A 56,754-nucleotide genomic window follows, 5' to 3' on the forward strand; every position below is an offset into this window, starting at 1 on the left:
CAGCTAAAAGTGGTGGAGTATAGGCTTGTTGTCTGTTTAAATTTCCTGTAATTGCATAATCAATAGTCCCTCCGTTTGCTTGAGTTGCACTAGTTGGAAAAACCACTCTAATTTTATTTGTTAATCCTCTATCCACTGTATTTGTTATAGTAGAAGGATCACGGTTAAAATCCCCTGCTATCATCCAGTTAACTTGAGGTATATTTACAAAATGTGTATTTATGGGCTGTGATAATTGCTCCTACATCTGTTCCTTCATTGGCTAAAACATAGATATTGAAAAAAGCATCACTTCCATCGCGAATTCCTATAATGGGTCTTGAAACTATAGCTAAATTTACACGATTAGCTCCTACATCAACGCGAGAATAATAAATAAAAACCCTATCAGGTCTTGAAAGAGTCCTCAAATTCTACTCATATTCATCAATAGGCGTTCCATCTTGTTGCACATGGCGTCCTGTTGGAGTGGCTATTCTTAGTAAAGTTCCTATTTCTTGTATCATTAAGATATCTAAGGGGTTTGCTCCACTTGCAAGTTGTCTTATTGCATTATTGTTGATGCTACTAGTTAAAGGTGGGGTAAATAGGAGTAATAAGTACTAAATCAGCATTGCTAATTAAACTTGGAATTTCTTGATTAGTAGGAAAAATAGGTTCAAGTCCTAGTTTTAAAGAAAAAGAATTAGTATCTTCAAATTCTCCAAATGAACGCCCCAAAGGATTTACATTTTCAAAATTTAGAAGAACATGCATTAAAGAAAAAAATCATAAAAAAAATAAAAACTTTAATTTTTTGCATTAAAAACCTTGATTATGTATTTAAATTTTTTAAGAAAATAATAACATAATTTTCATTATAATTTTCCGCTTCTTAAAATGTTTTATTTTGTTGTTTTTAAAGGTAGAATTTACATGCATCTTAAACACTTATATTTTAGTATTTCTCAAATTTTTAATTTTTACAAAGAAGGTTTTAAAAATTTAACTCTTGGAAAGACCCTTTGGAAAATTATCTTTATCAAACTTTTTGTTATGTTTGTGATTTTAAAACTTTTTGTTTTTGATGTAAATTTTAATTCTATTTTTAAAAGCGACAAAGAAAAAAGCACTTTTGTACTCAAAAATCTTACACTCGAAGGAAAATAAATGAACGAACTTAATAGCGTTGATTGGTCAAGAGCGCAGTTTGCTTTAACTGCACTTTATCATTTTTTGTTTGTGCCTTTAACCTTAGGCTTATCTTTTATCATTGCTATCATGGAGACTATCTATGTAAAAACTAAAAATGAAAGATGGAAAAAAATCACCAAATTTTGGCTTTCATTATTTGCTATAAATTTTGCTATCGGTGTAGCTACAGGTATTATAATGGAATTTGAATTTGGAACAAACTGGGCAAATTATAGCTGGTTTGTGGGAGATATTTTTGGTGCACCTTTGGCGATTGAAGGTATTATGGCATTTTTTTTAGAGGCTACTTTTTTTGCAGTTATGTTTTTTGGCTGGGATAAAGTAAGTAAGGGTTTTCACTTACTTTCAACTTGGTGTGTGGCTATAGGAAGTAATCTTTCTGCTTTTTGGATTTTAGTGGCAAATGGTTGGATGCAATATCCTGTAGGAATGAGCTTTAACCCTGATACAGCAAGAAATGAAATGCAAAGCTTTTTTGAAGTAGCACTTTCTCCTGTGGCTATTTCAAAATTTTTACATACCATAGGCAGTGGTTATGTGATTTCAGCTTTATTTGTAATAGGAATTTCAGCTTGGTTTATGTTAAAGGGACGCCATATTATCGAGGCTAAAAAAAGCTTAGTTGTAGGAGCTAGTTTTGGTTTGGTTTGTTCAATCTTTTTGTTTTTCAGCGGAGATGAAAGTGCTTACCGTGTAACTCAAACTCAACCTATGAAACTTGCAGCTATGGAAGGGGTTTATCAAGGTGAACATCGTGCAGGACTTGTACCTTTTGGAATCTTAAACCCTAAAAAAACCATAGATAATAACGAAAGTGTGTTTTTATTTGACATTACTATACCTTACGCTCTTTCTATATTAGGAAACCGTGATCCAAATTCTTTTGTACCAGGAATTGAAGATTTAATCTATGGAAATGAAAGCAAAGGTATAGAACCTATGCAAAATCGTATCGATAGAGGAAAAATCGCTATACAAGCTCTAAAAGACTATAAGCTTGCTAAAGAAAACAATGATACAATAGCTATGGCAAATCACAAATCTATTTTAGAAACTCATTTTAAAGATTTTGGCTATGGATATCTAGAAAAACCAAGCGATACTATTCCGCCTGTGGCTTTAACTTTTTATAGCTTTCATATCATGGTTGCTTTGGGAAGTTTTTTCTTTTTACTTTTCATCGTTACTCTTTATCTTACTATGGCAAATGATATTGAGAAATTTAGAAAAGTACTTTGGGTATGTTTATTATCCATTCCATTGGGTTATATCGCCGCTGAAGCAGGCTGGATTGTTGCTGAAGTAGGCAGACAACCTTGGGCAATTCAAGACTTACTTCCTGTACATATCGCAGCAACGCAACTTGGAAAAGTCAATGTTCAAATTTCATTTTGGATTTTTGCAGTACTTTTTACAGCCTTATTGATTGCAGAAGTTAAAATCATACTTACTCAGATTAAAAAAGGTTTTGACGCACATGCAGAGCATACTCCACTTATGGGCAAAGGAGAAAAATGATGTTTTTTGGTTTAGAACTCGAAGGTTTGCAAATTTATTGGTGGTTGATTTTAAGTTTGCTCGGCGGACTTTTAGTTTTTATGTTTTTTGTCCAAGGTGGACAAACTTTAATCGATGAGCTTAGCAAGGATGAGCTTGAAAAAACCATGCTAGTCAATTCTTTAGGGCGTAAATGGGAGCTTGGTTTTACAACTCTCGTACTTTTTGGCGGAGCTGCTTTTGCAGCTTTTCCACTTTTTTATAGTACAAGTTTTGGCGGAGCTTATTGGGCTTGGCTTTGTATTTTATTTTGTTTTATTTTACAAGCTGTGGCTTATGAGTATCGTAAAAAAGAAAATAATGTTTATGGCTCTAAAACCTATGAAATTTTTCTTAAAATTAATGGCTATTTAGGTGTGTTTTTAATCGGAGTTGCAGTAAGTAGCTTTTTTAGCGGTTCCGAATTTATCTTAAATGAGCATAATTTTGTTTCTTGGCAAAATCCTTTGCACGGCTTAGAGCTTTTACTCAATCCTTTTAATTATCTCTTAGGCTTAGCTTTGGTATTTTTAGCAAGGCTTTTAGGCGCAGCGTATTTTATGAACAATATCAATGATGAGAATATCAAAATAAGAGCTATGAAAAAACTTATGATCAATAGCATTCTATTTTTACCTTTTTTCTTAGGTTTTTTAGCGTGGATTTTCTTAAAAGATGGTTTTAGTGTAGATATCAATGGAGTTGTAAGCATGAGTGCGAATTTATATTTATATAATTTCTTAAATCAAATGATTTTTGCTGTTTTGCTTGTTATTGGTGTGATTTTAGTGCTTTTAGGTATGGTTCAAGGAGCAAAAGGTTGCTCTAAGGCTATTTTTACTTTAGGACTTGGAACGGTTTTAATAGTTTTTGCTTTATTATCAAGTATTGGTTTAGGTCAAAGTGCTTTTTACCCATCTTTAAGTGATTTACAAAGTTCTTTAACTTTAAAAAATGCAAGTTCAAGCTATTATACTCTAAGCGTCATGGCTTATGTGTCTTTGCTTGTACCTTTTGTTTTAGCTTATATTATCTATGTTTGGAATGCAATGGATAAGGTAAAAATCACACGCGAAGAAATCGCAAACGATGATCACGCATATTAAGGAGAAAAAATGTTACATGCTTTGTTTTTATTGACTTGGCCTTTAGTAATTTATCTAAGCTATAAATTTATAATGCTAAATATCAATCAATTAGAAAAAGATAGCAAACTATAAAGCAAGATAAGATTTAAACCGATATAAGTATAAATCTTTTCAAAATATTGCAATTTGCCCACTTTTGGGCATCTTTTAATCATAAATCTTTTAAAGCTTCATTAGCAGCATCAAGGGCGTGAATAAGGCTTGTGTCAAAAATTTTGATATTTGTATCATTTTTGGATATTAATAAACCAATTTCAGTGCAAGCTAAAAGCACTCCCTTTGCACCTTTTTCTTGTAATTTTTTTATAATATTTAAATATTTTTCTTTAGATTCTTGCTTGATTTTACCCTTGCAAAGCTCATTAAAAATAATATCATTAACGATTTTTATATCTTCATCGCTAGGAATAATAACGCTAATATTTTCTTCAATAAGCATTTTTTTATAAAAATCCTGAGTCATTGTGTATTTAGTACCCAATAAACCAATTTTTTGTATGTTTTCTTGTTTTAAAGCCTTAGCAGAGCTTTTTGCAATATGCAAAATAGGGATATTTATGTTTTGTTGAATTTCATCAAAAACCTTATGCATAGTATTAGTTGCAATTATTATAAAACTAGCCCCTGCAAGTTCTAATTTTTTAGCACACTGAGTTAAAATTTGCGCAGCTTCTTGCCATTTATCTTGGCTTTGTAAATTTTCTATTTCTTCAAAATTAACACTGTAAAGTAAAATTTTTGCAGAATTTAAAGATTTTAATTTATCATTTATAGCTTGATTTATTGTTTTATAATAAGTAATAGTACTTTCAAAACTCATTCCGCCTATAATACCAATGGTTTTCATTTTTCTCCTTAAAAATTAATTTTTGAGTTGTTTTATTATAATATATTTCATAGAAATACGATTTATTTTTAAATAAATAAATATATTTTAATATTTTTATTAAAATTTAAAATAATTTTTTAAACTATTTTCCAATCTACAGGAATTTTACCAACTTTTTTTAAAAATTTATTAGCCTTTGAAAAATGTTTACAACCTAAAAATCCTGTTCTAGCTAAAGGGCTTGGGTGAGCTGCTTTTAAAATCAAATGCTTAGCATTATCAATCAAAATCTCCTTGCTTTTTGCGTAATTTCCCCAAAGCATAAAAACAAGCCCTGATTTTTCATTGCTTAATTTATGTATTATAGCATCACTAAATTCTTGCCAACCCCACGAACTATGACTAGCTGCTTTATTTGCTTCAACGCTAAGAATAGAATTTAAGAGCAAAACTCCTTGTTTTGCCCAAGAGCTTAAATCTCCGCTTTTTGCTGGAGCGATGTTTAAATCATTTTGCAATTCTTTAAAAATATTATTAAGACTTGGTGGGATTTTTACATTTTTTGGAACCGAAAAACTAAGCCCCATTGCTTGGTTTGGTTGATGATAGGGATCTTGTCCTAGGATAATAATTTTAATTTCTTTTAAGGGACATAAATTAAAAGCATTAAAGATTAAATTTGCAGGCGGATAAATAATTATATTTTGATCAATCGCATTTAGGTATTGTTTTTTGATTTCTAGAAAATATTTTTTTTGAAATTCGTCTCTTAAAAATTCTTTCCAGTCATCATTTATTTTAATCTTATCTATGTTTATTGTAATTTCTTCCATGTTATCCCTAATTATTTAAATTATTAAAAATTTTATTCTAGCAAAAAAAGCTTGCAAAAATATATTAATTTTTTTTGAAGTAAATAAAATTTTTTATATTAATAAAAATTAAATATAAAGACATAATTTAGGATATAAAAATACTTAATTTATTATATTTTGAAAGTATTTTAATTATTAACCAATTATTAACTAAAAATGCAATATCATTATTTTATGATTTAAATCAAAAATTTTTGATTTTAAATTAAAATACTTTTTATGAAAGGTTCAAAATGGGAACAAGAAAAGAACATGATTTTATTGGGGAATTGGAAATCTCTGATGAGGTTTATTATGGAGTGCAAACTTTTAGAGCTGTTGAAAATTTTGATATTTCTCATGATAGATTAAAAGATTTTCCTCGCTTTGTTAGAGCTTTGGCTAGAGTAAAAAAAGCTGCAGCTATGGCAAATCATGAATTAGGTCTTTTGGATAAAAATATCCAAGATGCGATTATTAAAGCGTGTGATAAAATTTTAGAAGGCGGGTATTATGATCAATTTGTAGTAGATATGATCCAAGGAGGTGCTGGAACAAGTACAAATATGAATGCTAATGAAGTTATAGCAAACATAGGACTTGAACTTATGGGTCATAAAAAAGGTGAATACCAATATCTTCATCCAAATGATCATGTTAATTTAAGCCAAAGTACTAATGATGCTTATCCTACAGCTTTACACCTTGCCTTGCATGATTATTTAAGTGATTTGGCAAAAGCTATGGAGCATCTGAAAAAAGCTTATGAGAGAAAAGCTGAAGAATTTAAAGATGTTCTTAAAATGGGTAGAACCCAACTGCAAGATGCTGTACCTATGACTTTAGGTCGTGAATTTAAAACTTTTGCCGTAATGATAGGTGAAGATATACAAAGAGTATTAGAAGCTAGAAAATTGATTTTAGAGATCAATTTGGGTGGAACTGCTATTGGAACGGGAATTAATTCTCATCCTGATTATCCGAAGGTTGTAGAAAGAAAAATAAGAGAAGTGACAGGTTTTGAATATACTGTGGCTGAGGATTTGATCGAGGCGACTCAAGATACGGGAGCTTATGTACAAATTTCAGGTGTTTTAAAACGTGTTGCAACAAAACTTTCTAAAGTATGTAATGACTTAAGACTTTTAAGTAGTGGTCCAAAATGTGGTCTTAATGAGATTAATCTTCCAAAAATGCAACCAGGTAGTTCTATCATGCCAGGTAAGGTAAATCCTGTTATTCCTGAAGTAGTTAATCAAGTTTGTTATTTTGTTATTGGAGCAGATGTAACTGTAACTTTTGCTTGCGAGGGTGGACAATTACAACTTAATGTTTTTGAACCAGTTGCAGCATATAGCTTATTTAATTCTATTGTAATGCTAGAAAAAGCAATGTATACTTTAGCTGATAAATGTATAGATGGTATTACTGCAAATGAAAAAATTTGTTCAGACTTTGTCTATAATTCAGTAGGTATAGTAACAGCTTTAAATCCTTATATTGGTTATGAAAATTCAGCTTCTATAGCTAAAGAGGCAATGAACACTGGAAAAAGAGTGGCTGATATTGCGCTTGAAAGAGGGCTTTTAAGTAAAGAACAAATTGATGAAATTTTAACACCATCAAATATGCTAAATCCTCACATGGAAGCTAAAAAATAGCATTTTAGGATTTAATATGGATATAATGATAATTTTGCAAGTAATCGTCCTTCTTGGGGCAATTTTTATCGGTATTCGCCTAGGCGGTATTGCTATAGGTTATACTGGAGGATTGGGTGTAGTTATACTAGGACTTGTTTTAGGTATGAAACCTGGTAATATTCCTTGGGATGTTATTTTAATTATTGCTGCAGCTATTGCAGCAATTTCTGCTATGCAACAAGCAGGTGGACTTGATTATATGGTAAGGGTGACAGAAAAAATTTTAAGATCAAGCCCTAAATTTATAAATTATTTAGCTCCAGCTTGTGGATGGTTGCTTACAATCTTAGCAGGAACAGGAAATGCAGTATTTTCTTTAATGCCTGTTGTAGTTGATGTTGCAAAATCTCAAAACATAAAACCTAGTGTTCCACTTTCATTAATGGTTGTTTCTTCGCAAATTGGAATCACTGCTTCTCCTGTAAGTGCAGCTGTGGTTTATATGAGCGGCGTTTTAGAGCCACTTGGATGGAATTATCCAACTTTAATTGGAATTTGGATCGGTACAACTTTTATAGCTTGTATGCTTACAGCTTTTATAGTGAGTTTAATCACTCCTATGGATTTAAGCAAAGATAGCGTTTATCAAGAACGCTTAAAAGCAGGACTTGTTAAAGATGCAGGAGCTATTTTACATGGTGAAGATAAACCAGGTGCTAAACTTTCAGTAGGAATTTTCTTGATCACTGTTTTGGCAGTTGTACTTTATGCAACTGCAATTTCAAGTAATATTAAATGGATTGATCCTGTTGTGGTTCCAAGAGATGCAGCTATTATGAGCTTTTTACTTACTGCAGCAACTTTGATCACTTGGCTTTGTAAAGTTGAACCAGGTAAAATTCTTGATACCAGTGTATTTAAAAGTGGTATGACTGCTTGTGTTTGTGTTTTTGGTGTAGCATGGCTTGGAAATACTTTTGTTGCAGGACACGAAGCTTCTATTAAAGAAGTAGCAGGCGACTGGGTTAAACAAACCCCTGCTATGTTAGCAGTTGCATTTTTCTTTGCAAGTATGCTTTTATATTCTCAAGCAGCAACCGCAAAGGCCATTGTACCTGTAATTATCACCGCTTTAGGAATTTCAGCAACAAATCCGCATGATTCTTATATGCTTGTAGCTTGTTTTGCAGCAGTTTCAGCACTTTTTGTGCTTCCAACTTATCCAACCTTACTTGGCGCTGTGCAAATGGATGATACAGGAACGACTAGAATTGGTAAATTTATATTTAATCACTCTTTCTTTATACCAGGAGTTTTAGCTATTGCAATTGCTGTAGCATTAGGCTTTGTATTAGCTCCTATGCTTATTTAAATCAAACCCTAGGTTTTTCTCCTAGGGTGAAAATTTTTTCATTAGTTTTTAAGTATATACTACGCTATAATATTCATTTTTAATTTTCTTTAAGAAAGGAATTTAATGAAGATAAAAGTTGGGTTGATTTTTTCAGGTATTGTTTGCCTTTTTTTAACAGCTTGTGTTAATCAGGTTAAACAAAATACAACATTTGAAAATGCTTTAACACAAAAATATTGTGGTGATGATTTTTTCAATCAAAATTTAGAAAAAATTAAAAAAAATGATGATGTCATTTATACAGGATTAAATGCAGGTTTGATTGCTAGAAATTGTGGTGATTTTAACAAAAGTAATGTATTTTTTGATGCTGTGGAAGAATCTTATAAATATGATGTGGATTTAGAAAATGTAGGCTCTAAAGCAGCTAAATTTGTTGGTACAACCTTGCTTAATGATACTATAGTTGATTATGATGGTTCTTTATATGAAAGAATTATGGTTAATATATATAAAGCTCTAAACTATATGGAAGAAGATGATTATGAAAATGCAAGAGTTGAGTTTAATCGTGCTTTAATGCGTCAAGATAAGGCAAAAGAATATTTTGCTAAAGAAATTGAGAAAAATCGTGCTGATTTAGATAAGGCAAAAGAAGATAAAAATTATGATAAAAATATGAATGAAAACTCAAAAGTTATAGAAGCACAATACGATAACTTATTTAAAGAGTTTGATACAACAAAAAATTTCATAAATCCTTATGCGACTTATCTTGCTTCAATATTTTTCTTTATGGATAAAGATTATAGAAAAGCTGCAGATTTATTTAGAGAAGTAGCTATTATTTATCCAAAAAATAAAACTATCAAAAAAGAGGCTAAAATTTTTAAAGAATATGCCACAAAAATAAAAGTCAAAAAAGCTAAAAAATATGTTTTTGTAGTTTATGAAAATGGATTTGGTGTAGTTAAGGATGAATTTGCTTTAACCTTACCTTTTATAGTGGATAAAAAAATTATTAGCACAAATATTGCTTTACAAACCTTGAAAAAAAGGGAAGCTTCTTTTGCAAATTTAAATATAAATGGTCAAAATACAAATGATTTTGTAGATTTAGACAATATTGTCGCTACTGAATTTAAAATAAATATGCCTGCAATGATTGCTAAAGCCTTAGCTCAAACTATAATTAAAACCACTTTAAATGTAGCTGTTGCAAATAATGACTCTACAGGTGGATGGCTAAGTCTTGCAACAGCAGTAGCAACTGCTGCAACCAACAAAGCTGATGTGCGTTCTTGGAGAGGTTTACCAAAAAGTATTGCCATAGCAACAATAGAAAACGACGGAAATTTAGAAATCAAAGATCCACAAGGCAATATTTTGTTTCAAAAATCATTGGATAAAAATAAAAATGCTCTTGTTGTAGTGCGTTCTTTTGCTCCGTATTTACCTGCAAGTGTTGCTATCATGGAAAAATAAGGCTAAAAGATGAAAAAAATTATTTTATTTATTTTAATGTTTTTACTTAGTGCTTGTGCACCAAGTTATCAAATAAATTCAAATCAAAATACTGTAATTTTAGGTTCAAATTTACCAAAAAGTTTAGTAAAACAATTTCAAAAGCGTATAAATAGCAATGGTTATTTAGAATTTGAAGTGATTTTACGCAGTACTTTTGCTAAAGATGTAATTTATAAAGTAGATTGGTTAGATAAAGATGGTTTTGTGCTAAGAGATGTTTTAAATGAGGATTATCAAGCCCTTAGAATTCCAGCAGGACAAGAGGTAATTCTTCGTAAACTTGCATCTGATACAAGAGCGAAGGATTTTAGATTAGAAATTAAAGCAAAAAATTAATCTCATTTTAGGAAGGATAAATCATGAAAAAAACAAAAATTTTAGGAACAGCTCTTATTGGAGCTTTGCTTTTTAGTGGTTGTGCGCAAACAGCTTATACAGATGGAAAGGCAAGTCAGGTAAAAAAAGGCGATGCTTTAACCTTGGGTCTTGATAGACAAGATTTTGAAAGTGCAGCTGAAACTATGATAAATAGTATGTTAAGCGATCCTGCTTTTGCAAATATTAAACCAGGTACAAGAAAGGTTATTGCTATTGGTAGGGTTGTGAATGATACCCCGCAAAGAATCGATACTGAAAAACTCACCGCAAAAATCACTTCTGCATTAAGAAAATCAGGTAAATTTGTTCTAACTTCGGCAGTTGCTGCAGGCGGAGCGCTTGATAGCATGAGTGAAGATGTAAGAGAATTAAGAGATAATGATGAGTTTAATCAAAAAACCATAGCAAAAAAAGGGACATTGGTATCGCCTGATTTTTCTCTTGCGGGTAAAATTAGACAAGATAATGTAAAACTTAGCAATGGTAAAACTCAAGTAGAATACTTTTTCTTACTAAGACTTACTGATTTAACATCAGGTTTAGTTTATTGGGAAGATGAGCAAACTATTGATAAAACTGGTTCTAGTAAATCAGTTACTTGGTAAAATAAAAATTAATTTATGAATAAAATTTTTAGCTCAAGTGTTTAGCTTGAGCTTTTTTTATGATTTTTAAAAGGATATGAAATGAAAAAAATATTATTTATTGGCTCTTTAGTTATGGCAAGTTTACTTTATGCACAAGGTTCCCAGCCTGTAGAAATTACACAACAAGATATAAATACTCAAAATGAAATGTCTGATGCAAGTACTAAGGATATTACCCCAAAATCAATTGAAGATTTTTTTGAAGAATTTGCCGATAATTTCGGTATAGAATATGGTATAACCAAAGATGGAAAAACTTTTTATACGGGAAAAAGTACTGTTGCTGTAAATGATACTGATCCACAATTTGCACAAGCTTTACAAAATGCTTATCAAAAAGCAATGTTAAATTTACAAAGCGAATTTATAAGAGATGCTTTTGGAAGAATTGCTACAAGCAAGATTCAAAATTATGAAGCAGATAATTCTACTAATGCTAAGGAATTTGATGAATTGCCAAAAGGTGATAAGGTTGATCAAATTTTAAATAAACTTACACAATTAGCTGGTGCTCAGCTTGATAAGGCATTAAAAGATTTAGGTATAGATACAAATTCTTTAAGCGAAGACAGAAAAAAGACTTTATTAAAGCAAGAATTTCTTAATAAAACTATGACAAATGCCATAGGTTCTATGAGTGGACTTGTTCCTGTGCAAACTATAGTTACACAAAGAAGAGGTGAGTATGATGTAGGTGTTATTGCTGTTATTTCCAATAAAACTCGCCAATTAGCAAAAGATATGGCACTAGCAAGACAGAGTGCTATTAAGGGTAAAGGCAAGGCAATAAGTGAGTATCTGCCAAAAGATACAAAAGGCTTTTTAAATGAATATGGAATTCGCTTAGTTTATGATGAAAATGGTGCGCCTATTATTTTAAGTTATGGAAACTGGGGTTATGTAGCAGATCCTAGCAATGCTAAAAAAACAAATATTTTAGAAGATAGAGCCAAAGAAACAGCACTTACTATGGCTGATGCTGCTATTATAGAGTTTATTAATACAAATTTAAGTCTTAAAGATGAAAGAACAACTGGTGATACTTACGAGGAAATTATCAAACAAAGTATTAATGTTAATGATAGTTCCACTCAAGAACAAACTCAAAACATAACAAATATTATTGACAAAGTAAGTAGTAAAATAAAAGCAAGTGCAAGCGGTAAAATTCGTGGTATTCGTACTCTTAAAAAATGGAGCTATACAAGTGAAAATGGTATTGAATATGTAGGAGCTGTGAGATTTTATTCTTATGAAAATTTAGCTAACACAAATGAGGCTTTAAATTCAAAGTCAAATACAACAAAAAATGAAGCTAAAAAATCTTCTAGCATACAAAGAAGCTCTAATGTTGTAAATAGCATGGATGATTTTTAAAGGTAAAAGATGAAAATAATTAAAATTCTTTTTTTAGGCTTATTTTTAAGTCTAAGTCTTAATGCTAAAGTTATAACCACAACTTCAACAAAATCAAGCACAGGCGAAGGCACAGGCTTGACTAGGGAAGATGCGATAAACAATGCCATTATAGAAGCTATAGGAAAAATGAGCGGAGTAAGCATCAATTCTCTTAAGAAATCTAACACTAGCGTTTCAACTGATAATTCAGGTTCAAACATACAAGATAATTACAGCGAGCAAATTTCAAAAGCCACCAAAGGTAGAGCCGATACTTATGAAATCAATAGTGTTGAACAAGATGTAAATGGTAAATATACAGCCAATGTAACGATTTTTAAAACCACAACAACAAAAAAGTATCAAGCTCCAGGTTTAAGTGCAGATAATAGAAGAAGTATTACTGTTTTTGATTCTACTCCAGATGTTGCAAAAAGAGGTATAGGCTCAGCTTTGCAACAAAAAATCATTTCTGATTTATTGCAAAGTCGTAAATTTAATGTTTTAGACCGTGATTCTAGTGGCTATTATGAAATGGAAAAAGCTTTAATCAAAAGTGGCGACGCAGCTAGTGATGAAGTTTATAAACTTAAAAATGTGTTAGCAACAGATTATATTTTATTGTTTTTTATTTCAGGACTTGAAGGTAAGCAAAAAACAAGCAATTTAACAGGAAAAAGCAAAACTGAAATTGAAGTTATCGTAGATTATCGCGTGTTTTTATTTGCTACAAGACAAATTAAATTTTCTAATACTTTAAGTATGAAAGTTAGCATTAAAGACGATAGCCTTAGTGCCAATGAAGCTGCACTCAAACAAATTGCAAATCGTATTGCAGGAGATATTTTAAATGCAATTTATCCTTTGAAAGTTGCAAGCGTTGAAAACAATGAAGTAGTATTTTCTCAAAGCTTAAATCAAGGTGATATTTATGAATGTTTTGCTCTTGGGAAGGTTATAAAAGATGCTTATACAAAAGAAAATACAGGAAGAGTAGAAAGCAAAACAGGAAGTATTGAAATCACTCGCACAAGCCCTAAACTTTCTTATGCAAAAATCACAGAAGGTAGTGTAAAAGTAGGCGATATTTGTAGACCTTTAATTGGTAGCAATAGTGGAAATGGTTATACTATAGGTCGTGATGCAAATTATGAAACCCAAGAAGGTGGCGGAGTAAATCTAGGCTTTTAAATTTTTAGAGTTTGATTTTTCTCAAACTCTAAATCCTTTCTTAAATTCATCAAAAATTAAAGAAAAATTTTGTAAAATCAAAATTCTATTAAACCACTAAAGCTTTTAAATCCGTTATTGCGGTGCTTTATGGTACTACCAATTTATAAGGAAAAGCAATGTATGCTATTATCAAACACAGCGGAAAGCAATACAAAGTAAGTGTTGGCGATGAGCTAAAACTAGATCACTTTGAAGCTGAAAGCAAAGCAAGTATTGAAGTAAGCGAAGTTCTTGCTATCAATGATAAAGAATTAAAGGTAGGTGCGCCTTTCGTAGCAGGTGCAAAAGTTGTTTTAGAAGTGATCAATCACGGAAAAGATAAAAAAGTTGTGATTTACAAAAAAAGACGCAGAAAAGATTCTAAACTCAAACGCGGTTTTAGAAGACAATTTACTCGCGTTGTAGTAAAAGATATCAAAGCTTAAGGAGTAAAGAATGGCACACAAGAAAGGTCAAGGTTCAACTCAAAATAACCGCGATTCTATAGGTCGTCGTTTAGGTGTTAAAAAATTTGGTGGCGAGTTTGTTAGAGCTGGAAATATCATCATCCGCCAAAGAGGAACTGCAACTCATGCAGGTAACAATGTAGGTATGGGAAAAGATCATACTATCTTTGCTCTAATTGATGGTTTTGTAAAATTCGAAAGAAAAGACAAAGACAGAAAAAAAGTTTCTGTATATCCTGCATAAGTTTTCAGGACGCTTTTTTAGCGTCTTGAAAACTTTAAATTTATAAATTTAACTTCTTTTATTTACTCAAATTTAGCTTTATAAATTTAAAGTCAAAGGCAATTTAAATGTTTATTGATAGTGTTAAAATTACTTTAGCTTCAGGCGATGGCGGCAAAGGTGCTGTAAGTTTTCGCCGTGAAAAACATGTTCCACTTGGTGGCCCTGATGGAGGAGATGGTGGAAATGGTGGTGATATTATTTTCGTATGTGATAATAATACCCACACTCTTGTAAATTTCAAAGGCAAAAGAGAATTACGCGCACAAAATGGTGCTGGTGGAATGGGACGCAATAAAAATGGCAAAAAGGGTGAAAATTTAGAACTTATAGTGCCCGAAGGAACGCAAGTTATCGATGCGCAAACTAATGAAATTTTACTCGATCTTACCAAAGAAGGACAAAGAGAGCTTTTTTTAAAAGGTGGAAAAGGCGGACTTGGCAACACTCATTTTAAACACGCCACTAATCAACGCCCCGATTACGCACAACCTGGTATAAAAGGAGAAAGTCGCTTAGTCAGACTTGAGCTTAAACTTATTGCCGATGTAGGGCTTGTGGGCTTTCCAAATGTGGGAAAATCTACTCTTATAAGCATTGTTTCAAATGCAAAACCTGAAATTGCAAATTATGAATTTACCACCCTTACTCCAAAACTTGGACTCGTGGATGTAGATGAGTATAATTCCTTTGTTATGGCTGATATTCCAGGGATTATCGAAGGAGCAAGTGGGGGTAAAGGCTTAGGACTTGCCTTTTTAAAGCACATAGAAAGAACGAGCTTTTTACTTTTCGTGCTAGATCCTATGAGGCAAATGCCTTTAAAAGAACAATTTATAGTACTAAGAAAAGAACTTGAAAAATTTTCCAATGAACTTTTTGGGCGTAAATTTGGCATCATGATTTCAAAAAGTGATAGTGTTAGTTTAGGAGAAGAATTTGCCGAGCAAATTGCTTTAAACATTAATGAGTTAGAAAATTATCTCAAAGAAATAAATAATCCGCAAAGCTTTTTAATCAAAGTCTCAAGTCTTGAAAAAACAGGACTTAAAGAACTTAAATTCATGCTTTTAGAAGAAATTAAAACTTTAAGAAATAACAAATAAAAATTTTAACAATCTAGGAAGTGTTTTATATTAAAAGTTTCAAACACTCCCTATTTTTTCAAACAATAACTAGTTTATATGAAATTTTGGCTAAAATTATAAAAATTTTTCAAGGAATAAGCATGAAAAGAATAGTTGTTAAAGTGGGTTCTCATGTGATTAGTGAAGAAAACACTTTAAGTTTTGAGCGTCTTAAAAATTTAGTCGCATTTTTAGCTAAACTCATGGAAAAATATGAAGTGATTTTAGTAACTTCAGCAGCGATTTCAGCAGGACACACTAAACTAGATATTGATAGAAAAAACCTCATTAATAAACAAGTTTTAGCCGCTATTGGACAACCTTTTTTAATCAGTGTTTATAACGAGCTTTTAGCCAAATTTGGTAAACTAGGCGGACAAATTTTACTTACAGGCAAGGATTTTGACTCTAGAAAAGCTACCAAACACGCAAAAAATGCTATCGATATGATGATAAATTTAGGAATTTTGCCTATTATCAATGAAAATGACGCTACAGCTATAGAAGAAATTGTCTTTGGTGATAATGATAGCTTAAGTGCTTATGCTGCGCATTTTTTTGATGCGGATTTGCTTGTGATTTTAAGCGATATTGATGGATTTTATGATAAAAATCCTAGTGAATTTAGTGATGCAAAACGTTTAGAAAAAATCACTCATATCAAAGAAGAATGGCTACAAGCAACCATAAAAACAGGTAGTGAGCACGGAACGGGTGGTATAGTAACCAAACTTAAGGCAGCTAAATTTTTACTTGAACACAATAAAAAAATGTTTTTAGCAAGTGGATTTGATTTAAGTGCGGCAAAGACATTTTTATTAGAAGATAAACAGATAGGTGGAACTTTGTTTGAGTGATTAATTTATTAAATTCTCTTTTAAAATCAAATAAGTTATAATTAAAACTTTTAATTTCACACAAAGCGAAAAAATGAAAAAAATTATTTTTATGGGTACTCCATCTTATGCAACTTGTATTTTAAAAGCACTAGTAGAAAATGAAAATTTTAAACTCGTAGCACTTTTTACCCAGCCTGATAAAGCCGTAGGTAGAAAGCAAATTTTAACTCCAAGTGATACTAAGGCTTTTTTAAGTCAAAATTATCCTAGTATTCCTATTTTTACTCCAAGTTCTTTAAAAGATGAAAATATTATAAGAGAGATTAAGGATTTAAATCCTGATTTTATCGTGGTTGCTGCCTATGGAAAAATTTTACCTAAAGCCATTTTGGATTTAGCACCTTGTGTGAATTTGCATGCTTCTTTACTTCCAAAATACCGCGGTGCCAGTCCGATCCAAAGTGCGATTTTAAACAAAGATGAAAAAAGTGGAGTTTGCACCATGCTCATGGAAGAAGGGCTTGATACAGGTGCTATACTTGAAAGCTTAGAGTGTGATATAAAAGATAAAAATTCAAGTGAAGTTTTTGAACTTTTAGCAAATTTGGCCGCTAAGCTCATCCTCACTACTCTTTTAAATTTTGATAAAATCACCCCTAAAAAACAAGAGGAAAGTCTAGCAACACTTTGTAGAAAAATCAAAAAAGAAGATGGACTTATAAATTTGCAAAATGCAAGAGAACTTTATCAAAAATATCTAGCTTTTACTCCTTGGCCTGGAGTTTTTTTGGAAAATGGACTTAAATTCTTAGAGCTTGAACTTGTGGATGAATTAAAACAAAATGCTAAGATGGGTGAAATTTTAGAATTGGAAAAAGAAAGTTTTTTGCTTGCTTGCAAACAAGGAGTTTTGCGTATTAAAAAACTTCAAGAAAGTGGAAAAAAAGCTCTTGATGGTAGGACTTATTTAAATGGAAAAAGGCTTAAAAGTGAAGATAGTTTGTGTTGAAAGTATAGACTCAACTCATCTTTTTTTATGCAAGCAAATACGCAATGGAAAGATTGATGGAAATTTTGCTATTTATGCTTTAGAACAAACAAATGGAGTTGGAAGCAGGGAAAATTCTTGGCAAAGCTCTAAAGGAAATTTACATCTTTCTTTTTGTATTAAAGAAGAAGATTTACCAAAAGATTTACCTTTGGCCTCTGTGAGCATTTATTTTGCTTATTTACTTAAAGAAGTTTTACAAGAAAAAGGTTCTAAAATTTGGCTTAAATGGCCTAACGATCTATATTTAGATGATAAAAAAGCTGGAGGGGTTATAAGTGCTAAAATTTCAAATTTTATCATAGGCGGTATGGGTTTAAATCTGAAATTTTCACCTCAAAATACAGCTTTATGCGATATAGAAATTTCGCTTAAAGATTTAGTGAGTGAGTTTTTGCAAAAAGTAGAAAAAAAATTTTTATGGAAGAATATTTTTAGCAAGTATATGTTAGAATTCGAAAAATCAAGAAAATTTAGCGTCCATCATGAAGGTAAAGTTTTTTCACTTGAAAATTCTTTTTTGTATGAAGATGGTTCAATTTTACTAGGTGATAAAAGGGTGTATAGTTTAAGATGAGCGAAATTATTACAATAGCAAACCAAAAAGGTGGAGTAGGAAAGACTACAACAGCAGTAAATTTAGCCGCTTCTTTAGCTGTGGCTGAGAAAAAAGTACTTTTGATTGATGTTGATCCGCAAGCTAATGCGACTACAGGACTTGGTTTTAATCGTAATAATTATGAGTATAATATTTACCATGTTTTTATAGGAAGAAAAAAGCTTTCAGATATTATTTTAAAAACAGAATTGCCACAACTTCATTTAGCTCCTTCAAATATAGGTCTTGTAGGTATAGAACAAGAGCTTGCTAAAGGTGAAAATAATGAAAAAAAAATGCTGCTTAAAAATCAAATTCAAGAAGTGATTGATGAGTATGATTTTATTATTATTGATTCTCCACCTGCTCTTGGAAGTATTACTATAAATGCTTTTGCAGCAAGCGATAGTGTAATTATCCCTATACAGTGTGAATTTTATGCGCTTGAGGGTGTAGCTATGGTTTTAAATACAATTAAAATTATCAAAAAAACTATTAATTCTAAACTCAGGGTTCGTGGATTTTTACCGACAATGTATAGCTCTCAAAATAATCTTTCTAAAGATGTTGTAGATGATTTGAAACAAAATTTTAAAAAACAACTTTTTACTATTAATGGAAACGAAGATGACTTTATTGTGATCCCTCGCAATGTAAAGCTTGCAGAAAGTCCAAGTTTTGGAAAGCCTATAATTCTTTATGATATTAAATCGCCAGGTTCTGTTGCTTATCAAAATTTGGCGTATTCTATATTAGGATAATTATGATGGGGTTAAATAAAGATAGGGGTTTAAGCAGTTTAATCAGTGATATGGATACTGTTTATAGTAAAGAATTGGGTTTTGATAAAAATCAAAGCACTATGATAGAAATTGATCAAATTTCACCCAATCCATTTCAGCCAAGAAAGAATTTTGATCAAGAAGCTTTAGATGAGCTTGCTAATTCTATCAAAGAATTTGGGCTTATTCAGCCTATTATTGTATTTAAAAAAAATAGTAAATTTATTTTAATTGCTGGAGAACGTCGCTTAAGAGCGGTGAAAGCATTAGGAAAAAAAGAAATTCTAGCTTTTATTGCTGATATTGATGAGAATAAGCTTAGAGAATTGGCTCTTATTGAAAATATACAAAGAGAGAATTTAAACCCTATTGAGCTTGCTAATTCTTATAAGGATTTGATGCAAGTTCATAAAATTACTCAAGAGAATTTAGCAGAACTTATTCATAAGTCTCGTACTCAAATAACAAATACTTTAAGACTTCTGAATTTAGATATTAGAACTCAAGAGTTGATTGCTTCTGGAAAAATTTCTCAGGGTCATGCTAAAGTTTTAGTTGGTTTAGATCAAAAAGATGAAAAAATGTTGGTTGATAGTATAATAGGTCAAAAACTTAATGTTAGAGATACCGAAAAAATAGTTAAAAAAATAAAAAATAATGAAAGCTTACCTAATCAAGAATTTGAAGATGAAATAAAGAAATTAAAACACATACTAAATCGCTTTGGATTTGACTGCAAAAATAAAAATAATGATTTTGTAATTCATTTAGAAAATATTGATAAAATTAAAAAATTAATCAAAATGCTTGAAAAGTTTTAACCAAAATCTTAGCTTTTTTATGGTAGAATAGTCCTTCAAAAATTCTAACCAAGGAGAATTATGTTTGAAGATATGCATCCTTCCATAATGCTTGCTACTATGGCTATTTTTTTAGCTATGATAGTTATTTTAAATAGTATGCTGTATAAGCCGCTTTTAAAATTTATGGATGAAAGAAATGATTCTATAAAAAATGATGAGAATAAAGTAAAAGAAAATTCTCAAGAAGTTTTAGGTGTGAATGATGAACTAGAAGCTATTCATATTAACACTAGAGAAGAAATTCAAAAAATTAAACAAAGTGCTATAGCTGTTGCTAAAGAAGAGGCAGAGCAAATTCTTAGAAGCAAAAAAGAAGAATTAGAACGAAAAATGGCCAGCTTTTATGCAGATTTAGCTGTTCAAAGAAAAGAGTTGCAAGAACATTTAAACATACATTTACCTGAGCTTAAGCAGGCTTTGCAAAATAACATAAAGAAAATTTAAGAGGAGAGAAATGAGTAAGTTATTCTTTATTATATTTTTGCTACCTTTGTATGCCTTTGGTGCATCAAATGGTAGTGGAGAATATGATATTATTCCAAGGACTATTAATTTTCTAATTTTTGTGGCTATATTGTATTATTTTGTTGCAACTCCATTTAAAAATTTTTACAAAAACCGTATTGTAAAAATTTCTTCTAAGCTTGATGAAATTCAAAAAAAACTTTTAGAAAGTAAAGCTAAGAAATTAGATACGATGAAAAAACTTGAAGAAGCGAAAGCAAATGCTGCTGCTGCTTTAGTTACAGCAAAAAAAGAAGCTGAAATCTTAGTTCAAAATATTAAGAAAGAAACTCAAGATGAGTTGGATTTACTTCAAAAACATTTCGAGGAACAGAAAGATTATGAATTTAGAAAAATGGAAAAAGAATTAGTATCAAATACTTTAAACGAAATTTTTTCTGATCCAAATATGACATTAAAACAGAGTGAAATAATAGAACTTATGATGAAGAAGGTATCTTAAATATGGAGAATATAATTGCAAGAAGATATGCAAAAGCGATAGCTTCAAGAGCTGATATAAATGATTTTTATCAGAATTTGTGTATTTTAAATTCTGCTTTTGTTTTGCCGAAATTTAAAAATGTTATAGAATCTAACGAGATTAAAAAAGAAAGAAAAATGGAATTTCTTGATTCTTTTTTTGATATTAAAAATTCTAGTTTTCAAAATTTTTTAAGACTTTTGATTGAAAATTCAAGATTAGAATACATTCCTCAAATAGTTAAAGAACTTGAAAGACAAAAAGCTTTTAAAGAAAATATTTTTGTTGGTATTGTGTATTCTAAAGAAAAATTAAGTCAAGAAAATCTTAAAGATCTTGAAGTAAAACTTAACAAAAAATTTGATGCAAATATTAAATTAATCAATAAAATCAGTCAAGATGATAGTGTTAAAATAGAATTAGAAGAATTAGGTTATGAACTTTCTTTTTCTATGAAAGCTCTTCAAAATAAGCTAAACGAATATATATTGAAAATTATCTAAGGAGAAAAAGTAAATGAAATTTAAAGCTGATGAGATCAGTTCAATAATCAAAGAAAGAATTGAAAATTTTGATTTAAATCTTGAAATTGAAGAAACAGGAAAAATTATTTCTGTAGCTGATGGTGTTGCTAAGGTATATGGACTTAAGAATATTATGGCTGGAGAAATGGTAGAATTTGAAAATGGTGATAAAGGAATGGCCTTAAACCTTGAAGAGTCGAGTGTAGGTATTGTTATACTTGGAAAAGGAGAAGGTTTAAAAGAAGGTGCTTCTGTAAAAAGACTTAAGAAGTTACTTAAAGTTCCAGTAGGTGAGGCTTTGATTGGCCGTGTTGTAAATGCTTTAGGTGAGCCAATTGATGCTAAAGGTGTGATCAATGCTAATGAATATCGTTTTGTTGAAGAAAAAGCAAAAGGTATTATGGCGAGAAAAAGTGTTCATGAGCCTTTACATACAGGAATTAAAGCTATTGATGCACTTGTGCCAATTGGTCGTGGTCAAAGAGAGCTTATCATAGGCGATAGACAAACAGGTAAAACTACTGTTGCTGTTGATACTATTATATCTCAAAGAGGTCAAGGAGTTATCTGTATATATGTTGCAATTGGTCAAAAGCAAAGTACAGTGGCACAAGTGGTTAAAAGACTAGAAGAACATGGTGCTATGGAATATACTATTGTTGTAAATGCCGGCGCTTCAGATCCTGCGGCTTTACAGTACTTAGCTCCATATACTGGTGTAACCATGGGTGAATTTTTTAGAGACAACGCAAAACATGCTTTAATTGTTTATGATGATTTGAGCAAGCATGCTGTAGCTTATCGCGAAATGTCTTTGATTTTACGTCGTCCTCCAGGTCGTGAAGCTTATCCAGGCGATGTTTTTTACCTTCATTCAAGATTGCTTGAAAGAGCAAGCAAGCTAAATGATGAATTAGGTGCTGGTTCTTTGACGGCATTGCCGATAATTGAAACACAAGCAGGAGATGTTTCTGCTTATATTCCAACTAATGTTATTTCAATTACAGATGGACAAATTTTCTTAGAAACTGATTTATTTAACTCAGGAATTCGTCCTGCAATTAATGTTGGTTTATCAGTATCTCGTGTAGGTGGGGCTGCTCAAATTAAAGCTACAAAACAAGTTTCAGGCACATTAAGACTTGACCTTGCTCAATATAGAGAGCTTCAAGCTTTTGCACAATTTGCTAGTGATTTAGATGAGGCAAGTAGAAAACAACTTGAACGTGGACAAAGAATGGTTGAACTCTTAAAACAACCACCTTATTCTCCGCTTAGCGTTGAAAAACAAGTAGTTTTAATTTTTGCAGGAACCAAAGGTTTCTTAGATGATATTGCTGTTTCTAGAATTAAGGAATTTGAAGATGGAATTTATCCTTTTATTGAGGCAAAACATCCAGATATTTTTGAGCAAATTCGCTCTAAAAAAGCTTTAGATTCTGATTTGGAAGAAAAACTAGCTAAAGCCATTAATGAGTTTAAAGCAAATCATTTATAAGGTCTTTTATGTCTAATTTAAAAGAAATTAAAAGAAAAATTAAAAGTGTTCATAACACTCAAAAGACTACAAATGCTATGAAGCTAGTTTCTACTGCTAAGTTAAAAAAAGCAGAAGAAGCAGCTAAAAGATCAAAAATTTATGCACAAAAAATCGATGAAATTTTGAGTGAAATTTCATTTCAGATCAATAAAATTGTTCACAATGAAGATGATGTGCGTTTATCTTTGTTTCATAAAAAAGAACAAATTAAAACCGTAGATTTAATATTTATCACTGCAGATAAAGGCTTATGCGGTGGTTTTAATATTAAGACTTTAAAAACAGTAAGTGAAATGCTAAAAGAATATGAAGCAAAAAATATTAATATTCGTCTTAGAGCTATAGGTAAAACTGGGATTGAATATTTTAATTTTCAAAAAATAGAATTGTTAGAGAAATATTTCCATCTTAGTTCTAGTCCTGACTATGAGAAAGCATGTGAAGTAATTCATGCTGCTGTAGATGATTTTTTAAATGGAAATACAGATGAAGTGATTTTAGTTCATAATGGTTATAAAAATATGATTACCCAAGAACTTAAAATTAATCATCTTATTCCAGTTGAACCAAAGAGTATTGAACAGACTCATAATTCTCTTTTAGAGCTTGAACCGGAAGGAACTGAGCTTTTAGAAGATTTAATGAAAACGTATTTTGAGTATAATATGTATTATGCGTTAATCGATTCTTTGGCGGCAGAGCATAGCGCAAGAATGCAAGCTATGGATAATGCAACTAATAACGCAAAGGCAAGAGTGAAACAACTAAATTTAGCTTATAACAAAGCAAGACAAGAATCTATTACTACTGAGCTTATAGAAATTATCAGTGGTGTTGAATCAATGAAATAGTAAATTTTAAGGAGAAGATAAATAATGCAAGGATTTATTTCACAGGTATTAGGTCCGGTTGTTGATGTAGATTTTAACGACTATTTACCTCAAATTAATGAAGCAATTGTTGTAAATTTTGAAAGCGAAGGAAAAAAACATAAACTTGTTTTAGAAGTAGCAGCTCATTTAGGAGATAATAGAGTTAGAACTATTGCTATGGATATGACAGATGGTTTGGTAAGGGGCTTAAAAGCTGAGGCTTTAGGTGCTCCTATTAGTGTTCCTGTTGGTGAGAAAGTTTTAGGAAGAATTTTCAATGTTACTGGAGATTTGATCGATGAAGGTGAAGAAATTTCTTTTGATAAAAAATGGGCGATTCATAGAGATCCACCAGCTTTTGAAGATCAAAGCACAAAAAGTGAGATTTTTGAAACAGGGATTAAAGTTGTGGATTTACTTGCTCCTTATGCAAAAGGTGGTAAAGTAGGTCTTTTTGGCGGTGCAGGTGTTGGTAAGACTGTTATTATTATGGAGCTTATTCACAATGTTGCATTTAAGCATAGCGGCTATTCTGTATTTGCAGGTGTGGGTGAGAGAACTCGTGAAGGAAATGATCTTTATAATGAAATGAAAGAAAGCAATGTTTTAGACAAAGTTGCTCTATGTTATGGGCAAATGAATGAACCACCAGGGGCAAGAAATCGTATTGCTTTAACAGGTTTAACAATGGCTGAGTATTTTAGAGATGAAATGGGTCTTGATGTGCTTATGTTTATTGATAATATCTTTAGATTTTCACAATCAGGTTCTGAAATGTCAGCACTTTTAGGAAGAATTCCATCAGCTGTGGGTTATCAACCAACCTTAGCAAGTGAAATGGGTAAATTCCAAGAAAGAATTACTTCAACTAAAAAAGGCTCAATCACTTCAGTTCAAGCTGTTTACGTTCCAGCTGATGACTTAACCGACCCAGCTCCAGCAACTGTTTTTGCTCACTTAGATGCTACAACGGTTTTAAATAGAGCTATTGCTGAAAAGGGTATTTATCCTGCAGTTGACCCACTTGACTCAACTTCAAGAATGCTTGACCCAAATATCATTGGAGAAGAACATTATAAAGTTGCTCGTGGTGTTCAATCAGTGCTTCAAAAATACAAAGATTTACAAGATATCATCGCCATTTTAGGTATGGATGAGCTTAGCGAAGAGGATAAACTTGTAGTTGAAAGAGCGAGAAAGATTGAAAAATTCTTATCACAACCATTTTTCGTTGCAGAAGTTTTCACAGGTAGCCCAGGAAAATATATAAGCCTTGAAGATACAATAGCAGGATTTAAGGGAATTTTAGAAGGTAAATATGATCATTTACCAGAAAATGCTTTCTATATGGTTGGAAATATAGATGAAGCTATTGCAAAAGCGGATAAATTAAAAGGTTAATTTATGAACGATTTGATTAATTTCGAGATAGTTACGCCTTTGGGTGTAATCTATCAAGGAGAAGTAAAATCTGTTACTTTACCGGGTAGTGAAGGAGAATTTGGCGTGCTTAAAGGACATGCTGCTTTGGTTTCTTCTTTAAAATCTGGAGTAATTGATATTGAAAAAGCTGATTTAAATCATGAATTAATTGCTATTGATGCTGGGCATGCAAAGGTAGATGAAGATAAGATTTGCGTGCTAGCAAAGGGTGCGGTTTGGGTTTGCGGAAGTGATGAAAGTGAGATTGAAAAAAATCTTGCTCAAGCAAAAGATTTGATCAAATCTATGAGTTCTGATAATGCAGCTTTAGCGGCAACTTTTTCAAAACTTGATAATGCAAGGATGCATTAATGAATTTTGAAGCTATATTTCATTTTTTCAATAGTTCAAGTATTATTACTTATATAGTTTTATTATGGCTTTCTTTATATTTTATTTTAGCGTTTAGTATTTTGTTTGCTAGATTGACTTATTTGGCTACATGGAGAAATAAGGAAAAAGAAAGTTTAGAAACTTTGCTCTTGGGTGAGAAGGATTTAAGTCGTACTGATTCGATTTTAAGAAAATGCAATGATACAACTTCAAATCATTTAGAAATCTATAAAAATTTAGCAAGTCGTCGCGCTTCTGCTGGACTTACTTGGCTTAGTATTATTGCTTCAACTTCACCTTTTATAGGTCTTTTTGGGACAGTTATTTCTATACTTGAAACTTTTGGTGGGCTTGGAACTCAAAATTCTTTAAGTATCATAGCTCCTAAAATCAGCGAGGCTTTAGTTGCTACAGGTTGCGGTATTTTAGTGGCAATTCCTGCTTATACATTTCATCTCATCATTAAAAGAAAAGCTTTCGAACTTTTAAGCATTATTGATAGCGAGATTAAAGTTATAAGTTCGAGTAAATAAGGTTAAAAATGCCATTTGATGATGAAAAACCTGAACTTAATATCACACCTTTAGTGGATATTATGCTTGTATTGCTTGCGATTTTAATGGTAACAGCTCCAAGCATTACTTATGAAGAAAAAATTAATCTTCCACAAGGTAGTCAAAAAAATACTAGCGCTCCAACTGTTAAGAGTTTAATTATTAGTATTAATGCAAAAAAAGAAATTTTTTTAAATCAAAAAAAATACGATTTTATAAGTTTTGCTGACAATCTTGCTCAAAGAAAAGCACAATTTAATACCGAAGATCCAGTTTTTATACGCGCTGATAAAAGCTTAAAATATGACGATGTTATTTTAGTCTTAAGAAGTGTAAAAAATTTAGGATTTAATAAAGTTGCTTTACAGACTGAATAATCATGAAAAATTATGGTTTGAGTAATTTAAATTCGTTTTTACTTGCTTTAGTAATATATATTAGTATAGTAATTCTTGTTTTTTTTAGACTTGTAAGCGAGATTGAATCTGCTATACAATATACCGATATAAAAGATAGTTTTGTAGATATTGAACTTGCTGAACCATCAAAACAAGTTATTACTCAAAGCAACACTCCTAAAGAAATACAAAAACCAACAGAGCAAATTGATATAGAAAAACTTTTTGCTCAGACTACAAATAAAACAGTTAAAACTGAAGATATTGACCAAAAGGCAAGTAATTTTAATGAGCTTTTTGGAAATATTAAAGAAATACAAGAAGAAAAGACTACAAAAATTCAATCAAGTGCTAAATCAGGAATTTCTAGTGCTCCAAAACCTCAAGCTTCCGAACTTGTAAAACAACTTAATGATAGTTTACTTCAAGAAGAAAGTTCAACGCAAGGAGAAAGCACAAAGGCGCAAAAGATTGGAATTTATGATGAATTTTTAGGGAAAGTTGTGCGTATTATCACTCAAAGATGGACTCAGTATTATCCAAATAGTGAAAAAATTTCTGTTAAGGTAAAAATTTTTATTGATGAAAATGGAAAATTTGGCTATACTTCAGTTGAAAAAAGTGGGAATCCTTTATATGATGCTAAAGTGGCTGAATTTTTAGAAAGTCAAAAAGGTAAATTTATTACTTATCCTCCGCAAAATAAAAATATAAGCATTACCATGAATTTAAGAGATGAAGCAAAAGTTAAAAATGATTAGGAGAAAAAAATGAAAAAAATTGTAGCAATTTTTTTAGTCTTTTTAGGAAGTCTTTGGGCAGAAGATCCAGTGATTGATGTTGTTAATTCTGGTGTAGTTTTACCAAAGATTATCGTTAAAGATAATTCAAATTTAAGTGATGAGAATTTAAAGAAAAGCTTTTATAATATCATTGTGAACGATTTGAAAGTAAGTTCAAACTTTGAAGTTGTTGCTAATGCAACTGAGACAAGTAATTATACTTTTGAATACGCTTTAAATAAAAATGGTAACACTTTGAGTTTAAATGTAAAAATAAAAGCTGGCGGTTCTGATAAGTCAGAGCAAACTTATACTTTAAATGGTTTAGAGCAATATCCATTTTTGGCACATAAAAGCGTCAAAGCTTCTGTAAATGCATTAGGACTTGCACCTGTTGATTGGATGGATCATAAAATTTTGATCGCGAGAAATTCTAGCTCTAAAAAAAGTCAAATTATTATGGCTGATTATACTTTAACTTATCAAAAAGTTATTGTTGATGGTGGGCTTAATTTATTTCCAAAATGGGGAAATAAAGAACAAACTCTATTTTATTATACAGCTTATGATCATGATAAGCCAACTTTATACCGTTATGATTTAAATACCAATAAAGCTAGTAAAATTTTATCAAGTGGTGGCATGGTTGTAGCAAGTGATGTGAGTGTAGATGGAAGTAAACTACTTGTTACCATGGCTCCAAAAGATCAGCCTGATGTTTATTTATATGACTTAAATACCAAAAATCTAACACAATTAACTAATTATTCTGGTATTGATGTTAATGGAAATTTTATTGGCTCAGATGATAATAAAGTGGTATTTGTAAGCGATCGTTTAGGATATCCTAATATTTTTATGCAAGATTTAAATAGTAATAGTGCTGAACAAGTTGTTTTTCATGGTAGAAACAATTCGGCTGTTTCGACTTATAAAGATTTTTTGGTTTATTCAAGTCGTGAACCAAATCAAGCAGGTGTTTTTAATATTTATTTGATGTCAATTAATAGTGATTATATTCGTCAACTTACAGCAAATGGAAAAAATTTATTTCCAAGATTTTCTAGTGACGGTGGAAGTATAGTATTTATCAAATATTTAGGTGCGCAAAGTGCTTTAGGTGTTATTCGTGTAAATGCAAATAAGACTTTTTATTTTCCTCTTAGGGTTGGAAAAATTCAATCAATTGATTGGTAAAAATTTCAATTTTAGGTTAAAATTAATTAAAAATTAGATATAATAGTAAGAATTTATTAACTTTGAAAGGTCATAAATGAAAAAAATTCTTTTTACTTCAATTGCAGCTCTTGCAGTTGTTATTAGTGGTTGTAGCACAAAAAGCACTAGCGTAAGCGGTGATAGTAGTGTTGATTCAAATCGTGGTTCAGGTGGAAGTGATGGTTGGGATATTGATTCAAAAATTTCTCAACTTAATGATACTTTAAATAAAGTATATTTTGATTTTGATAAATTCAACATTCGTCCTGATATGCAAAATGTTGTAAGCACGAATGCTAATATCTTTAACACTGAAGTAAGCGGTGTAAGTATTACTGTTGAAGGAAACTGCGATGAGTGGGGAACTGATGAATATAACCAAGCTCTAGGTTTAAAAAGAGCAAAAGCTGTAAAAGAAGCTTTAATCGCTAAAGGTGTAAATGCTGATAGAATTGCTGTTAAAAGCTATGGAGAAACAAATCCTGTGTGCACTGAAAAAACTAAAGCTTGCGATGCGCAAAACAGACGTGCTGAATTTAAATTATCAAGATAATTAATGAAAAAAATATTCACAGTAGCTCTTCTTGGAGCTACTTTACTTTATGCAGAAAGCTCAGCTTTTGGTGCAGGAGATATAACAAGCAATTCTTCTTATGGTTTAACTTCAAATGAAAAATTATTTAAAGAAAAGTTAGATAATTTAAATAATGAAAATATACAAACAAATGCTAGAATTAATGAAATTAACGAAAGAATCGAGGGTTTACAAAGCACTTTAGAAGGTATAAATTCTCAATATGCTAAATCAAATTCTAGATTAAGTCAAGTTGAAGAGAATAATCAAAATATTGAAAATAATTTTACTAGTGAAATTCAAAAATTAAAGGCTTATGTTGAAGAAAGTAGAAAAATTCAAGAAGCTAATAATAAGCAAGTAAAAAAAGTTTTAGCCGAACTTAGTTCTTTAGTAGATGCTATTAATGCAAATTATGTTTCTAAAAACGAATTAAATGATGCAAATTTAAGCGTTAAAGCTACTACACCTAGTGTTGTTGTTTCAACTACAGATTCAAACAGTACTATTGAAAACAATAATGCTCAAAATACCCAAGATGATAAAGTAAAACAAATTGATGAATCTTGGAAAAAGAAAAAAAATAATGAAATTTTAGAATTAGCGATAAAAGATGTTGATAAAAATGCTTTTGAAGATTCCAAAGCAAAATTAAATTTTCTCATAACAAAGCAGTATAAACCCGCAAGAGCAAATTTTTGGTTAGGGGAGATCGAGTATAAACAAAAAAATTATAACAATGCTATTGTTTATTATAAAAAAAGTTCTTCTTTGAGTACAAAAGGGGATTATTTCCCAAAACTTTTATATCATACTGCCATTTCATTGGATAAAACAGGTGATACAAAAACAGCAAATGGTTTTTATAAAGCTTTAAAAACTAATTATCCAAATTCACCCGAAGCAAAAGCTTCACCCAATAGAAAATAAATTAAGGAGATAAAATGGCTATAGAAAAAAATAGTGTAGTTTCAATGTTTTATGAGTTAAAAGACGCAAATACAAATGAAGTTTTAGAATCAAATTTATATTCTCAACCTATTTCTTTTATTTTAGGCAAAGGTCAGATTTTAGAAAGCTTAGAAGAAGAAGTGATGAAGCTTGATTGTCCTAGCAATGCTGATGTGGTAATTAAAAAAGAAAAAGGTTTAGGCGAATACGATGAAAATGCCGTTCAAACTTTACCAAAAGAGCAATTTGCAGGTATTGATTTAAAGGTAGGTATGGAGCTTTTTGGCGAAGGTGAAAATGGCGAAACTGTTCGTGTAACTGTAAAAGAAATTAGTGAAAATGATGTGACAATTGATTATAATCACCCTTATGCGGGTCGTGATTTGCTTTTTTCTTTAAATATCGTAGATGCTAGAGCTGCAAGTGAAGATGAAATTCTTACAGGTATTATCGCAGGAAGTCATAGTTGTGGTTGTGGAAGCGGACATGGACACGATCATAATCACGGACACGGTGGCGGCGGTTGCTGTGGTGGCGGCGGTTGCGGTTGTCATTAATGAAGACCGCGTTTATATTTCCAGGTCAAGGCTCACAAAGTCTTGGCATGGGAAAAGATTTTTATGAAAACTCTATAAAAGCCAAAGAACTCCTTCAAAACGCAAGTGATTTTTGTAAGATTGATTTTAAACATTTGCTTTTTGAAGAAAACGAAAAACTCAATCAAAGTGAATTTACTCAACCCGCCATCGTTTTAAATTCCTTAATGGCTTATAGTGTTTTACTTGAAAAAAAACCTGATTTAAGTTCGAAATTTGCTTTAGGGCATTCTTTGGGAGAATTTTCAGCCTTAGCTGTCAATGGTGCTTTTGATTTTTTAGAGGCTCTTTCTTTGGTCAATAAAAGAGGGCTTTTTATGCAAGAAGATTGTGTAAAAGTTGAAGCGGGTATGATGGTTGTTTTAGGGCTTGATGATGAAAAGGTTGAAGAGCTTTGTCAAAAAGCACAAAAAGAAAACAAGCAAATTTTCGCTGCAAATTATAACTGCGATGGACAAATCGTTGTAGCAGGTTTAAAACCTGATTTAGCAAGTTATGAAAGTGTATTTAAAGAAGCAGGAGCTAAAAGAGCTATGCTTTTAAATATGAGCGTGGCAAGTCATTGTCCTCTTTTGGAAAATGCTTCAGCTAAGCTTTGTGTGGAGCTTGAAAAGGTGTTAAAACCAAATTTTAAAGCCGTAATTTCTAATGCAAATGCCAAAATTTATACAAGCAAAGAAGAAGCCCTTGAGCTTTTAAAAGCACAACTTATCTCTCCTGTGCTTTATAAACAAAGCATTAAGGCATGTGAAAATGAAGTAGATTATTTCATAGAATTTGGCGCAAGTGTGCTTAAGGGTTTGAATAAAAAAATCACTTCAAAAGAAACTTATGCTTTAACAAATATGAATGATATTGATGAATTTTTAAAGGTTATATGATGAAAATAGCAATTTTAGGAGCCATGAGTGAAGAAATCACTCCTTTGCTTGAAACACTTAAAGATTATACAAAAATAGAACACGCTAATAATACTTATTATTTTGCAAAGTATAAAAATCATGAACTTGTTTTAGCGTATTCTAAAATCGGCAAGGTAAATTCTACTCTTAGTGCTAGTGTGATGATAGAAAAATTTGGCGCACAAGCTTTGCTTTTTACAGGAGTTGCAGGTGCTTTTAATCCTGAACTTGAAATTGGTGATTTGCTTTACGCAACAAAATTAGCTCAATACGATCTTGATATTACCGCTTTTGGGCATCCTTTGGGTTTTGTTCCAGGTAATGAAATTTTTATCAAAACCGATGAGAAATTAAACAATCTTGCTTTAGAAGTTGCTAAGGAATTAAATATCAAACTTCGTGCAGGTATTATTGCAACGGGTGATGAGTTTATTTGCGATGAAGCAAAAAAAGCAAAAATTAGAGAAATTTTCAATGCGGATGCTTGTGAAATGGAAGGCGCAAGTGTGGCTTTGGTTTGTGATGCTTTAAAGGTGCCTTGTTTTATCTTAAGAGCTATGAGTGATAAAGCAGGGGAAAAGGCTGAATTTGATTTTGATGAATTTGTGATCAATTCAGCTAAAATTTCAGCCAATTTTGTGCTTAAAATGTGCGAGAAATTATGATAAATCTTAGCAAAAAACTCATACGCCAAGTTGCACAAGCTAATGCTAAATTTGGACTTATTAAAGATGGAGATAGGGTTCTTTTAGGGCTTAGTGGCGGGAAAGATTCTTTGGCTTTAGCCCATCTTTTAAATCGTATGCAAGCTCATGCTCCTTTTAAATTTGAACTTGAAGCGGTAACTTTGAGTTATGGCATGGGCGAGGATTATTCTCATCTTCATGCACATTGTGAAGAACACGGCATTAAACATAGCGTGCTTGATTCAAATATTTATGAAGTTTCAGGTGATACCATAAGAGAAAATTCAAGTTTTTGTAGTTATTTTTCGAGAATGCGTCGTGGAGCTTTATATACTTACGCTCTTGAAAAAGGTTTTAACAAGCTTGCTATAGCCCATCATTTAGATGATGCAGCAGAAAGCTTTTTTATGAATTTTATTCATAATGGAGCTTTAAGAACCTTAGCGCCTATTTATCAAAGCAAACGCGGTGTAATTGTGATACGCCCTTTGATTTTTGTGCGAGAAAGACAGCTTAGGGATAATGCTACGCAAAATGAACTTAGCGTGATAGGGAATGAATTTTGTCCTGGTATGAAACTCAGCGAAAAAAATGTAAAATTCCCCCACGCTAGAGAAGAAGCTAAACAGCTTTTAGCAAATTTAGAAAAAGATCATCCTAAGCTTTTTACAAGTTTAAAAACCGCTTTTGCCAATTTACACACGGAGAGTTTTTGGCTTCAAAAGGCATAAAAGCATGAAAAAAGCTTTTGTTTTAGTGGATTATCAAAATGATTTTATTGATGGAAGTTTAGGTTTTGATAAGGCTTTAAAAATCAAAGAAAATATTCTTAAAGCCTTAAATCAAATCGATTTTAATAACACGCATTTGCTTTTAACCTATGATACGCATGATGAGCATTATCTACAAAGTAAAGAAGGTTTAAATTTACCTGTAAAACATTGTATTAAAGAGAGTTTGGGTTGGCAAATGCCAAAGGAATTTGAACCTTTTTTACAAAAAGCTCATAAAATTTTTTATAAAAATACTTTTGGTAGCTTAGAACTAGCTAATTTCATACAAAAAAGCGATTATGAAGAACTTCATTTTGCAGGGCTTGTTTCTCATATTTGTGTGTTTTGTAATATCATTTTAGCTTTTGGTGCTAAGCCTAATGCAAGGATAATTTTACACCAAAATTTAAGTGCAAGTTTTGATGAAAATTTAGAAAAATCCGCTTTTGATATACTTAGAGCTTATGGTATTGAAATTGTTTAATGCAAGGCTTTATACTTCATACTCAAAAAGTTAAAGACGAGGATTTGATCGTTTATATTTTAAGTCCTAAAATGCTTATTAAGGCTTATCGTTTTTATGGACTTAGACATTCTAGTATTTTAAGCGGCTATAAAATCGACTTTGCTTTAGAAGAAAATCCTAGTTTTTTACCAAGACTTAAAGATGTATTGCATTTGGGATTTTTATGGATTATGCAAAGGGATAAAATGCTTATTTGGCAAGAATTTATCCGTCTTTTATATAGACACTTAAAAGATGTGGAAGAGCTTGATAGTTTTTATTTTGATTTACTTGATGAGTGTGTGAAAAGGTTTGAAAAACAAAATCCAAAGCGTGTTATTGTTGATGCTTATTTAAAAATTTTGGAATTTGAAGGAAGATTGCATAAAGATTTTTTTTGTTTCGCCTGTGATGAGAAAATTCAAAATTCCATTACATTACTAAGGGCTTTTTTACCTTCGCATTCTCAATGTGCTTTAGGATTTGAGTTTGAAGAGAAAAAACTAAAACAATTTTATAGCAGTAAAAATTGTGCGATTTTTGATGATGAAGAAATAGAAAATTTATATCATTTGATTAAGGAAGGTTTATGATATTAAGTGATGAAAAATGTGATTTTTTAGAATCTATAGCAAGTTTTTTAAGCCCTAAAGATGTGGAGCTTGTCTTTGTGGATAGTAAAGAAATGCAAGAAATTAACTTAGAGCAAAGAAAACAAGATAAAACCACTGATGTACTTTCTTTTCCGCTTGAAAATATCGATGAAAGTTTGCCTTTGGGTTCTGTTGTGATCAATGTGGATTTGGCAAAAGAGAAGGCTAAAGAGTTAGGGCATAGCTATGAAGAAGAAATAAGCTTGCTTTTTATCCACGCTATGCTTCATTTGTTAGGTTTTGATCATGAAAATGATAATGGAGAAATGAGAGAAAAAGAGAAAGAACTTATAGAGCATTTTAATTTGCCTAAAAGTTTGATTATAAGGACTTTAAAAGATTAAGTAAGAATTTTTTCTTCGAGTGTTAGAAGGTTTTATATTATATATTTTAAATTATGAGTAGATATTTTAAGAAAAAATCATTTTTGCTGATTTATCTTAATAAATTTCATTTACAAGGAAGGCAAAAATGATTAATGGTATAAATTCTTATTCAAACTACAATTACACAAATACTTTTAGTAATACTACTTCAAATACAAAATCATCTAATGCCATAGCAAATAATAACCTTGTAAGTGATAAATCACAAGCGGTAGATAAAATTTTAGGCTATGGCGTAGATAAAGAGGGCTTTTTTACAAGTGATTTCAACGAAGCAGCAGGCTTGCCAAAAGATTATAAGATTTATGCAGATGGTTTAAATAATTTTGTAAATAACTTTATTAAAAGACAACCTTTTTACTCTCAAATAGACATTGCTAAAACAATAGGAAATGCTTATAACTCTTTTTCTTCTTTTGTTAAAGATAAGGGATTAGGAGAAAGCTTTCAAGAACAGGATTTAAAAAATCTATCCCAAAAAGATGGGGTAAATTATTGGCAAGAATTACAAAGCGATAATGCTTTCATTTGGAAGCTTACTGATGAAAATATAGCAGATTTGGGTTCTAATAAATATCAAATACATGATAACAAAATATCTAAAGGTGGTGCTTTAATTGCGTTTTTTATAAATAATCTTAGCACAATTAAAGGACAAACAACCTTACTGGGTAAATTAGCTGGACTTAATAGCGATACGGACAACAATGAAATAAAAGAATTTTTGTCCTTTATGAATAAAAATCCTTTAAAATATTCCTACGAGCAAGATGGCTGGGGCAATCCTATGGGAGATAGTTTATCAATATGGAATTATATAAATAGAGCTAAAAATTTAGGAGATGATAAACTAATAAAAACTATTGAGAATTTAGGAGATGAATACAATAAGCTTATTAATTCTAATATGAGCCTAGAAGAATTTAAAACCAAATATCTTGATTTTAAACAAAAACACGATGAGTTTGTAAAATCACTAGAAGAAGCAGAAAAGGCAAAAGGTGTAGATTATAGTAATCCTTTAAAAAATACAAATAACAAAGAAACTTCAGAAGAAGGCAAAGAAAAGCCTTTTAAACCTATACAAGCAGAAAGTAAAAACAAAGAAACTTACAAAGATGATAATATAAGAAACCAACTTGTAAAAAAACTATTAGAAGGTAAATTTAGCACTAGTAAAGAATTAGAAATTCTTTTTGGTGTGAAATTTAGTGATGATGATGCAGGAGAATTTAATAAAATTCTTTCTTTAAATTCTGCACCAAAAAGTATAGATATTAAGGCTTAAGGTTTTTTAAATTATAAAAATCGATCAAGTTAAACTAAAAAATTCTTCTATTTTTTTTCGCATTTCTTCGACATTGTCGATACGATTAACGCTATCTCTAAAGGCTGAAGCGTCTTTATAGCCTTTAGAATACTCGTGTAAATGTTTGCGAAATATACTTACGCCTTGATCTTTGTAGTGTTTTATCATTTCATCAAAATGAGTGAGTATGATTTCTTTTTTGAGTTTTTCATCTACGCTTTTACCGCTTTTGATTTCATAAAATATCCAAGGATTTCCCACGCTTGCACGCCCTATCATGAGTCCATCGCATTTTGTGATTTCATAAACTTCTTTAGCGTTTTGTGCGTTAATATCACCATTTGCAATCACAGGAATTTTCACGCTCGCTTTAGCACTGGCAATGGATTCATAATCGGCTTTTCCGCTATAAAGCTGTTTTCTTGTGCGTCCGTGGATGCTTACAAAATCCACCCCCAAGCTTTCACAAATTTTAGCCATTTTTTCAGGATATTTTTCATTAAATCCTAGTCGAAATTTCACACTTGTAAGGCTTTTTTTATTGTTTTCTTTAATTACTCCTACAAGATTTTTAAAAAGCTCTAATTTTTCTAGCAAAGCACTACCAGCGCATTGTTTAACAACTTTATTTACAGGGCAACCGCAATTAAAATCAATCCCATCTACAAAATCCATTTCATTTAGCATTTGCACTGCTTTTTTTAGCACTTCTTTATCTCCACCTGCAATTTGGACTATATAAGGATTTTCTAATTCAGCTCTTTCTAGCATATGTAGAGTTTTAGAACTTTCATAAACTAAGGCATTAGAACTTATCATTTCGCTTATGGTGATATCAGCACCAAATTTTTTTACTACATTACGAAAAGGCAGATCTGAAAAACCTGCCATAGGAGCTAAAAATAAAGGTTTTTTGCTAAAATCTATCATTGTATGAGTTGGTTTAGATTGATTTTGATATTTTTTTCACGCAAGGCTAAAAAGGCCTTAAAATCATTAAATTTCTTATCATCATTGTGAATTTGCTCTCTTAACTCATCTAAAAGTCCAAATTCAGCTAAAAGATATAAATGTGCTCTTAAAGCTTCGCTTTTTTCATTTTTAATTTTGTTAAAAATTCCTAAAATAGCATCAGGATTTAAAAGTTTAGTACTTAGTTTTGCTGCGTTAAGATAGTCTTTTTCGCTTAGTATATTGTGTGAAAGTAAAACTTCGTATTCTGCTGCACTAAGTTCTAAATTTCCTTCTTTAAAACGCTTGATAAGTGTGAGAACTTCAGAAGGCTTTTTAGGGATTTTTACATTTTTAATTTGTTCATAACTAGCTTTTTCTATAAGAGTATTAAAAGCAATTTCTTCAAATTCATCTTTGATTTCATTAAGGTTTTTAAGTTTGCTATAGGCATAATTTGCATCGTTTTTGAGATGATTTTTTTCATTTTGCAAATATAAAACATTGTTATTTTCGAGTTTAAATTTACTAAGGTTAAAAAATTCGTTTTTATTTAAACCATCAATAAGATCTAAAATTTCATTGATTTTATTTGAGTGTGGAATTTTTTCATGTGTTTTTAGGGTTTTAAAAAGCTGTGCCACAGCTCTAAATTCTTTTGTTTGAAAAGTGGTTTTAAGATCTTTTTCAAGGAGCAAATCTTGAGTATAAGCTTCAAATTTAGTTGCATCTTTAAAAAAATGCTTAAATTTTAAATAACGCAAAAATCCATAAAATGCTATGTGCAAAACGGCTAAAATCATATAAACAAATAAAGGAATAACAAGCCATATCATAATAGGTAGTTCAAAGGTATAAGTACTGATATTTAGAGTATAGCTTCCTAGTTCTAGATGCCAAGCAAAGGCAAAAATAAGTGCTATATAAATAAAACTTGCAAGTAAAAAGAGTTTAATTTTCATGTTTTTTTTCCTTGTTCTGCAATTTGACGGCAAGTGATACAATATCTTGCGTGAGGTTTGACTTTTAGTCTTTGAGAGTCGATTTCATCATCGCAAGATTCGCAAATTCCATAAGTGCCGTTTTTGATTTTATCTAAAGAATTTTCGATTTCTATAAGTTCTTCTTTGAGATTGGTGCTGATAGTAAAGTCAATTTGAGAGCCTGTTTCTATGATAGAAAAATCTACACTATCGCTTGGGACGCTATTGTGAAGAGCTTCGATTTCATTTGAATTGCTTTGCAAATTTTCTAAGATGGTTTTTTTTCTTTCTTCTAAAATATTTTTGAAATTTTGTATTTCATTTTTTTTCATTTTAAAACTTTCTATTTGTGATAAGGGTGATTGTTGTTGATGCAAAATGCACGATAAATTTGTTCTAAAAGTAAGGTTTTAACAAATTGATGTGCTAAAGTAAGTTTGCTTAATGATAGTCTAAAATCCAAACTTTGATTAAATTCTTCTCTTAAACCATAAGCACCACCTATAAAAAAACTTAATTCATTTTTATCTTGGATGAGTTTTGCAAATTCTATACTTGTAAGTTCTTTCCCTTTTTCATCAAGAGCGATACAATAGCCTTTTTTATAAGGCATAAAAGCTTCTTCATAGCTTTTTTTTGCTTCTATGGCATTTAAATTTTGAGCTAAGGCTATTTTTTTATTAAAAACATTTATTTCTTTTAAAGTGGCGTATTTAGAAATAAGTTTAGAGTATTTCTCACTCCAAGTTTTAAATTCATCACTTTTTTGAATACAAAAGATATTAACTTGCAAATTATTTTCCACTGAAAAATTTTAGCACATCGCTAAGATATTGTTTTTGTTCTCCTCTTTCAACTATGGCATCTATAAGTCCATGTTCTAACAAGAACTCTGCTTTTTGAAAGCCTTCAGGTAAATCTGCTCCTATAGTTTGTTTAATAACTCTTGCACCAGCAAAACCGACTAAAGCTTCAGGTTCAGCGATGATTAAATCTCCAAGCCAAGCAAAAGAAGCACTTACTCCGCCCATAGTAGGATCAGTCAAAATGCTAATATAAGGAAGTTTTTCTTTGCTAAGAAGTTTAAGTGCGGCGCTAGTTTTGCTCATTTGCATCAAAGAATAAGTACTTTCTTGCATTCTAGCTCCACCGCTTGCACTTACGATGACAAGAGGGGTTTTGCTTGTGATGGCTCTTTGTACAGCTCTAACGATTTTTTCTCCTTCAACAGAACCTAAAGATCCACCCATAAAAGAAAAATCAAATACAACAAGTTGGGTTTTTAAACCATTGATTTCACATTCTCCACTAATAACAGAACTTTTTCTACCTGTTTTACTTTCACCTTCGCTAAGGCGTTTTTTATAGGATTTGCTATCAACAAATTTTAAAGGATCTATAGCCTCTAAATTTGCATCATACTCAATAAAACTGCCTTCATCGCTTAAAAGTTTAATACGTTCATCAGCTGAAATTCTCATGTGATAATTACATTTAGGGCAAACATTAAAACAAGATTCTATTTCTTTATAATACATCAAAGCATGACAACTTTGGCATTTTATCCAGTGATTTGGAGCTTCTTTAACACTAGGTTGTTGTCTTCTTATTTTTGAAAAAATATCTGCAAAATTCATATATTCACCTAATTATTTTTTAAAAATTCTAAGATTATATCAAAAATTTTCTTGTCTTGGCTTAGGAGAAGGAAATTTTCATTTTTTTCTATATATAAATTTTGATGAATTGTTAAAGCAGCTACTGTATCAAAAATTCGTGTTTTTCCAAGAATTAATACAAAACTAAAATACGAAGCATAAGCGAGACTTAAGGCTGTTGCGCCCAAAGAGCGAAATTTTAATTGATTTTTTGTTAAAAAATCGAGAAGTTCTGGATAAAGTGAAATTTTTTCAACTATACCTATTTTAGAAAATAGATTAGGTGTTAAGGGTGAGTATTTTGGATCGGAAAGATTAGATTTAAAAGCTTGATTGTTATTAAAAGCAAAAATTTCTTGACTGACAAGATTGCAAACAAAAGCGCTTTTTGCCTGATCTTTTTCTATGAGAGCTATAGAAGTTCCATAAAATGGTATTTTAGAAACAAAATTTGAACTTCCATCCAAAGGATCAAGAATCATTTGTTTTGGGTTATCTTTCCCGATCAAGCCACTTTCTTCAGAAAAAATTTGCCCAAAACAACTAAGATATTTTATGAAAATTTGTTCACATTTTAAGTCAAGCTCATAGCCTTGATTTTCATCATAGCCTAATTTAGAGCAAAGTTTAAGATCATTTTGTGGGATATTGTTTAGATACTTGCGTATTTGCAAATTTGCATTCAAGCAAGCATCTAAAAATTCTTTCATTAAAAGCGTGTTCCAAGATTAAATTCAAAACTGTTAGTATCATCACCTTTTTTATCATTAAGAGGTTTGGCAAATACAAGTTGTAAAGGTCCAATTGGTGTAATCCATTCAATGCCTATACCTGTACTCATTCTTTTTATTTCATCTAAATTTTTGCGTCCTATCATACCATAATCAAAAAACACGCTACCACGAAGTTTAATTCTATCAATCAAAGGAAAACTAAGTTCTACGGAATTGGCAAAAGCTATGGTTCCTCCCACTTCATCTCCCCATTGGTTTTTAGGACTTACCGTTCTGCTTTCAAAACCGCGTATCGATCTAATACCACCTAAATAAATTCTTTGGTTAATTGGTAAATAACCTTCATTCCATACTTTATAAAAGCTTGCTTTGTAGCGATAAATAAGATCATATCCTATATAGTCTTGCAAACCTTGATAAAAGTTAAATTTAGAGCTTGATGAAATAAATTCTTGATCTCCGCCAAGTCCAGCGTATTCTAAACTAGTTGAAGCAATGATACCTGATCGTGGCAGATAATAATCATCTGTATTGTTAAAGGTGATTGCTGGAGTTATAGAGCTTTTAATACTTTTGCCAAGTTCATATCCTGTTCTTAAAAGAGTTGGACTTAAGTGATAAATATCGCTTTGTTCAAGATTATAAGTTAAGCTTACATTATAGTATCTTGCAAATTGGCGTCCAACTGTTATATCAAAGCCGTAATTTTTTTCTGAATAATTATCCCATTCATAGTCATTTGAATAAAGTGTTCCACCTAGGCTATATTGACTATCAAGAACGCGTGGATTTATGAGACTAATCCTTCCTGATAAGGTATCATCGCTTTTATCTACGCTTACAGAGCTTTTTATCCCTGAACCAAAAATATTTGTATCTGATAAAGAAGCATTAAGTAAAATACCATCGCTTGATCCATAGCCAATGCCTCCAGAAATAGCTCCTGTAGAAGCTTCTTTAACATCAACAATCAAATCAATATGTGTATCGTCAACTTTTTCTTCTTTGATATTCACATCGTCAAAATAAGAAGTTCTTTTTAAAGCATTTTTTGACTCGCTTAAGTCTGTTCTATTGTATAAATTACCTTCTGTTATATATAATTCTCGGCGTATGACGCGATCTACAGTGCGTGAATTTCCTGAAATAATAACATTTCTTATATAAACTTTATCGTGAGGGATTACTTTAAATACAACAGTAGCTTCTTGAGTTTGATCATTTTTTTGAATATCAGGATAGACTTCTACAAACGCATAACCTAAATCAGCACTTTGTGTTTCTATGGTTTTAACATCTTTTCTAATGTCTTCAATATTGATAGTTTTGCCAGCGCTTGATCTTAAATCTTTTACGGTTTGTGCATTTTGTTTATCATCAAATAAAGGATTTTCTATGTTTATACTTTTAATTTTATAAGGCTTTCCTTCTTTGATAAAATAAGTCAAATTTGCTTGATAAGTATCTGTGTAGGTTTTAAGATAAGGAGGAGATACTTGAACATCTAAATATCCTTTTTTCATGTACTCATCAGCAATTCTTGAACTATCATTGCTAAGCTCAAAAACTTTTAATTTTCCATCATTGCGTCCCCACATCCAACCCATAAATTCTTTTTCTTTATTGACAATTGAAGGTTCTATATCAGAATATGAAAATTTCTTGGCTCCACTTAAATGAACATTATCAATAATGATATTTTCACCACGATTTACTATAAATTCAAGCTCTAATCCATCGGTATTTTCTAAAGTCTTTTTTTTGTATTCTACAATAGTATCAAAATAACTTTTTGCTTCATAATAAGCTTTAATGCGTTCAATAGCTTCTTTTATACTTCCTTCATCAAGTAGCGTACCTCTTTTAATCCCTAAAATACTTTCAACTTGTTTTCTATCATTTGAAGCTATACCTGTTATACTAACCTTTGCTATAGTTGGTTTTTCAGTAACTATAATTTCCAAAATTCCATTGTTGTTTTCAACTGAAATATTTTCGAAATAATTTTGTTTATAAAGATTAAGAATAGCAGTGTTGATTTTTGCAGGATCTATTTCTTCTCCTATTTTAAGCCCTGTAATATTTATGGCACTTGTATTTGATAAGTGGTTTAATCCGATAAATTTAATATCCTTAATGGTTGCTGCATTGGCTATAGCAACTAAAGCACAAATACTAATAAGATGTTTTTTCATTGATTTTTTACCTAAAGCTTTATTAAAAGCTGTATAATAGCAAAAAAAATTTAACAAAAAAACTAAGGTAGAAAGTATGAAAATAGCAATTATAGGGCTTGGACTTATGGGTGGATCTTTAGGGCTTTGTTTGAAAGAAAATAAGCTTATTTCTTGTGTTTATGGTATGGATTTAAGTAAAGAAAATGAAAAAGATGCCCTGCGATTAGGTCTTATTCATGAGCTTATAGAATTTAAAGATTTAGCTTTATGTGATATGATTTTTGTCGCAACTCCTGTTAATGCTATTATAGAAATTTTGCAAAAGTTAGTTGATTTGCCTTCTAATGTAACAATTATAGAGCTTGGAAGTACAAAAAGAAAAATTATAGAAAGTTTGCCTAAGAATTTAATCAAACAAACTCTTTTTGCTCATCCTATGACAGGAACTGAAAATTCAGGTCCAAAAGCGGCTTTTAAAGAGCTTTATAAAGATGCAGTTTGTGTTCTTTGTGATAGTGAAATAGCTGATGACTTGCATCAAAAAAGAGCAGTAGAAATTTTTTCTCATTTAGGGATGAAAATTGTTTTTATGGATAGTAAAGCCCATGATCATCATGCTGCTATTATTTCTCATTTGCCTCATGTTATAAGTTTTTCTTTGGCAAATTTTGTAATGAAAGAAGAGGATAAAAGAAATATTGTTCATTTAGCTGGAGGATCTTTTAAAGGTATGAGCAGAATTGCCAAATCATCGCCACAAATGTGGGAAAGTATTTTTTTACAAAATAAAGATAACTTATTAAGTTCTATTGATTTTTTTCAACAAGAATTAGAGAGATGTAAACAAATGATACAATTAGACAAAAATGATGAATTAAGAGAATGGATGAAACAGGCTAATACTCTAAGAGAAATTTTATAAATTTGCTAGATATTTACTGAAAATATAATAGAATTTATACTAAAAACAACAAAAACATTGAAAATTTTTAAGGAAGGTTATGGCAAAAAGAAAAGGCAAAACTTATTTATCTGTTTTAATTTTAGTTTTAATAGCAATTTTGATTTTTTTTATTTCAAGATTAAGTATTTTTGAAAAAAATCCTCCTCAAATTTTAATGCCAGATGTTGTATATACTGATCTTAAAAAACCTATTTTAGTGCATGTTAAAGATGATGAAAGTTCTATCAAAAATGTACAAATTATATTGCATAAAGACGACAATACTAGTGCAATGGTTATAGCAGATGAAAAGATTTCTAATTTAAAAGATATTACCTTACAAGTTGCTTTGCCAAAATTTGGTTACAAAGAAAATGTAAAATCTTTTGTTTTGGAGGTGATAGCTAAAGATTCTAGTTTTTGGAATTTTTTTAGTGGCAATGAAGCAAGAAAACAAATTGCGGTATTAGTAGATAATACGGCTCCAAAAATCAATATCATAAGCAATTCTTACCAAATCGAGCAAGGCGGTGCTGGGGCAGTTGTTTTTAAGGCCGATGATGCTAATTTAGATAAGGTGTATATAGAAACAAATAAAGGTAAAATCTTTAAAGTTACACCTTATGTAAAAGAAGGGTATTATGCGGCTTTGATTGCTTGGGATGCAAGGGATGAGGAATTTCGCGCATTTGTTATCGCTACGGATAAAGCGGGAAATATTTCAAAAGAACGTATAAGGTATTATTTTGTTAATCGTAAATATCGTGTTTCAAATATCAATCTAACGGATAAATTTTTAGATGGAAAGATTGAGAATTTAGCCAATCAATACGCTCCAAAAGATAATAATCTCAATCGTTATGAAAAATTTAAGTTTGTCAATGAAACTTTAAGAAATAGTAATGAAGAACTTATCCATGAAATCACTTCAAAAGTACCTGAGGAAAAAATTGATAATTTTGATTTGAGTTTATTTTTACCTCTTAAAAATGGTATGAAAGTAGCGGATTTTGCTGATCATAGGTATTATTCTTATAATGGGCAATTTGTGAGTGATTCTTATCATATGGGGCTTGATCTAGCAAGCGTAGCACAAGCTCCTATCATAAGTAATAACGCAGGCAAGGTTGTTTTTGCTGCTGAAAATGGAATTTATGGTTTAAATTTAATTGTTTATCATGGTTTTGGAGTATATAGTCTTTATGGGCACTGTTCTTCTAAAAATGTTGATTTAGATGAAATGATTAATAAACAAAGCATTATAGGCAAAACAGGAACAAGTGGGTTAGCCTTAGGCGATCATTTGCATTTTGGAGTTTTGGTTCAAGGAGTTGAAACGCGTCCTGAACAATGGCAAGATAAAAAATGGATAGAAAATAATATTTACAATGTTTTAAATGATGGTAAAAAGATAATTTTAGGAAAAAATTAATGAAACAATTAACTTTAGCAAAAACTGTCAAAGGCGTAGGTATAGGACTTCATAAGGGCGAACCTATAGAAATTATTTTAGAGCCTTTAGAAGCAAATAGTGGTATAGTATTTTTTAGAAGTGATCTTAATGCAAGTTATAAGGCAAGTCCTGAAAATGTGATCAATACTCAAATGGCAACTGTTTTAGGAGATGATCGTGGATTTATTTCTACAATAGAGCATTTAATGAGTGCGATTAATGCTTATGGAATCGATAATGTACGCATAGTTTTAAATGCAAATGAAGCTCCTGTTATGGATGGATCAAGTATTAGTTTTTGTATGATGCTTGATGAAGCAGGGGCAAAAGAACTTGATGCGCCTAAAAAAATTATGGTAATTAAAAAGCCTATAGAAGTAAGAGATGGTAATAAATTTGTGCGTTTAACTCCTACTAAAGAACCCCGTATTAACTATACGATTAAATTTGACAATGCTGTTATAGGTGAACAAAGTTACAATTTTGAATTCAGCAAAAAAAATTATATAGAAAACATAGCAAGAGCTAGAACTTTTGGTTTTTTAAAAGATGTTCAAGCCCTTAGGAGTATGAATTTAGCACTAGGTGGAAGTTTAGAAAATACTATAGTGGTAGATGAAAATCGTATTTTAAATCCTGAGGGTTTGCGTTTCAAAGATGAGTTTGTAAGACATAAAATTTTAGATGCAATTGGAGATTTAACCTTACTTGGATATCGTGTTTTTGGAGATTATACTTCATATGCTGGGAGTCATCATTTAAATCATTTGCTCACTAAAGAAGTTTTAAAAGATAAAGATGCTTATGAAATTGTAAGCCTTGAAAAAACAACCCAAAAAGCTTATGAAAAGGTATTTGCATAAAAACCTCTCTTTTGCTTAATGCTTTATCTAAGCCTTTGATGATCGGAATTTATCAAGATGATAAACTTATAAAAACTTATAAAAGTGAAGAAAAAGCAAGCGAATTTTTACCAAAAATTTTAGATGAATTGCTTAAAGAATATGATTTTACAAGTTTAATCTATGCTAATGGTCCAGGTTCTTATATGGGGATTAAAATTTCTTATGTAAGTTTGAGTACTTTAAGTATAGTAAAAAATATTCCTTTATTTGCGGTGAGTGCTTTTGAATTAAATGGCTATAAACCCATAAGTGCAAATAAAAATTTTTGTTTTGTATATAAAGAAGGTGAAATTTGTTTAGAGCAAAATATCCCAGCAGAGTTTTTTTTACCAAAAAATTTACAAGAGCTTAAACTAAATAATGATAATCTTCCCTTTTATTTTTTAGATGCAATTTAGGATGAAATTTGAAAATTTTAGTTCCCGCTACGAGTGCGAATTTAGGGCCAGGTTTTGATTGTTTAGGACTTAGTTTAAAGCTTTTTAATGAAACTCAAATCCAAAAATCAGGTGTTTTTAGCATTAGTATTGGAGGTGAGGGCAGTGATAATATTTTTCTTAAAAAAAACAATATATTTGTAAATATTTTTTATGAAATTTATGAAAAACTAAGCGGAAAAAAAGATAATTTTCGTTTTATTTTTCAAAATAACATTCCTCTTTCAAGAGGGTTAGGAAGCTCTTCAGCTGTGATTGTTGGAGCTATTGCCAGTGCTTATTATATGAGTGGATTTAAGGTAGAAAAAGAACGTATTTTAGATGAAGCTTTAATTTACGAAAACCATCCAGATAATATCGCTCCAGCTACTCTTGGTGGTTTTGTGTGTTCTTTGGTTGAAAAAAATAAAGTTTATAGTATCAAAAAAGAGATTGATAAAGATTTAGCTGCTGTGGTTGTGATCCCAAATTTGGCAATGAGCACAGAACAATCACGCCAAGCTTTGGCCAAAAATTTAAGTTTTAATGATGCGGTTTTCAACCTTTCCCATGCTTCATTTTTAACCGCTTGTTTTTTGGAGAAAAAATATGAATTTTTAAAATTTGCAAGTCAAGATAAACTCCATGAAATCAATCGTATGAAAAACTTACCCGAGCTTTTTGAAGTGCAAAAATTTGCCTTAGAAAATAAAGCTTTAATGAGCACACTTTCAGGTTCGGGATCGAGCTTTTTTTCTTTAGCTTTTAAAGATGATGCTTTAGCTTTGGCAAAGAAAATGCAAACAAAATTTAAAGATTTTCGTGTGCAATATTTAGAATTTGATGATAATGGCTTTGAAATTTGCTAAAAAATATAAAAAAAAGATATAATTTTGAAAAAACATATACCAATTAGAATGTGCATAGTGTGTAAAAACCGCTTTGAGCAAAATATGTTATTTAGATTTAAAGTTGTTTTAGGAGATATTGTGCCTAAAGCAGAACATGGAAGAAGCGGATATTTATGTCAAAATTGTATTGAGAAAGAAGATAAAATCTTACAAAAAGCATTTTCTAAAATATGTAAAAATTTAAATACTAAAATTACTCAGCAAGGACTTAAGGAGATATTTTTAAATGGCAAAGATTAGAATTCATGAAATCGCAAAAGAATTAGGTTATGATAGTAAGGAAATTATTGAAAAGGCAAATGAATTAGGACTTGGAATTAAAACAGCATCAAATGCTGTAGAACCTGAGATCGCGGCAGCTATTTATGAGTATATACAAACAAGAGAAATTCCAGAAGCTTTTAAGAAAAATATCAAAACTCCTACGGCAAAAAAGCCTAAAAAAGAAAATATAAAAGAACAAGAAAAGCTAAATGAATCTGAAAAAAAAGAACCTAAAAAAGAAGAAAAGCTTAAACAAGAAGTTAAAAAAGAAGAATTAAAAGTTGAAAAAGAAAATGCAAAAGAACAAGAAAAACAAGAAATTATTGATGCTCATAAGCCACAAAGCCTTGCTAGTGCAACTTTAGCCAAAAGACGCGGACTTGTCATTGTTAAAAAGAAAAAAGACGAAGAAGAAATTCAAGTTAAAAAAGAAGAAGTAAAAAATTCAAATGATATATCTATCAATAACGAAGAGCGCTTAAGTTTAAAAACTATGTTTTCAAATGCTGATGAGAGTTTAAAGAAAAAGAAAAAAGAAAAAAAATCTTTTGTTGCGAGTAAAAAAGAAAGTACCGAAAAAATGAATTTTTTAGATGAACATGATTTTGGTGATATTTCTTTAGAAGATGAAGATGAGGTAGTGTTACCTGATTTTAGTGTAAAAGAACAAGAAAAACCACAAAATATTAATAAAAAACAACCTAATTTTATAAGACAAGCTGTTGGAAATTCTGCGGGTTTTGGGCTTGAAGGTGGAATTCAAAGAAGAAGTCGTAAAAAACCACCTAAAAAGATTGAAAAAAAGGAAGTAGAAGAAGTAAGTAGTGTTTCTATTTCTAAAGAAATTCGTGTGTATGAATTCGCTGATAAGATAGGAAAAAGCACTAGTGAAGTGATTTCAAAACTTTTCATGCTTGGAATGATGACAACAAAAAATGATTTCTTAGATGAAGATGCGATTGAAATTTTGGCTGCTGAATTTGGTATAGAGATCAATATCATTAACGAGGCTGATGAGTTTGATTATGTAAAAGACTATGAAGAAGAGACTGATGAAAAAGATTTAGTGACTAGAGCACCTGTGATTACCATCATGGGGCATGTTGATCATGGTAAAACTTCTTTGCTAGATTATATCAGAAAATCACGCGTTGCAAGTGGTGAAGCAGGGGGTATTACTCAGCACGTGGGTGCTTATATGGTAGAAAAAAATGGACGTAAAATTACTTTTATCGATACCCCAGGTCACGAAGCTTTTACTGCTATGCGTGCAAGGGGTGCAAGTATCACTGATATTGTAATCATTGTTGTGGCCGCAGATGATGGGGTAAAACCACAAACCAAAGAAGCGATAAATCATGCCAAGGCAGCAGGTGTGCCTATTATTATTGCTATTAACAAAATGGATAAAGAAGCAGCAAATCCTGATATGGTAAAAACTCAACTCGCAGAAATGGAAATCATGCCAGTAGAATGGGGCGGATCTTATGAATTTGTAGGGGTTTCGGCTAAAACAGGAATGGGGATTGAAGATTTGCTTGAGATCGTGCTTTTACAAGCTGATATTTTAGAACTTAAAGCCAATCCAAAAAGTTTTGCTAAAGCAAGTATTATAGAAAGTTCTGTGCAAAAAGGGCGTGGTGCGGTAGCTACTATCATCGTGCAAAATGGAACACTTACTGTAGGAAGTACTGTGGTTGCAGGTGAGGCTTATGGAAAAGTGCGTGCGATGAGTGATGATCAAGGTAAAGCTTTAAAAGAAATCAAACCAGGCGAATGTGGGGTTATCGTAGGGCTTAGCGAAGTAGCAGATGCAGGTGAAATTTTAATCGCAGTAAAAACCGATAAAGAAGCAAGAGAATACGCTAATAAACGCCACGAATACAATCGCCAAAAAGAACTTAGTAAATCTACTAAAGTTAGCATTGATGAGCTTGGAGCTAAGATCAAAGAAGGTAATCTAAAAGCCTTGCCTGTTATTTTAAAAGCTGATGTACAAGGATCTTTAGAAGCCTTAAAAGCAAGTTTAGAAAAACTTAGAAATGATGAGATTAAAGTGAATATCATTCATAGCGGGGTAGGAGGGATCACACAAAGTGATATAGAGCTTGCAAGTGCGAGTGAAAACTCTATAGTACTAGGTTTTAACATACGCCCAACAGGGGAAGTTAAAGAGCGTGCTAAGGATAAAGGCGTAGAAATTAAAACCTATAATGTGATTTATAATCTTTTAGACGATGTAAAAGCCTTGCTTGGTGGTATGATGAGTCCGATTATTTCTGAAGAGCAATTAGGACAAGCAGAGATTAGACAAGTGATCAATGTGCCAAAAATCGGACAAATTGCAGGTTGTATGGTAACTGAAGGGGTGATTAACCGTGGAGCTAAAATTCGCCTTATCCGTGACGGAGTTGTGGTTTATGAAGGAAATGTAAGCTCGCTTAAACGCTTTAAAGATGATGCTAAAGAAGTGGCAAAAGGCTATGAGTGTGGCGTAGGTATAGAAGGGTGTGATGATATGAGAGTGGGTGATTATATAGAAAGCTATAAAGAAGTAGAGGAACAAGCAAGTCTATGAACCCAAGTGAGATTAAAAAACTACGCACTGAAAGTATCTTAAAAGAGCTGATCCCTGAAGCTTTAGCAAATTTAGATGATGAAAATTTGAAAAATTTGTGTGTAGTGGATGTAGAGTGTAAAAAAGGCAGATATGATGCTTTTGTGTATCTTGATAAGATGTTTTTTAATGTTCATGAGCAAGAAAAAATTTTATCTTCTTTAAAAAAGGCAAGTAGAGCTTTGCAAAATTACTGCATGAGTGAGCAGGGCTGGTATAGGTGTCCGAATTTTCACTTTAAATTTGATGATAGGCTCGAGTATCAAAACCATATGGATGCACTTTTTGAAAAAATAAAAAAGGATAAAAATGAATCTTGAAGCCCTTTGCAAAGAAGCAGGACTTAGTTTTTATGATGATGAGCTAGTAAGTGAAAATGGCAGAAAAATTTATAGAATTTATGTGCAAAAAGAAGGCGGGGTAAATCTTGATGATTGTGCAAGGCTTAGTGAAATTTTATCGCCTATTTTTGATGTAGAACCACCTGTAAATGGAGAGTATTTTTTAGAAGTATCTTCACCAGGACTTGAAAGAAAACTGAGTAAGATAGAACACTTTGCTAAAAGTATAGGTGAACTTGTGAAGATCACAACCAATGAAAAAGAAAAATTTCAAGGCACACTTTTAGAAGTCAAAAATGAACGCATTCTTATAGAAGACTCAGAAGAAAAAATCAGTATAGAAATTGCAGATATTAAAAAAGCTAGAACTTTTGTAGAGTGGTAGGAAATTTAAATATGATTTAAAATAGCATAATTTAAGGATTTGGTAATGTGGAATTTAGATGAAAAAAAAATTACAAGAAATGCTTGATGGCTTTTTAAATTTTCAAGAAGTATGGACTTTAGAAAAAGTTAAAAATATGACTCTTGAAGAATATACTAACATTAAAAAAGATAATCCAAATAGAGATGATTTTACTTTTTGGATAGAAAGCAAATTGGATAATCTAGGAAGTATTTGGGGTGGCTCAGCTTTTAAATTTGGTATATATAGAAGAAATGATGAAAGTCAGAAAGAATCTTCTAGTGGTAGATTATATAGTCAAAATTATGCTTGGATTGCTAAATATGGCAATAATGAAAATGAAGCATTTAATAATATCAAAGAAAAAATCATACAAATAATACAAGCAAGTCAAGATAATAATTTAAAAACTATAGAAAAAATAGATTTTGGGGATGCAATTAAATGGAAAATAGCTTTTCATTATCAAGATGTAAAGAATATAAAAATAGTTAATATTTTTTCTAAAAATGTTTTAGATTTAATATCTTTAAATGAATTTAAAGAAAAATTAAAAATATATCAAATACATAAAAAATTATTAGAGAATAAAAATTTATCATTAGTTAAAATGATAGAAAATATAGCTATTCCTTTATGGAATAAATATGGCATGAATAGTCAAAATTATATAGATAAAATGAAAAATTTATTTAGTGAATATTTAAATAAAAAGAAATTAGATAAAAATACTATAAATAAATATATTCAAGTTATAGAAAATATATCAAAAGAATTTTTAAAAGAAAATCTATATAGTTGTGATTTATTTAGTTTTGATCAAAATATAAATAAATTAAATAAAAATGAAGAATTTAAGTTAAAAAACAGCAATTCTAGTGCATTGAATTATTATAGAGCTTTTTTGATTGATTATTATGAACAAGATATTTTTATAACTGAAAGAGTGCAATCTGAGGAATCAAATATGAAAATTATACCCTTAAATCAAATTTTTTATGGGTCTCCAGGGACAGGAAAAACTTATCATACTATAGATAAAGCTTTGGAAATTTTGGGCAAAAATTTAGAAAGTAGAGATGACAAAAAAGCAAAATTTGATGAGTATGTCAAAAAGGGACAAATAGTATTTACTACTTTTCATCAAAGCTATGGATATGAAGAATTTGTAGAAGGTATAAAGCCTCGCATAGATAGTGAAGAAAATTCTAAAGAAATAGAATATGAAATAAAAGATGGAATTTTTAAAGAACTTTGCGAAAAAGCTTTGGATAATTATGAGAATAGTATCTTAAATGCAGATGAGTTGAATAAAAAAATAGAATTAAAAGAAAAGGTTGAAAATTTTTTAAATTGGCTTTTGGAAACAAATGAGCCTATTGGTAAAACAAAGGGTGGAAATTTCTTTGTTATTGAAATTGATAATAAAACAATTGTGATTTATAGTGAAGGCATAGAGAGATTCGATGGAATTTTTAATTTAAATTTATCTATATTTATGGAGTTATTAAAATGCAAAGATGAATTTAACAATGCTACTGAAATGTTTAAAAAGGTATTTAATAGAGATTATGCTGATAGAACTCATACTTATTACTTTAATTTAGTGAAAAAATTTAAAGCATATGAAAAACAATTAACTGCAAAGATTGAAAATAATAAAAACAATGATAATTCTTTAAAACCTTATATAATCATCATAGATGAGATTAATCGTGGTAATGTAAGTAAGATTTTTGGTGAGCTTATAACCTTGATAGAGCCTAGTAAAAGGATAGGTGAAAAAGAAGAGTTAAAAGTGACTTTGCCTTATAGCGGTGAAAAATTTGGAGTGCCTAAAAATGTTTATATCATAGGCACTATGAATACAGCCGATAGAAGCATAACTTCTCTTGATACAGCTTTGCGAAGACGCTTTGAATTTATTGAGATGATGCCTGATGTGAGCAAATTATCTATGGATTGCGAAGGTATTAATTTACAAGAATTATTAAAAGCTATAAACACTCGTATAGAATATTTACTAGATAGAGAAAAAACCATAGGACACGCATTTTTTATAGGTGTTGAAAATTTAAATGATTTAAAAAGTATTTTTCAAAACAAAATTATCCCGCTTTTGCAAGAGTATTTTTATAATGATTATGCTTTGATTAATGCGGTTTTAAATGATAATGGTATGATTTTTGAAGATAAAAAAGATGATAAATATCTTCAAAAAATAAAAAATCTAGATAGTGTTAATAGCGAGAGAAGTATTTATAATATTGCTTCATTTGATGATAAAATTTGGGATAAAATAGAAATATATCAAGCAATTTATAATGATGAAATAGCAAATAAATTAAAAAACGAAAATGAATAGCACTTTTTCCATCATCGAACACCAAGCTTTTTCTAAAGAAGATTTAAAAGAAATTTTCAAAGAAAAGGCCGAAGGGTTTTATAAAGAGCTAGAAGATTTTGCAAAAAATAATGAAAATCTTCTAGGCTTTAAAAATAAAAATACCTTAAAAGCTAAAAATTATGTCGGCATTATACAGACTAAAAGTGGGGTTTTGGAGATCTTGCCAAAATGCACGAATTTAGATAGCTATAAAAAAGAAGATAGCTCTTCAAATCACGATAAAGAAAAACTAAAAAGATACTATGAATTAGACAATATTTCTAAAAATAATGATTTTTATGAAAAAGATTTTAAATTTAATCCCAAAAATCTTTTGATAAATATGCTAAAAACCTTAAAAAACTCCCCCTTTAAAAAATCGCAAATTTCATCTTTGCAAAGTTCTAAAATTCCTTTATTTGAAGTGTTTATCACTATGTTTTTAGATGAATTTGATAGCGTGTATAAAAAAGGCTTGATGAGATCTTATCTAAGTTGCGAAGAAAATAGGGCTTTTTTAAAGGGAAAATTACTATTTAACAAGCATATCAAGCAAAATTTGATACACAAAGAAAGATTTTTTACAAGCAATGATGAGTTTGTTTTAGATATAGCACCCAATCGTTTGATAAAATCAACGCTAAATTTTTTAAAATCCAAAACAAGTTTGAATAAATTTAGACTTATAAAATCTATGCAAATGCTCGATGAGGTAGAATTTTCTAAAAATTATGAAAAAGATTTTAGTTATAAAATTTCAAGACATTTTGATTATTATGAAAACTTGCTTTTGTGGTGTAAAATTTTCTTAAAAAATGAAAGTTTTATGCCTTATCATGGTAAAAATGAAGCTTTTGCTTTGCTTTTTCCTATGGAGAAAATTTTTGAAGATTATGTAGCTTATATGCTAAAAAAAGCAAATCCAACTCAAGATATTAAAGTTCAAAACAATGGAAAGTATTTAATCTCAAAAAATGATGAAAATTGTTTCATGTTAAAGCCTGATTTATATATAGAAAATAAAATGATTTTAGATACCAAGTGGAAAATTCCAGATAGTGATGAAGATAAAAAGCAGGGCATAGAACAAAGCGATTTATATCAAATGTTTGCTTATGCTTGCAAATTTAAAATTTATGATATTAAACTTGTGTATCCTTTATGTGAAAAAACTCAAGATTTACAAAGAAAAATCGCAGAAAAATTTTTTGTTTTTAAAGCAAGCGAACATTTGTATTTTAAAGAACAAGGGCAAAAAGATATAAAAGTGCAAGTGTGTTTTGCACCTTTACCTTTTTAAAAATTTGCCTATCAAATGCACTAAAAAACTAAAACAAGCTACAGCTATGATGCAAGCACCGCTTGAGAGATTAAGATAATAGCTAAGTATAAGTCCTAAAACACAAAAAATCATACTTAAAAAACTTGCCAAAATCATGATAAAGCCAAGTCTTTTAGTGAAATTTTCAGCAATAAAGCTTGGGATACTAAGCAAAGCCATAACCAAAATAAGCCCTACAAGGCGTATAGAAATAACTATACAAAAAGCCATAAGGGCGATTAAAAGATAATGAAAAAAACTTGTATTGATACCACGAACTTTTGCAAATTCCGCATCAAAGCTTAATGCTTCAAATTGTCTATAAAATAAAAAGATCAAAAGAACCACCACGCTATCAACCAAAGCCATAAGCCATAAATCTTGTGTTCCTACAGCTAAAATACTTCCAAAAAGATAAGCCATTAAATCTGTGTTATAACTAGGGCTTAAATCGATTAAAATAATCCCAACAGCCATTCCAAAAGCCCAGATTACAGCGATAATACTATCACTTCTGTGTTCATAGCGTTTAGCTAAAAAAGCTACTAAAAAAGCCAAAAATAAAGTAAATATTCCCGTGCTTAATAAAATAGGTAAAGAAAAATAAAAAGCTATGCCTATACCACCAAAAGCTCCATGTGTTATACCTCCAGCCATAGAAAAAAGGCGATTTATCATCACCAAAGTACCTATGATTCCACAGGCTATACTGACTAAAATCGCTCCTAGTAAAGCGTTTTGAAAAAAGGTGAAATTTAAAATTTCAAGCATTATTTTCCTTTGAAAATTTTAAACAAAAATTTTCTTTTTTAAATTCTGTTTTTTTCAAATTTCTTCTTGTAAATTCTTGTTCGCATAGTTTTTTACTATCGCAATTTTCTTCATCGCAAAAACAAGTATTTAAACTCATTTCTACATCACAAAAATGAGAATGGTTTTCGTATAAATGTTTTAAAAATGAACTTTTTTCTTTTTCTTTAGTGTTGGTATGCAAGAAAAGTTCTTTGTTTAAATGTGCAATTTTATCGCTATAAGCTAATACAAGGTTGATATCGTGACAAATGAGTAAAATTCCCATGCCTTTTTGGTGTAAAGAGCTTAGAAGTTCAAAAATTTGTATAGCAGACTTGTTATCAACGCTTGCGGTAGGTTCATCTAAAATAAGCATCTTACATTCACTAGCTAAGGCTCTTGCGATAAAAACACGTTGTCTTTGTCCTCCGCTTAGAGAATCAATTGTTTTGTTCCAAAATTTTTCCATTCCTACGCTTCTTAAAGCTTGCATAGCTTTTTCTTTATCTTTTTTCCCATAAAAACCAAAAATTTTTTTACTTAAAAGTCCCATAAGAACGATTTCAAGCACTCTTGGACAAAAATTAGGATTGGCTAGAGTGTGTTGAGGAACATAGCCTATTTCTTTTCTTTGAAGAGCTTTGAAATGGATTTTATTTTTGGATTTTAAAAGTCCTAAGATAAGTTTTACGAGTGTTGATTTTCCTGCGCCATTTGGACCTATGATAGAGAGAAAGTCTTTATTGTCGTAGCTAAGATTGATATTTTTTAAGATGATTTCATTGTCATAAGCGTAGTTTAGATTAGAAATTTCAAAAAAAAGCATCAAAAAGCCTGATTATAAATTATGAGAAAAGGCATCAGCAGTTTTTAAAAGCTCATTTTCCCAATCATAAGATAAATGATCTATTTTGTAAATTTTTACATTACATTCTTTAGCAAGTGTTTTTGCTGCATTTTCAGGGAATCCATTTTGAACAAAAATGACTTTTAAATTTTTATCTTTTATTAGAGTAATAAGGTTTTGCAAATCTTTGCTTTTTGGTTCTTTGCCTAAAATTTCTACAGGAATTTGCGTAAGATTATAGCGTTTTGCAAAATATGTCCAAGAAGGATGATAAACTACAAAATCTCTATTTTTTAATTTTTCTAATTTTGAGGCAATTTGTAAATTTAAACTATCTAATTCTGCTAAAAATTTATCTAAATTTTGTTTATATAAATTTTTATTTTGTGGATATTTTTGAATCAAGGCGTCATAAATATTTAAAGCCATAGTTTGGACTAAAATAGGATCTAGCCAAGTATGAGGATCAAAATGCTCATGTTCGTGGTGTTCATGCTCATGAGAGTGTTCGTGTGTATCATGAGTTTGAATCAAAGCTATGTTTTTTTGCATATTTACAACTTGAAGTTTTGGAAAATTTTGTTTAAATTTATCCGTAAAAACTTTTTCAAATTCTAAGCCTATGGTGAAATAAATATCACTTTTTTCAAGTTTTTTCATAGTGCTTGGTTTAAATTCAAAATTATGCTCATTGCTATTTGGAGGTAAGATAACATTGACATCTAGAGTATTTGCGGCTATTTTTTTAACAAAAAATGCTTGAGGTGCTATACTGACACTAACTAAATTGCTGTTATTATTTTGATCTTGTTCGAAGTTTTTAGCTTGCGTGAAAGTATAAAATATCCCTAAAGATAAGATAAATAATATAATTTTTTTCAAAATATTTCCTTTGA

61 protein-coding genes and 3 pseudogenes (1 of these 64 cut by a window edge) are annotated in these 56,754 nt (G+C 30.6%); 50 read left to right on the plus strand and 14 right to left on the minus strand.

Annotated features, from left to right (window positions below):
* Together AJN70_RS09750 and AJN70_RS03725 are read right to left on the minus strand one after the other, a co-directional pair.
* Positions 1-551 (minus strand): annotated as a pseudogene (locus AJN70_RS09750) (endonuclease/exonuclease/phosphatase family protein) (its annotated part extends 57 nt beyond the left edge of the window); the annotation flags it as partial.
* Positions 552-567: 16 nt separating this feature from the next.
* Positions 568-756: a hypothetical protein gene (locus AJN70_RS03725; protein ID WP_002932941.1), complete on the minus strand. Its 189-nt coding sequence runs from the start codon at positions 754-756 to the stop codon at positions 568-570.
* A 159-nt stretch (positions 757-915) separates the two neighbouring features.
* Between AJN70_RS03725 and AJN70_RS03730 the strand changes: the two genes are divergently transcribed.
* From AJN70_RS03730 to cydB, 3 genes are read left to right on the plus strand one after another with little or no spacing between them, the layout of a single operon-like run.
* Positions 916-1,149 (plus strand): DUF4492 domain-containing protein, encoded by a 234-nt coding sequence (locus tag AJN70_RS03730; RefSeq protein WP_002860921.1) that lies wholly within the window; start codon positions 916-918, stop codon positions 1,147-1,149.
* On the plus strand, positions 1,150-2,712 hold the full coding sequence (locus AJN70_RS03735; protein ID WP_070233969.1) for a cytochrome ubiquinol oxidase subunit I: 1,563 nt from the start codon (positions 1,150-1,152) through the stop codon (positions 2,710-2,712). It abuts the gene before it with no gap.
* A complete protein-coding gene (gene cydB, locus AJN70_RS03740; protein WP_070276150.1) occupies positions 2,712-3,836 on the plus strand; it encodes a cytochrome d ubiquinol oxidase subunit II in 1,125 nt (374 codons plus the stop codon). Before AJN70_RS03735 ends, cydB begins: the two co-directional genes overlap by 1 nt.
* A gap of 193 nt (positions 3,837-4,029) precedes the next feature.
* Here cydB and AJN70_RS03750 read toward each other — a convergent pair whose 3' ends face one another.
* Together AJN70_RS03750 and ung are read right to left on the minus strand one after the other, a co-directional pair.
* Complete coding sequence (locus tag AJN70_RS03750; RefSeq protein ID WP_044779849.1) at positions 4,030-4,725, minus strand: aspartate/glutamate racemase family protein; 696 nt, start codon at positions 4,723-4,725, stop codon at positions 4,030-4,032.
* Between the two features lie 119 nt (positions 4,726-4,844).
* Complete coding sequence (gene ung / locus AJN70_RS03755; RefSeq protein WP_070233966.1) at positions 4,845-5,540, minus strand: uracil-DNA glycosylase; 696 nt, start codon at positions 5,538-5,540, stop codon at positions 4,845-4,847.
* 275 nt (positions 5,541-5,815) lie between these two features.
* Here ung and aspA point away from each other — a divergent pair, with 275 nt between their 5' ends.
* The 36 genes from aspA (at position 5,816) to AJN70_RS03935 (ending at position 35,732) form a co-directional block, all read left to right on the plus strand.
* Entirely contained in the window at positions 5,816-7,222 is a 1,407-nt protein-coding gene (aspA, locus tag AJN70_RS03760; protein ID WP_002854440.1) for an aspartate ammonia-lyase, read from the plus strand.
* Positions 7,223-7,238: 16 nt separating this feature from the next.
* On the plus strand, positions 7,239-8,576 hold the full coding sequence (locus AJN70_RS03765; RefSeq protein ID WP_070295504.1) for an anaerobic C4-dicarboxylate transporter: 1,338 nt from the start codon (positions 7,239-7,241) through the stop codon (positions 8,574-8,576).
* 105 nt (positions 8,577-8,681) lie between these two features.
* The gene (locus tag AJN70_RS03770) at positions 8,682-10,043 is read left to right on the plus strand and encodes a COG3014 family protein (RefSeq protein ID WP_070233964.1); all 1,362 of its coding nucleotides are present in this window, start codon (positions 8,682-8,684) and stop codon (positions 10,041-10,043) included.
* 9 nt (positions 10,044-10,052) lie between these two features.
* Positions 10,053-10,421, plus strand: a complete 369-nt coding sequence (locus AJN70_RS03775) for a YcfL family protein (protein ID WP_002881373.1) — start codon at positions 10,053-10,055, stop codon at positions 10,419-10,421.
* 23 nt (positions 10,422-10,444) lie between these two features.
* Complete coding sequence (gene lpoB, locus AJN70_RS03780) at positions 10,445-11,068, plus strand: penicillin-binding protein activator LpoB (RefSeq protein WP_002851945.1); 624 nt, start codon at positions 10,445-10,447, stop codon at positions 11,066-11,068.
* 81 nt (positions 11,069-11,149) lie between these two features.
* Positions 11,150-12,487: a DUF6844 domain-containing protein gene (locus AJN70_RS03785; protein WP_070233960.1), complete on the plus strand. Its 1,338-nt coding sequence runs from the start codon at positions 11,150-11,152 to the stop codon at positions 12,485-12,487.
* A 9-nt stretch (positions 12,488-12,496) separates the two neighbouring features.
* A complete protein-coding gene (locus tag AJN70_RS03790) occupies positions 12,497-13,699 on the plus strand; it encodes a CsgG/HfaB family protein (RefSeq protein ID WP_070295505.1) in 1,203 nt (400 codons plus the stop codon).
* 158 nt (positions 13,700-13,857) lie between these two features.
* A complete protein-coding gene (rplU, locus tag AJN70_RS03795; RefSeq protein ID WP_002778820.1) occupies positions 13,858-14,166 on the plus strand; it encodes a 50S ribosomal protein L21 in 309 nt (102 codons plus the stop codon).
* A 10-nt stretch (positions 14,167-14,176) separates the two neighbouring features.
* Complete coding sequence (gene rpmA / locus AJN70_RS03800; protein WP_002800974.1) at positions 14,177-14,431, plus strand: 50S ribosomal protein L27; 255 nt, start codon at positions 14,177-14,179, stop codon at positions 14,429-14,431.
* A 107-nt stretch (positions 14,432-14,538) separates the two neighbouring features.
* Complete coding sequence (gene obgE / locus AJN70_RS03805) at positions 14,539-15,576, plus strand: GTPase ObgE (RefSeq protein ID WP_044779370.1); 1,038 nt, start codon at positions 14,539-14,541, stop codon at positions 15,574-15,576.
* Positions 15,577-15,698: 122 nt separating this feature from the next.
* On the plus strand, positions 15,699-16,454 hold the full coding sequence (proB, locus tag AJN70_RS03810; protein ID WP_044779371.1) for a glutamate 5-kinase: 756 nt from the start codon (positions 15,699-15,701) through the stop codon (positions 16,452-16,454).
* 73 nt (positions 16,455-16,527) lie between these two features.
* Positions 16,528-17,445: a methionyl-tRNA formyltransferase gene (gene fmt, locus AJN70_RS03815; protein ID WP_044779372.1), complete on the plus strand. Its 918-nt coding sequence runs from the start codon at positions 16,528-16,530 to the stop codon at positions 17,443-17,445.
* Positions 17,408-18,061, plus strand: a complete 654-nt coding sequence (locus tag AJN70_RS03820) for a biotin--[acetyl-CoA-carboxylase] ligase (RefSeq protein ID WP_070283813.1) — start codon at positions 17,408-17,410, stop codon at positions 18,059-18,061. The genes fmt and AJN70_RS03820 overlap by 38 nt, the downstream gene beginning before the upstream one ends.
* Positions 18,058-18,843, plus strand: a complete 786-nt coding sequence (locus AJN70_RS03825) for a ParA family protein (protein ID WP_002851697.1) — start codon at positions 18,058-18,060, stop codon at positions 18,841-18,843. The genes AJN70_RS03820 and AJN70_RS03825 overlap by 4 nt, the downstream gene beginning before the upstream one ends.
* 5 nt (positions 18,844-18,848) lie before the next feature.
* Positions 18,849-19,685, plus strand: coding sequence for a ParB/RepB/Spo0J family partition protein (locus AJN70_RS03830; RefSeq protein ID WP_044779401.1), 837 nt, complete (start codon positions 18,849-18,851; stop codon positions 19,683-19,685).
* 60 nt (positions 19,686-19,745) lie between these two features.
* Positions 19,746-20,171, plus strand: coding sequence for a FoF1 ATP synthase subunit B' (locus AJN70_RS03835; RefSeq protein ID WP_044779373.1), 426 nt, complete (start codon positions 19,746-19,748; stop codon positions 20,169-20,171).
* A 10-nt stretch (positions 20,172-20,181) separates the two neighbouring features.
* Positions 20,182-20,694: a F0F1 ATP synthase subunit B gene (locus AJN70_RS03840; protein WP_044779374.1), complete on the plus strand. Its 513-nt coding sequence runs from the start codon at positions 20,182-20,184 to the stop codon at positions 20,692-20,694.
* Positions 20,695-20,696: 2 nt separating this feature from the next.
* Positions 20,697-21,218, plus strand: a complete 522-nt coding sequence (locus tag AJN70_RS03845) for a F0F1 ATP synthase subunit delta (protein WP_070233955.1) — start codon at positions 20,697-20,699, stop codon at positions 21,216-21,218.
* A gap of 13 nt (positions 21,219-21,231) precedes the next feature.
* Complete coding sequence (atpA, locus tag AJN70_RS03850) at positions 21,232-22,737, plus strand: F0F1 ATP synthase subunit alpha (protein ID WP_002851836.1); 1,506 nt, start codon at positions 21,232-21,234, stop codon at positions 22,735-22,737.
* A gap of 8 nt (positions 22,738-22,745) precedes the next feature.
* Complete coding sequence (gene atpG, locus AJN70_RS03855) at positions 22,746-23,630, plus strand: ATP synthase F1 subunit gamma (protein ID WP_002860587.1); 885 nt, start codon at positions 22,746-22,748, stop codon at positions 23,628-23,630.
* A 24-nt stretch (positions 23,631-23,654) separates the two neighbouring features.
* The gene (gene atpD / locus AJN70_RS03860) at positions 23,655-25,052 is read left to right on the plus strand and encodes a F0F1 ATP synthase subunit beta (protein WP_002852005.1); all 1,398 of its coding nucleotides are present in this window, start codon (positions 23,655-23,657) and stop codon (positions 25,050-25,052) included.
* Between the two features lie 3 nt (positions 25,053-25,055).
* Complete coding sequence (gene atpC / locus AJN70_RS03865; RefSeq protein WP_002851752.1) at positions 25,056-25,445, plus strand: ATP synthase F1 subunit epsilon; 390 nt, start codon at positions 25,056-25,058, stop codon at positions 25,443-25,445.
* Complete coding sequence (locus AJN70_RS03870) at positions 25,445-25,999, plus strand: MotA/TolQ/ExbB proton channel family protein (protein WP_002854361.1); 555 nt, start codon at positions 25,445-25,447, stop codon at positions 25,997-25,999. Before atpC ends, AJN70_RS03870 begins: the two co-directional genes overlap by 1 nt.
* A gap of 8 nt (positions 26,000-26,007) precedes the next feature.
* The gene (locus AJN70_RS03875) at positions 26,008-26,397 is read left to right on the plus strand and encodes an ExbD/TolR family protein (protein WP_070295506.1); all 390 of its coding nucleotides are present in this window, start codon (positions 26,008-26,010) and stop codon (positions 26,395-26,397) included.
* Positions 26,398-26,399: 2 nt separating this feature from the next.
* A complete protein-coding gene (locus AJN70_RS03880) occupies positions 26,400-27,179 on the plus strand; it encodes a TonB C-terminal domain-containing protein (RefSeq protein ID WP_070233952.1) in 780 nt (259 codons plus the stop codon).
* A gap of 9 nt (positions 27,180-27,188) precedes the next feature.
* Positions 27,189-28,397, plus strand: a complete 1,209-nt coding sequence (tolB, locus tag AJN70_RS03885; RefSeq protein WP_044779377.1) for a Tol-Pal system protein TolB — start codon at positions 27,189-27,191, stop codon at positions 28,395-28,397.
* A 76-nt stretch (positions 28,398-28,473) separates the two neighbouring features.
* The gene (gene pal, locus AJN70_RS03890; RefSeq protein WP_002851617.1) at positions 28,474-28,971 is read left to right on the plus strand and encodes a peptidoglycan-associated lipoprotein Pal; all 498 of its coding nucleotides are present in this window, start codon (positions 28,474-28,476) and stop codon (positions 28,969-28,971) included.
* Between the two features lie 3 nt (positions 28,972-28,974).
* Complete coding sequence (locus tag AJN70_RS03895; RefSeq protein WP_070276136.1) at positions 28,975-29,922, plus strand: tetratricopeptide repeat protein; 948 nt, start codon at positions 28,975-28,977, stop codon at positions 29,920-29,922.
* A gap of 14 nt (positions 29,923-29,936) precedes the next feature.
* Complete coding sequence (locus tag AJN70_RS03900; protein WP_070233950.1) at positions 29,937-30,500, plus strand: peptidylprolyl isomerase; 564 nt, start codon at positions 29,937-29,939, stop codon at positions 30,498-30,500.
* A gap of 47 nt (positions 30,501-30,547) precedes the next feature.
* Positions 30,548-31,420, plus strand: a complete 873-nt coding sequence (locus AJN70_RS03905) for an ACP S-malonyltransferase (RefSeq protein ID WP_230099754.1) — start codon at positions 30,548-30,550, stop codon at positions 31,418-31,420.
* Entirely contained in the window at positions 31,417-32,106 is a 690-nt protein-coding gene (pfs, locus tag AJN70_RS03910) for an aminodeoxyfutalosine nucleosidase (protein ID WP_002859787.1), read from the plus strand. The genes AJN70_RS03905 and pfs overlap by 4 nt, the downstream gene beginning before the upstream one ends.
* Positions 32,103-32,858: a tRNA 2-thiocytidine(32) synthetase TtcA gene (locus AJN70_RS03915; RefSeq protein WP_002860947.1), complete on the plus strand. Its 756-nt coding sequence runs from the start codon at positions 32,103-32,105 to the stop codon at positions 32,856-32,858. Before pfs ends, AJN70_RS03915 begins: the two co-directional genes overlap by 4 nt.
* Positions 32,859-32,862: 4 nt before the next feature.
* Positions 32,863-33,384 (plus strand): isochorismatase family cysteine hydrolase, encoded by a 522-nt coding sequence (locus AJN70_RS03920; RefSeq protein ID WP_002785057.1) that lies wholly within the window; start codon positions 32,863-32,865, stop codon positions 33,382-33,384.
* On the plus strand, positions 33,384-33,998 hold the full coding sequence (gene recO, locus AJN70_RS03925) for a recombination protein RecO (RefSeq protein WP_002851895.1): 615 nt from the start codon (positions 33,384-33,386) through the stop codon (positions 33,996-33,998). Before AJN70_RS03920 ends, recO begins: the two co-directional genes overlap by 1 nt.
* Positions 33,995-34,402, plus strand: a complete 408-nt coding sequence (ybeY, locus tag AJN70_RS03930; protein WP_002871111.1) for an rRNA maturation RNase YbeY — start codon at positions 33,995-33,997, stop codon at positions 34,400-34,402. The genes recO and ybeY overlap by 4 nt, the downstream gene beginning before the upstream one ends.
* Before the next feature lie 127 nt (positions 34,403-34,529).
* On the plus strand, positions 34,530-35,732 hold the full coding sequence (locus AJN70_RS03935) for a Cj0814 family flagellar-dependent secreted protein (protein ID WP_052858931.1): 1,203 nt from the start codon (positions 34,530-34,532) through the stop codon (positions 35,730-35,732).
* A gap of 24 nt (positions 35,733-35,756) precedes the next feature.
* Here AJN70_RS03935 and AJN70_RS03940 read toward each other — a convergent pair whose 3' ends face one another.
* The 7 genes and pseudogenes from AJN70_RS03940 to bamA form a co-directional block, all read right to left on the minus strand.
* Positions 35,757-36,683: a tRNA dihydrouridine synthase gene (locus AJN70_RS03940; RefSeq protein ID WP_070243412.1), complete on the minus strand. Its 927-nt coding sequence runs from the start codon at positions 36,681-36,683 to the stop codon at positions 35,757-35,759.
* Positions 36,680-37,666 carry a hypothetical protein gene (locus AJN70_RS03945; RefSeq protein ID WP_002870402.1) on the minus strand — a complete coding sequence of 329 codons (987 nt, stop codon included), beginning with the start codon at positions 37,664-37,666 and terminating at the stop codon, positions 36,680-36,682. The genes AJN70_RS03940 and AJN70_RS03945 overlap by 4 nt, the downstream gene beginning before the upstream one ends.
* Positions 37,656-38,019: pseudogene (dksA, locus tag AJN70_RS03950) on the minus strand (molecular chaperone DnaK suppressor DksA). The gene AJN70_RS03945 and the pseudogene dksA overlap by 11 nt, the downstream one beginning before the upstream one ends.
* 11 nt (positions 38,020-38,030) lie before the next feature.
* On the minus strand, positions 38,031-38,480 hold the full coding sequence (locus AJN70_RS03955) for a 23S rRNA (pseudouridine(1915)-N(3))-methyltransferase RlmH (RefSeq protein WP_002870404.1): 450 nt from the start codon (positions 38,478-38,480) through the stop codon (positions 38,031-38,033).
* A 1-nt stretch (position 38,481) separates the two neighbouring features.
* Entirely contained in the window at positions 38,482-39,324 is an 843-nt protein-coding gene (accD, locus tag AJN70_RS03960) for an acetyl-CoA carboxylase, carboxyltransferase subunit beta (protein ID WP_070276142.1), read from the minus strand.
* An 8-nt stretch (positions 39,325-39,332) separates the two neighbouring features.
* Positions 39,333-40,055, minus strand: a complete 723-nt coding sequence (locus AJN70_RS03965) for an inositol monophosphatase family protein (RefSeq protein WP_002860954.1) — start codon at positions 40,053-40,055, stop codon at positions 39,333-39,335.
* Positions 40,055-42,274: an outer membrane protein assembly factor BamA gene (bamA, locus tag AJN70_RS03970; RefSeq protein WP_032603272.1), complete on the minus strand. Its 2,220-nt coding sequence runs from the start codon at positions 42,272-42,274 to the stop codon at positions 40,055-40,057. The genes AJN70_RS03965 and bamA overlap by 1 nt, the downstream gene beginning before the upstream one ends.
* A 76-nt stretch (positions 42,275-42,350) precedes the next feature.
* Between bamA and AJN70_RS03975 the strand changes: the two genes are divergently transcribed.
* From AJN70_RS03975 to AJN70_RS04025, 11 genes and pseudogenes are all read left to right on the plus strand, one after another.
* Positions 42,351-43,178: a prephenate dehydrogenase gene (locus AJN70_RS03975; protein ID WP_002860956.1), complete on the plus strand. Its 828-nt coding sequence runs from the start codon at positions 42,351-42,353 to the stop codon at positions 43,176-43,178.
* A 79-nt stretch (positions 43,179-43,257) separates the two neighbouring features.
* Complete coding sequence (locus AJN70_RS03980) at positions 43,258-44,631, plus strand: M23 family metallopeptidase (protein ID WP_044794428.1); 1,374 nt, start codon at positions 43,258-43,260, stop codon at positions 44,629-44,631.
* The gene (gene lpxC, locus AJN70_RS03985; RefSeq protein WP_044779391.1) at positions 44,631-45,515 is read left to right on the plus strand and encodes a UDP-3-O-acyl-N-acetylglucosamine deacetylase; all 885 of its coding nucleotides are present in this window, start codon (positions 44,631-44,633) and stop codon (positions 45,513-45,515) included. The genes AJN70_RS03980 and lpxC overlap by 1 nt, the downstream gene beginning before the upstream one ends.
* Positions 45,516-45,553: 38 nt before the next feature.
* The gene (locus AJN70_RS03990; RefSeq protein ID WP_002851789.1) at positions 45,554-45,955 is read left to right on the plus strand and encodes a tRNA threonylcarbamoyladenosine biosynthesis protein TsaB; all 402 of its coding nucleotides are present in this window, start codon (positions 45,554-45,556) and stop codon (positions 45,953-45,955) included.
* A gap of 8 nt (positions 45,956-45,963) precedes the next feature.
* The gene (gene thrB, locus AJN70_RS03995; RefSeq protein ID WP_002857455.1) at positions 45,964-46,842 is read left to right on the plus strand and encodes a homoserine kinase; all 879 of its coding nucleotides are present in this window, start codon (positions 45,964-45,966) and stop codon (positions 46,840-46,842) included.
* A gap of 24 nt (positions 46,843-46,866) precedes the next feature.
* Positions 46,867-47,124: a DUF448 domain-containing protein gene (locus AJN70_RS04000; protein WP_002870410.1), complete on the plus strand. Its 258-nt coding sequence runs from the start codon at positions 46,867-46,869 to the stop codon at positions 47,122-47,124.
* The gene (gene infB, locus AJN70_RS04005; protein ID WP_002870411.1) at positions 47,111-49,726 is read left to right on the plus strand and encodes a translation initiation factor IF-2; all 2,616 of its coding nucleotides are present in this window, start codon (positions 47,111-47,113) and stop codon (positions 49,724-49,726) included. The genes AJN70_RS04000 and infB overlap by 14 nt, the downstream gene beginning before the upstream one ends.
* Positions 49,723-50,085 carry a 30S ribosome-binding factor RbfA gene (gene rbfA, locus AJN70_RS04010; protein WP_002778650.1) on the plus strand — a complete coding sequence of 121 codons (363 nt, stop codon included), beginning with the start codon at positions 49,723-49,725 and terminating at the stop codon, positions 50,083-50,085. The genes infB and rbfA overlap by 4 nt, the downstream gene beginning before the upstream one ends.
* Entirely contained in the window at positions 50,075-50,491 is a 417-nt protein-coding gene (gene rimP, locus AJN70_RS04015) for a ribosome maturation factor RimP (protein WP_070233940.1), read from the plus strand. The genes rbfA and rimP overlap by 11 nt, the downstream gene beginning before the upstream one ends.
* A gap of 45 nt (positions 50,492-50,536) precedes the next feature.
* Positions 50,537-52,877, plus strand: a pseudogene (locus AJN70_RS04020) (McrB family protein).
* On the plus strand, positions 52,870-54,198 hold the full coding sequence (locus tag AJN70_RS04025; RefSeq protein ID WP_070233935.1) for an McrC family protein: 1,329 nt from the start codon (positions 52,870-52,872) through the stop codon (positions 54,196-54,198). Before AJN70_RS04020 ends, AJN70_RS04025 begins: the two are co-directional and overlap by 8 nt.
* Here the strand turns inward: AJN70_RS04025 and AJN70_RS04030 are convergent.
* Genes AJN70_RS04030 through AJN70_RS04040 form a run of 3 tightly spaced genes read right to left on the minus strand, consistent with a single transcriptional unit; the run spans position 54,187 to position 56,740 of the window.
* Positions 54,187-54,990, minus strand: a complete 804-nt coding sequence (locus tag AJN70_RS04030; protein WP_052858950.1) for a metal ABC transporter permease — start codon at positions 54,988-54,990, stop codon at positions 54,187-54,189. The two genes, AJN70_RS04025 and AJN70_RS04030, sit on opposite strands and share 12 nt — an antisense overlap.
* Positions 54,983-55,837, minus strand: a complete 855-nt coding sequence (locus AJN70_RS04035; protein WP_070233933.1) for an ABC transporter ATP-binding protein — start codon at positions 55,835-55,837, stop codon at positions 54,983-54,985. Before AJN70_RS04035 ends, AJN70_RS04030 begins: the two co-directional genes overlap by 8 nt.
* A 12-nt stretch (positions 55,838-55,849) precedes the next feature.
* A complete protein-coding gene (locus AJN70_RS04040) occupies positions 55,850-56,740 on the minus strand; it encodes a metal ABC transporter solute-binding protein, Zn/Mn family (RefSeq protein WP_070295507.1) in 891 nt (296 codons plus the stop codon).
* Positions 56,741-56,754: the final 14 nt, after the last annotated feature.

The organism is Campylobacter sp. BCW_4341 (assembly GCF_001764255.1).
GTDB classification, from domain to species: Bacteria; Campylobacterota; Campylobacteria; order Campylobacterales; family Campylobacteraceae; genus Campylobacter_D; species Campylobacter_D jejuni.

What these genes read in the sequence shown, in the direction of transcription:
- AJN70_RS03835 (WP_044779373.1), top strand. Translation starts at nt 19,746, where the DNA reads ATGTTTGAAGATATGCATCCTTCCATAATGCTTGCTACTATGGCTATT.
- atpD (WP_002852005.1), top strand. Translation starts at nt 23,655, where the DNA reads ATGCAAGGATTTATTTCACAGGTATTAGGTCCGGTTGTTGATGTAGAT.
- accD (WP_070276142.1), bottom strand. Translation starts at nt 39,324, where the DNA reads ATGAATTTTGCAGATATTTTTTCAAAAATAAGAAGACAACAACCTAGT.
- rbfA (WP_002778650.1), top strand. Translation starts at nt 49,723, where the DNA reads ATGAACCCAAGTGAGATTAAAAAACTACGCACTGAAAGTATCTTAAAA.
- AJN70_RS03775 (WP_002881373.1), top strand. Translation starts at nt 10,053, where the DNA reads ATGAAAAAAATTATTTTATTTATTTTAATGTTTTTACTTAGTGCTTGT.
- AJN70_RS03785 (WP_070233960.1), top strand. Translation starts at nt 11,150, where the DNA reads ATGAAAAAAATATTATTTATTGGCTCTTTAGTTATGGCAAGTTTACTT.
- AJN70_RS03730 (WP_002860921.1), top strand. Translation starts at nt 916, where the DNA reads ATGCATCTTAAACACTTATATTTTAGTATTTCTCAAATTTTTAATTTT.
- rpmA (WP_002800974.1), top strand. Translation starts at nt 14,177, where the DNA reads ATGGCACACAAGAAAGGTCAAGGTTCAACTCAAAATAACCGCGATTCT.
- AJN70_RS03900 (WP_070233950.1), top strand. Translation starts at nt 29,937, where the DNA reads ATGGCTATAGAAAAAAATAGTGTAGTTTCAATGTTTTATGAGTTAAAA.
- AJN70_RS03935 (WP_052858931.1), top strand. Translation starts at nt 34,530, where the DNA reads ATGATTAATGGTATAAATTCTTATTCAAACTACAATTACACAAATACT.
- AJN70_RS03845 (WP_070233955.1), top strand. Translation starts at nt 20,697, where the DNA reads ATGGAGAATATAATTGCAAGAAGATATGCAAAAGCGATAGCTTCAAGA.
- AJN70_RS03915 (WP_002860947.1), top strand. Translation starts at nt 32,103, where the DNA reads ATGATAAATCTTAGCAAAAAACTCATACGCCAAGTTGCACAAGCTAAT.
- AJN70_RS03945 (WP_002870402.1), bottom strand. Translation starts at nt 37,666, where the DNA reads ATGAAAATTAAACTCTTTTTACTTGCAAGTTTTATTTATATAGCACTT.
- AJN70_RS03965 (WP_002860954.1), bottom strand. Translation starts at nt 40,055, where the DNA reads ATGAAAGAATTTTTAGATGCTTGCTTGAATGCAAATTTGCAAATACGC.
- AJN70_RS03725 (WP_002932941.1), bottom strand. Translation starts at nt 756, where the DNA reads ATGCATGTTCTTCTAAATTTTGAAAATGTAAATCCTTTGGGGCGTTCA.
- AJN70_RS03880 (WP_070233952.1), top strand. Translation starts at nt 26,400, where the DNA reads ATGAAAAATTATGGTTTGAGTAATTTAAATTCGTTTTTACTTGCTTTA.
- proB (WP_044779371.1), top strand. Translation starts at nt 15,699, where the DNA reads ATGAAAAGAATAGTTGTTAAAGTGGGTTCTCATGTGATTAGTGAAGAA.
- infB (WP_002870411.1), top strand. Translation starts at nt 47,111, where the DNA reads ATGGCAAAGATTAGAATTCATGAAATCGCAAAAGAATTAGGTTATGAT.
- AJN70_RS03875 (WP_070295506.1), top strand. Translation starts at nt 26,008, where the DNA reads ATGCCATTTGATGATGAAAAACCTGAACTTAATATCACACCTTTAGTG.
- AJN70_RS03905 (WP_230099754.1), top strand. Translation starts at nt 30,548, where the DNA reads ATGGGAAAAGATTTTTATGAAAACTCTATAAAAGCCAAAGAACTCCTT.
- AJN70_RS03840 (WP_044779374.1), top strand. Translation starts at nt 20,182, where the DNA reads ATGAGTAAGTTATTCTTTATTATATTTTTGCTACCTTTGTATGCCTTT.
- AJN70_RS03895 (WP_070276136.1), top strand. Translation starts at nt 28,975, where the DNA reads ATGAAAAAAATATTCACAGTAGCTCTTCTTGGAGCTACTTTACTTTAT.
- atpG (WP_002860587.1), top strand. Translation starts at nt 22,746, where the DNA reads ATGTCTAATTTAAAAGAAATTAAAAGAAAAATTAAAAGTGTTCATAAC.
- bamA (WP_032603272.1), bottom strand. Translation starts at nt 42,274, where the DNA reads ATGAAAAAACATCTTATTAGTATTTGTGCTTTAGTTGCTATAGCCAAT.
- AJN70_RS03765 (WP_070295504.1), top strand. Translation starts at nt 7,239, where the DNA reads ATGGATATAATGATAATTTTGCAAGTAATCGTCCTTCTTGGGGCAATT.
- AJN70_RS03750 (WP_044779849.1), bottom strand. Translation starts at nt 4,725, where the DNA reads ATGAAAACCATTGGTATTATAGGCGGAATGAGTTTTGAAAGTACTATT.
- AJN70_RS03920 (WP_002785057.1), top strand. Translation starts at nt 32,863, where the DNA reads ATGAAAAAAGCTTTTGTTTTAGTGGATTATCAAAATGATTTTATTGAT.
- AJN70_RS04025 (WP_070233935.1), top strand. Translation starts at nt 52,870, where the DNA reads ATGAATAGCACTTTTTCCATCATCGAACACCAAGCTTTTTCTAAAGAA.
- aspA (WP_002854440.1), top strand. Translation starts at nt 5,816, where the DNA reads ATGGGAACAAGAAAAGAACATGATTTTATTGGGGAATTGGAAATCTCT.
- AJN70_RS03975 (WP_002860956.1), top strand. Translation starts at nt 42,351, where the DNA reads ATGAAAATAGCAATTATAGGGCTTGGACTTATGGGTGGATCTTTAGGG.
- recO (WP_002851895.1), top strand. Translation starts at nt 33,384, where the DNA reads ATGCAAGGCTTTATACTTCATACTCAAAAAGTTAAAGACGAGGATTTG.
- atpA (WP_002851836.1), top strand. Translation starts at nt 21,232, where the DNA reads ATGAAATTTAAAGCTGATGAGATCAGTTCAATAATCAAAGAAAGAATT.
- lpoB (WP_002851945.1), top strand. Translation starts at nt 10,445, where the DNA reads ATGAAAAAAACAAAAATTTTAGGAACAGCTCTTATTGGAGCTTTGCTT.
- AJN70_RS03825 (WP_002851697.1), top strand. Translation starts at nt 18,058, where the DNA reads ATGAGCGAAATTATTACAATAGCAAACCAAAAAGGTGGAGTAGGAAAG.
- AJN70_RS03770 (WP_070233964.1), top strand. Translation starts at nt 8,682, where the DNA reads ATGAAGATAAAAGTTGGGTTGATTTTTTCAGGTATTGTTTGCCTTTTT.
- AJN70_RS03735 (WP_070233969.1), top strand. Translation starts at nt 1,150, where the DNA reads ATGAACGAACTTAATAGCGTTGATTGGTCAAGAGCGCAGTTTGCTTTA.
- AJN70_RS03870 (WP_002854361.1), top strand. Translation starts at nt 25,445, where the DNA reads ATGAATTTTGAAGCTATATTTCATTTTTTCAATAGTTCAAGTATTATT.
- ung (WP_070233966.1), bottom strand. Translation starts at nt 5,540, where the DNA reads ATGGAAGAAATTACAATAAACATAGATAAGATTAAAATAAATGATGAC.
- fmt (WP_044779372.1), top strand. Translation starts at nt 16,528, where the DNA reads ATGAAAAAAATTATTTTTATGGGTACTCCATCTTATGCAACTTGTATT.
- tolB (WP_044779377.1), top strand. Translation starts at nt 27,189, where the DNA reads ATGAAAAAAATTGTAGCAATTTTTTTAGTCTTTTTAGGAAGTCTTTGG.
- rplU (WP_002778820.1), top strand. Translation starts at nt 13,858, where the DNA reads ATGTATGCTATTATCAAACACAGCGGAAAGCAATACAAAGTAAGTGTT.
- pfs (WP_002859787.1), top strand. Translation starts at nt 31,417, where the DNA reads ATGATGAAAATAGCAATTTTAGGAGCCATGAGTGAAGAAATCACTCCT.
- AJN70_RS03940 (WP_070243412.1), bottom strand. Translation starts at nt 36,683, where the DNA reads ATGATAGATTTTAGCAAAAAACCTTTATTTTTAGCTCCTATGGCAGGT.
- atpC (WP_002851752.1), top strand. Translation starts at nt 25,056, where the DNA reads ATGAACGATTTGATTAATTTCGAGATAGTTACGCCTTTGGGTGTAATC.
- rimP (WP_070233940.1), top strand. Translation starts at nt 50,075, where the DNA reads ATGAATCTTGAAGCCCTTTGCAAAGAAGCAGGACTTAGTTTTTATGAT.
- AJN70_RS03830 (WP_044779401.1), top strand. Translation starts at nt 18,849, where the DNA reads ATGGGGTTAAATAAAGATAGGGGTTTAAGCAGTTTAATCAGTGATATG.
- AJN70_RS03980 (WP_044794428.1), top strand. Translation starts at nt 43,258, where the DNA reads ATGGCAAAAAGAAAAGGCAAAACTTATTTATCTGTTTTAATTTTAGTT.
- pal (WP_002851617.1), top strand. Translation starts at nt 28,474, where the DNA reads ATGAAAAAAATTCTTTTTACTTCAATTGCAGCTCTTGCAGTTGTTATT.
- AJN70_RS04035 (WP_070233933.1), bottom strand. Translation starts at nt 55,837, where the DNA reads ATGCTTTTTTTTGAAATTTCTAATCTAAACTACGCTTATGACAATGAA.
- AJN70_RS03990 (WP_002851789.1), top strand. Translation starts at nt 45,554, where the DNA reads ATGATCGGAATTTATCAAGATGATAAACTTATAAAAACTTATAAAAGT.
- ybeY (WP_002871111.1), top strand. Translation starts at nt 33,995, where the DNA reads ATGATATTAAGTGATGAAAAATGTGATTTTTTAGAATCTATAGCAAGT.
- obgE (WP_044779370.1), top strand. Translation starts at nt 14,539, where the DNA reads ATGTTTATTGATAGTGTTAAAATTACTTTAGCTTCAGGCGATGGCGGC.
- lpxC (WP_044779391.1), top strand. Translation starts at nt 44,631, where the DNA reads ATGAAACAATTAACTTTAGCAAAAACTGTCAAAGGCGTAGGTATAGGA.
- cydB (WP_070276150.1), top strand. Translation starts at nt 2,712, where the DNA reads ATGTTTTTTGGTTTAGAACTCGAAGGTTTGCAAATTTATTGGTGGTTG.
- AJN70_RS03820 (WP_070283813.1), top strand. Translation starts at nt 17,408, where the DNA reads ATGGAAAAAGGCTTAAAAGTGAAGATAGTTTGTGTTGAAAGTATAGAC.
- AJN70_RS03790 (WP_070295505.1), top strand. Translation starts at nt 12,497, where the DNA reads ATGAAAATAATTAAAATTCTTTTTTTAGGCTTATTTTTAAGTCTAAGT.
- AJN70_RS04030 (WP_052858950.1), bottom strand. Translation starts at nt 54,990, where the DNA reads ATGCTTGAAATTTTAAATTTCACCTTTTTTCAAAACGCTTTACTAGGA.